Here is a 57,671-nt window from a genome sequence, read left to right as displayed (position 1 = left end):
CTTCACCTCTAAGTGAAGCGTAGGTGGAGGTAGTTCAAGATGACTACTTGTTACAATATCAAATCAATTTTACCTCGTCTGTTTTTTTGCTCCGTCGATATACGTTACAAAAAAGCAGAACCGGGAAATAATAAATAATCCAACTAATTTTCCTCACTCTTACACCGTCGTCGAACACGCTTGCCACAAGACTTTTTTCCCTATCGACCATTACGATTCCCACTGTTTCTACTTTCTGTCATTACCCATTTGCATTTGCCAGTTGTCACCAATGTTTGTTACGGTTAGAACTTGCGTGATAAGGTTTTGGTTTCAAATAACGCGGGTAATATTAAAGTCGTTGTCTAAACGAGCTACAAAACTCACATGTAAAATTCGAAAAAAGGTGTTGATCACAATGGAAAATAAACGAAAAAGTAAAGTCACGAACGTCTTTATCATCTCTGTCATTTTCTGCTTACTCTTTACCATATGGGGAATCTTGCCTGAATCACTCATTGGTGCCGCAAATCTCGGTAATGTTACCGGAATTGCTCAAAACTTTGTTTCGAACGGCTTCGGCTGGCTCTATCTTTTTGGTATGAGTGCTTTTTTATTAATTGCCATCTTCTTAATTTTTTCCCGTTTTGGTTCAATCCGACTCGGTAAAGACACGGATCGCCCAGAGTACGGTCTGATTTCTTGGTTCGCAATGTTATTCAGTGCCGGTATGGGAATCGGTTTAGTCTTCTGGGGTGTCTCAGAACCACTGACTCACTTCCATACACCACCGGTCGCGACAAACGATCTAACAGAATCTGCTCCACTCGCTATGCGTTATTCCTTTTTCCACTGGGGTCTGCATCCATGGGCACTCTATGCGATCGTCGCCCTTGCCATTGCCTACTCGACGTTCCGTAAAGGGCGTCCGGCAACAATCGGTGATACCGTTGCTTCGCTAATGAAACCGAAGTATGAAACCGTCGGTAAAGGAACGGTTGAAGTCCTTGCGATCGTCGCGACCGCATTTGGTGTTGCGACGTCACTTGGTCTCGGTGCCCAACAAATTTCCGGTGGGCTTCACTTCCTAGTCGGAAGCATCCCGAACTCCTTCATCACCCAATTGATCATCATCTTAGTCGTATCCGTCCTCTATATGATGAGTGCTGCTTCCGGTCTTGATAAAGGAATCGTCCGTCTCAGTAATGCGAATCTCGTTCTCGCAGCACTCTTGATGATTAGTGTCTTGTTCCTCGGACCATTCAGCTTCATCATGGATCTCTTTGTCCAGACGACAGGGGCCTACTTGCAAAACCTACCTGTCATGAGTTTCCGGGCATCGGCATTTAATCCGGGGGAACGCCAATGGATTAATGACTGGACGATTTTCTACTGGGCCTGGTGGATTTCTTGGTCGCCATTCGTCGGAACGTTCATCGCCCGTGTCTCAAAAGGGCGGACGATTCGCGAATTCGTCCTTGGCATCATGTTAGTGCCAACGGTCTTCGGATTATTGTGGTTCTCTGTTTTTGGTGGATCGGCGATCTGGAACGAATTGTTCAACAACGTTGATCTCATTTCAACTGTGAACGATAAAGGAGTCGAAACGGGGATGTTCGCATTGTTTGAGACATTCGGTGGTCTCGGTACCTTCCTCAGCATCATCGCCGTCTTCTTGATTACGACCTTCTTCATCACATCGGCCGACTCGGCGACGTATGTTCTCGGAATGTTATCTTCAGGCGGGAGCCTGATGCCGAGTCTGCGGATCAAGTTGACATGGGGCATCATCCAGTCTTCGATTGCAGCAGTTCTGCTTTATGCAGGGGGGCTCAGTGCCTTACAAGCCGCTGCCGTCCTTGCCGCCTTCCCATTCATCTTCGTCGTTGCCATGATGGTGATTGCCTTGTTCATGGATCTTTCCAATGAACCGGACGCCTCTAAAGTAGCCGATGATTTGAAAAAAGAAGCCTAAGCTGCTAAGATCCTGTCTTCCCTCATGCGGAAGGCAGGATCTTTTTGGTATGCTGAACAAAAGAAAAGAGGTGGGATTTTTGCGCGTTAAAAAACGTTGGTATCTTTCAATCGGAATCCTTGCTCTCAGTAGCTGGTTTCTTTATCGTGAAAACAATCAGATCGAAACGACGGCCGTGACCGTCCAGTCCGATCGATTACCTGCTGAGTTTAATCACTATAAAATTTTACAAATTGCCGACCTGCATGGAAAATCCTTTGGCCGCAAACAAAAGTATCTTCTCAAAAAAGTCGATACACTTCAACCGGACGTCATTTTGATGACCGGCGACTTGATTGACTCTCGCCGTAATGGTGAAGCAGAGGCCCTTTTATTGATGAAAAAATTAACGGCCGACTATCCTGTCTATTTCGTAACCGGTAATCATGAAGTCCGGCGTAACTTGACGATTTTGCCGAAACTCGAGCAGCTTGGTGTCACAGTTCTTCGAAATACGTCTGTCCCACTTGAAAAAGGCAGTCAGTTCATCGAGTTACTTGGGATTGATGATCCGACGACGACTCGATGGAGTGACGGGTTACAAGAACCGGACGGCATCCGCCAAAGTCTCGATCAGGCCCAATCAACGGTCGATACAGATGCCTTTCAACTCCTGATGGCCCATCGCCCGGAATACTTGCCGCTGTATGTGGAACGAAACATGGATCTCGTGTTATCGGGTCATGCCCATGGCGGACAAATCCGTCTGCCGTTCACAGATGGGATGTACGCGCCAGGTCAAGGCTTTTTCCCTGAGCTGACGGCCGGTGAACATACGATGGAGCAGACCAAACTGATCATCAGCCGGGGTCTCGGTAACAGCCTGTTCCCGTTTCGGATTTTCAATCGCCCCGAATTAATTGTCGTGACGCTACGCACATAATCGATAAAACAAAAGTGCCAACCCTTTAACAGAGTTGGCACTTTTATTTTAAGCGAGCGCTTCATGCAATTCAGGTTCCGCATTGGCCCACATCTCGGGTTTATGTGTTTGTAAGAATTCACGTAACAATCGTTTAGACGTATCGTCCATATGACTGACGACAATCCGTCCTTTTAACGATTTGTCCATCTTGTTGACGTGATCGGCTAAAATCTTAAAGCCGCGTCGTGCTTCAACGTCGACTAGCAAGTCACACGCCGCGACGCCACCGTAATAAAATCCTTCTGGCTTTCGTCCCACCGTCACCCAGACAATCCAGTACGGTTTCCCGTTTGGTGTGTCTGCTTGATCCGTCGTGAACTTGATCCGCTTTTCGATGGCGGCTTTCGCATGCATCGCCCCCATATCGATATAGGCTTCGCCATCTTCCGGTGAGATGATGACCGGCGACATGCTGTTCAGACTGAGTGTCCCGACACCAAATCCACCATGACCATCTGTTGAGTTATCTGAAATGATATTAAAATTAATTTTCTTTTCCATCGTTTACTCGTCCCCTTTTACCACTGTTGCCTCTATCATACCGCATCCAACAGTCGACGCAAGTCTTCCTTAGCGTCTTAATGGCTCGAGCTGTTCCCGTGTGACCCGACGGATCGTCGGCAAGCGAAGGCACTCAAGGGACGTCAGCTCCTCATGAGCCGGTGGATTGAACTCTTCTAACTGTCGTAACGCTTGGTCATACAACGTTTGGGCAGCACGACCAAATAAGACAATCCGCTCAAGCGATGAGCATCTCGAGCGAATCGCCCGTAATTGATTGGCAAGCTCGCGGATCCGTTCTGAAATTTCTTCTTCGATGTCAGGTGTTGGTTTCCGATTTTGAAAAATCGGCTTGAAACGGTCTTCATCCCGCAATAACGTCAACATCCCGTACCGTTTTGCTTCTTCATTTCCGACAAGCAATGCCAGTTCTTTGTCCGTGACGAGACGTCCAAACGGAATATTTTGATCAAACAGTACTTCCGCCACTTCAAGACCTTTTGCACCCGACAACGGATATGTTTGATCTTCTGGTAAAGCGCGGTCAAAAATCAATAGGGTATGGATTTTCTTACGGATTACCGGTTCCATCTCCATGCGTTCACCTCATTTTTATGTTTTCTTAATTAAGTAGTTCTCGCTTGATGCAGTCTATTCCTGTACTATACCCGTCTTTAGACATTTAAATGTCACTGTTTGACGGAACCCAGGTGACGTACGGTATACTGATGGCGTGTTGAACTTATGCTAGAAGGAGGGAAATCAGATGCCTTACGTTACAGTCAAGATGTTAGCAGGACGCACCGTCGAACAAAAACGGGCGTTGATCGAAAAAGTCACAGCGGCCGTTTCCGAGTCCGTGGATGCTCCAAAAGAAAATGTCACCGTCTTCATCGAAGAGATGGAAAAAACCGATTACGGTCAAGCCGGCGTGATGTTTGCCGATAAATAAGTACAATTCGGGAGGAACGATCTTCACTTGTCGTTCCTCTTCTCTATACAGTCCACTCACGAAAGGATGAATCTAAATGGCAACAGTAAGTTTACTCGGTGCGACGGGACGAACAGGTCGACCATTGCTCGATTTATTGTTACAAGAAGGACATGAGGTTCAGGCACTTGTCCGGTCTGAGCACCATGCCTTACCTGAACATCCTCATCTGACAATCATTCACGGTGATGCGACGAATGCCGATGATCTAGAACGCGTTGTTCACGGAACGTCAGTGGTCTTCAGCTGTCTAGGCACGGACCAAAAACAAATCTTATCGGTCGCGGTTCCACATCTCATCATTAAAATGAAAGAACAGCACATCGATCGGATTGTTTTCGTTTCGACGGCCGGAATTCTTGATGCTTCGGAAGAACCCGGGAAATATCGTTTTCAATCAAACGAATCCCGTCGTCGTTCAACCATCGCGGCAGAAGATCACCTAAAAGCGTACCTGACCTTAAAGGATGCGGATGTTGATTACACCGTCATTTGTCCGACTCAATTGGTCGACGAAGCTGCGATTGACGATGTCTTGATCGAATCCAACCGTTTTACCCATGACACAGGTCCAATCCCGCGCATCAACGTCGCCCGCTTCGCCTATGCGGCGTATGATGAAAAGCTATTTTCCCGTGAACGGGTCGGGATTGCTTCGCGCGGTTAAATGCCACCATCTCGAATACGAAAAAGAAGGACCCGATTTAAAAAATCGAGTCCTTCTTTTTCTAGGAGTGACTGATCGGTCACTGCTGTTTTTGATTAGATTAAGACGCTGACGACGATCGCCGTCAAGACACTAACAAGTGTTGCGCCGTAAAGTAACTTCAGACCAAAACTCGCTGCGACACTGCCTTGACGATCGTCCAGCCCTTTGACAGCACCCGCGATGATCCCGATAGACGAGAAGTTGGCGAATGAAATCAAGAAGACGGATACGATTCCAAGTGTACGAGCTGAGAATTCTTTTGCGTACTCAGGCAAGCTGAGCATCGCGACGAATTCGTTTGTGATCAATTTTGTTGCCATGACACTACCGGCACTGACCGCTTCCGCCCATGGAATCCCCATGATGAAGGCGACTGGTGCAAAGATGTAACCAAGAATATCCTGGAACGAGATGCCGAGTACCATCAAGAAGATATCGTTGACCATGCCGATCAAGGCGTTGTATCCGATCAACATCGCCCCGACGATGATCGCAACTTTGAATCCATCCATGATGTATTCGCCAAGCATTTCGAAGAACGTTTGTTTTTCTTCAACGATTTCCAAAATGTCCTCTTTTGGATCGACCGTGTATGGGTTGATGATCGAGACGATCATGAATCCACCAAACAAGTTCAAGACGATTGCTGTGACGACATATTTCGGTTCGACCATCGTCATGTAGGCCCCGACGATTGACATCGAAACCGTCGACATCGCCGACGCACATAATGTGTAGAGACGATTTGGCGGTAATTTCCCGATTTGTTTTTTGACGGTGATGAATACTTCCGACTGACCGATCGCAGCTGAAGCGACGGCATTGTAAGACTCAAGTTGTCCCATACCATTGATCTTCGATAATCCAAATCCGATTCCACGCATCAAAAGCGGAAGGATTTTCGTGAACTGTAAAATTCCGATCAAAGCTGAGATGAAGACGATTGGTAACAGGACGTTAATGAAGAATGGCTGTGCCCCTTCATTTGCCAATCCACCAAATACAAAGTTGATTCCGATTGCTGCATATCCCAATAGTTTATCAAAGACTTTTGCAACTCCACGGATGACGATATAACCAAACGATGTGTTGAGTAAAATGAATCCGAGGACTAACTGAAGCACTAGCATGACCGCAAGCGGTTTCAATTTGATGCCTTTACGGTTGCTACTGACAAGGAATGCCAAACCAAACACGATGACAAGTCCCAGTATTGCGATTAAATATTTCACGAACTATCCCTCAATCCATAGTTTATTTTATTAGTTGTACATAAGTACGAGGTCTGACGTTCAATCTCTTCCCCAAGTACTAGAATAATCAACATTCGGAAGAACTGCAAGGGGTAAAGTTCATTTAGTAACCGCTTTCGTTATTTTCATAAACTTTCAATACAATGTTTTCCATCCGTTCCCGAACATTGGCCTGACTGATGTTCGCCTTCCCATATGCTTTCCAACCGGGATAAACATCGAGGTGTTCCGGTCCAATGTCAAAAACAGCTGTCAAATCCCATTTTCGATCATACGAAAATCCACTTAACTTGATATATTCAGCTAAAAATTGATCGGCAATTTCAATCGATTCAAGTAAAGCTAAATTTAATCGACAATGCGCGACGTCCGCTTCAATCGGTCCGACACAGGCATTGATCCAGTCCACTACGTTATACTGTTCGACCGAATCGTATAACACATTAACCGGATGAAAGTCGCGGTGGATGAACCGGATTTGCTGACTCTCTGCCGGTTGTTCCGATACGGCTCGTTGCCATACGTCTTTTCGAACTGCCCAAGAAGGGACCGTTCGCTCGGTCGTATACGGTGCATACCGGTAGTGTGTCTTCGGAATCGGTAATTGATGAACCGCAATCAACGTCTTGGCTAGTCCTCTGAGATACTCTGCATCTAACGGTTCAAGTCGTACTGTACCCGGCAGATAGGTCATTTGAATCCATGGTGGGAGACCATCCTCCCACGTCAGTTGATAATTCTCGACATCCGGGCCAAGCGCTCCTGTTGCCTGTAACGCAAAAACCTCGTGCGCGACGAGGTCTGGTTCCTGCTTGAGCCATCTAGTATTCGTATGAATCCGAAAGACACTTCCCCCTGCCCGAAACACCGACGAGGACGTTGATCCCTTTAAGGGTGCTACCGTTTCCGTTTCTAACCCGACCCGTTTTAAGATCCGTTCGATGACGTCCTTCACGACGGATCTTCTCCGAGCAACAGCTGATCGATTTGCATCTTTTCATTCGCGAATTCGCGCAAATCATGCAATATTTCTTGCGGGTAAAATAACTTTTCATCCGTTTGACGTGAATTGGCAATCGCTTGAACGAGTGGCGAGACTTGTGAAATTTCTTTCATTTGTCCATTTTTCATCTGGAGCATGATCGGTTGTTTGCTGATTTCACCATTCTCCCCATACAAGTCATACGGCAGGCGGCTGAGCTTGTCTTCGAGCAGGTAATAGGTGGGATCGAGTCCAATCTTTTCAAATAATGAACACAGTTTTTCATGAACACGCGTCCGTTTTTCTGCCGGATAATCGACATATTTAAACAGTTTCCGGTCGACGAAGCGACGGGCCAGGTCACTCAGTACCACGTCCTTCTCTTCCGCCCACTGCTGGAAATAGAAGTAAACAATCGTCTCATCGAGCGCCAAATAGTTTTTTAAGGACATCTGTTGTGTAAAGAGTGGACTTAAATGAATCGGATCAATCATGAAAGGATACTCACTCATATACAGTTCTTTCGCCCGCTCAAGGATCGCTTTCAGTAAATAATCACTCGATCGCGTGACGGGATGGAGATAGACTTGCCAGTACATCTGATACCGCCGCATGATGTAGTCTTCAATCGAATGCATCCCCGACTGTTTGACGACCATCTGATTCGGTGCCGGTCTTAGAACACGAAGCATCCGCTCGAGATCAAACTTTCCGTAACTGACGCCGGCGAAGTGCGCGTCCCGCAACAGATAATCCATCCGGTCAACATCGAGTTGGGAACTGATCATCGTCACGAGTAATTGATTGGGATGGGTTTTGTTGATGATCGAAGCGACTTCTTCCGCAAATCCTTCCCCGACTTGATCAAGGACCTGTTTGATTTCCGTATCCCCAAGGATAATCCGTTCCGTCCATTCTTCATGGTCAACACCAAAGACATTTTCAAATGCATGCGAAAACGGACCATGTCCGACATCGTGAAGAAGTGCCGCGACGAGCGTCAGTTCACGATACTGATCATCCCAGTCCGCCCGCCCGTTAAAGACATCAATCAGCTGACGGGTAATCTCATACACCCCTAACGAATGATGGAAACGTGTATGCTCGGCTCCATGGAACGTTAAAAATGATGTTCCCAGTTGTTTGATCCGGCGCAACCGTTGAAATTCCTTTGTTCCGATCAACTGCCAGATCAATTGATCGCTGACATAGATATAGCGATGAACGGGATCCTTGAATACTTTTGTTTCTTTTAGTTGTCCCAGTGACTGATACATGTTTTCTCTCCTTTGGTCATTCGTTCTCTCTCGTTTATATTTCGGTTTTAAATGGTCTGTTCCTGTCCCTTCACTTGCTTCTTACAGAAAGTTTACATCGCCTTATGCTATAATGATGTCGCAAATCTAGAAAAAAAGGAACGAGTCTATGGGAATCGAACTCTTAAAACAAGAACATTATCGTATTTTTGATCAAACGTCACTCGGAAGCGCCTTTCATGCGACACAATCGTTTGCGATGGACGATACATTATGCGCCTCCGTCGCAACAGAAGGTGCGGCGATCCGCTCTTGGGTTCACCATGAAACGGTTGTCCTCGGGATTCAAGACGCGCGTCTCCCTCACCTCAATGACGGAATCGACGTCTTATACGCCCATGGCTTCCAACCGGTCATCCGTAACTCCGGTGGTCTTGCCGTCGTGCTTGATGCCGGTGTCCTGAACATCTCACTTGTTCTTCCGGAACGTGGTGGAATTGACATCGACAGTGGCTACGAAGCGATGCTTGCACTTGTCCGCCATATGTTTATAGAAGAGACGGATGCAATCGTTGCCGGAGAAGTGGTGGGTTCCTATTGTCCCGGATCGTATGACTTATCGATTGCCGGGAAAAAATTTGCCGGGATTTCACAACGACGTGTCCGCGGAGGTGTCGCCGTGCAAATTTATCTCTGTGTCAATGGAAGTGGCAGCGAACGCGCACGACTCGTCCGTGATTTTTATGCCGCCGCCTTACAAGGAGAAGCAACAAAATTCGTGTATCCGACCGTTGTGCCGGAGACGATGGCGTCCCTTGAAGAATTACTGCAGCGCCCGTTAACAGTCGAAGCCTGCTTGTTACGTGTCTATCGGTCCTTAATGGCACTTGATGCGACATTAACACCGTCCGTCTTAAGCGAAGTCGAGAATGAACGCTTCGGTGTAAACCTGGGTCGGATGTTAGATCGAAATGAAAAAGTCCTAGGTTGATAAAGGAGAGAACGAACATGGTACGTTTTATTACAGATAGCGGTGCGGACGCACCAAAGGAATTACTCGACGCCGCTGGCTTCACTGTCATGCCGTTTGGCGTGTTGATCGGAGAAGATACGTATTTTGACGGCGAATCGATTTCGCCGCTCGAACTCTACGCTAAAATGCGGGAAGGTGCGGCCCCGAAGACGTTTCAGGTCGAAGTATCGCGGATGGTCGAGGTGTTTACGGCGCACTTCAAACACGGGGAACCGTTTATCTACCTTGCTTTTTCAAGTGAGTTGTCCGGTACGTATCAAACGGCGACGATGCTTGCGGAAGAGCTTGCCGAAACGTATCCGGATGTTCCGTATGCAATCATCGATACGAAAACGGCTTCGACCGGTCAAGGTCTGTTCGTGTTAGACGTCGCTGTATTTGCAGAGACCCACACGTTCGAAGAAACAAAAACGTATGCCGAACAAAAGATCAATACCGTCCGTCATCTCTTTACCGTCGAATCGCTTGAATACTTGATGCGTGGCGGACGTGTCTCGCGAGCGAGTGCCTTCATCGGTGGTTTGTTATCAATCCTTCCGCTGTTGACAGTCGAGGACGGTAAGCTGATTCCAAAAGAAAAAATCCGTGGTCAGAAAAAAGTCATGAATCGTATCGTCGAGTGGATGGAAGAAGCACGCCCGTCAATCGACGGACACCGGATCATCATCGGTCACGGCGACTCGATCGAACGGGCAGAACAGTTGAAACATTTAATCGAAGAACACTTTTCCCCAAGTGAAGTCCTGATCACGATTGCCGGAGCAGCCATCGGTTCACATACCGGACCGGGATTACTCGTCATCGGGTATGACTTATAAAAAACGAACGTTCCCTTGTCACATGACGAAGGGAACGTTCGTTTTTTATCGTCAAAGGACATTTGGTCCCAGGCGTTTTTAATTCAGCTCTTATTTTGTTAAAGGCGTTTCATTTGTCTTGATACAAATCATGAAATAAGCGACGCGGCAAAAATCTGCCAAGCCAATAAAGACTTTGCGGCTAAGCTCAGCACAAGATATGTTTTCTCACCGAACGCATAATCGGTCCATCGACCGATCTCACGATATTGAAGCCACTGGTTCAGACCAAAACAAAAGAACAAGACGCCTTGAACACCAAGGATGACAAAGATATACTGTGGCGCATCCGAGTAAAGCGGGATGTTGATGCCCATCGCAATCCATGGTGTGATCCCGACAAGCGAACCAAACCAGAACGGCAGCATGGTTGTGGTCTTTCTTCCAGGAGGATTCATTCGTTCTTGCAAATATCCAAAAAGAATCATAGCTACATTCGCACCGGCGATGATGATCAACGCATTAATTGTGACAATCCCCCAATACAAAGCAATGATAACAACCATCACAGTGGCACTAAACGAATATTCGACCCAACGGAATCGATTCATTCCATGCATGAGGTCACGTTCATACATGTTTCGCCCAAAAGTCGCTGTTATTAAATGATCAAGTCCGGCTAGAGTTAGAAAGAGAGCTACTACCCAACCAATTCGTACATCAAAAAGCGACTCAGATACCAGTGCTCCCGCTCCGGGCGGTCCGTCGATGTAAGAACTGATGACAGGTATTGCGAAGTCTGTCGTTAGAAAAAGGATCGACGCAGCTTGTCCCAGATGGAGGATTGCAAGCCCAATATTCCAAAGACGAAGGTTTTTCAAACGTTGAGGTGTCACTCCCGACGCAATCGAACGTGTAGTTTCAGCCATAGTGTTCCTCCTTAAGATCCTCTTCTTACCCTTAACGCATTTGATGTACTTTTGATTTACCCCTAGACAGGTGTCATAAACATGTCAATATGTGTGCAATCACTTGAATGAAATCCTATCAAAACCCGAAGGATTGGCGTCATTCTTAGACAGAAGATGCCAATCCTTCGGGTTTTTACGTGGTTGCGTCCATTTTCTAAGAGAACCGTTTCGGTGATACCATTCAAACGTCAGTGCATCCGTCCATCAAGCGTCTGCTTTTGTCGTACTTTAAAGATTGAGTTGAACCCGCCCTGTGATGTATAGCCTTTATACAGCCCAAAGCCCGCGCCAATCGCCACGAGAATGAGTGGCGAAATCGGGACGACGAGATGCACTGCGACAAGCAGGAGCAGTATCATCAAGACAACGTTCGGTTTCATTCAGACTTCGTTCCCGACGCGACCGGTTCCCCTTGATTCAAGTTGACCGTCAACGGTTTCGCCGTTCCTTTGCCCGAGAAATTCTCAATCAAGTCTTTGACATCGATTCCGGATGATGCTTTAAGCGTCTCCTGCAGAGAAGCCATCAAGTCGGTTGCGTAGCCGGTCACCCGGTTCGCTCCACCGCCTTCGCCGCTTCCCGTATCGACGACCGTGATCTTGTCGATATTGCCAAGTGGTGCTGCGACTTGTTTCGCATATTCCGGCATCATCCGGATGACCATGTCGAGAATCGCTGCTTGTCCAAACTGTTCGAAGGCTTGGGCGATTTTTTCTTTTGCTTCGGCTTCCGCGAGACCCTTCAGGCGGATGATATCCGCTTCTGTCTCCCCTTGTGCCCGCTCGGCTTCCGCTTTGGCGAGACCATCGAGACGAATCCGTTCGGCGTCGGCTTTCGCAGATGCCTCGATCCGGTATTTCGTCGCGTCCGCTTCCGCATACTGTTTTGCCCGGTCGGCTTGAGCCGCCTGTTCAATCGAGTAGCGATCGGCGTCCGCCCGTTTTTTGACTTCCGCATCGTATTGTTTCTCGCGACGCAGAATCTCACGTTCTTCGAGTTCGATTTGTTTTTCGCGTTCGATGATTTTGATCTGCATCTGTTGTTCCGTGACTTCCTGCTGAACCCGTGCATTTTCAAGATCATATGCTTGATCGGCTTTCGCCTTCGCGATGTCTTGCTCGCGGCGGTAATCGGCCATCTTCAGCTGATTTTCTTTTTCCGCTTCCGCAATTTCCGTCGCCCGTTCGAGTTCGGCTTTCTTTGCGTCTTTTGATGCTTCCGCCCGTTTGATCCGCGTCTCTTTTTCCGCATCGGCCGTCGCGATGTCGGCATCGCGGCGGACTTGAGCGATTCGCGGTTTTCCGAGTGACTCCAAGTAACCGTTCTTATCGCGGACATCTTTGATCGTAAACGATACGATGATCAGTCCCATCTTCGCTAAATCCTGAGACGCAACACGTTGCACTTCTTGTGAGAATTTATCCCGATTCTTGTAAATCTCTTCGACCGTCATCGAACCGAGAATCGACCGTAAGTGACCTTCGAGGACTTCACGGGCCTCGCCTTCCCGGTCTTCCTTTGATTTACCGAGAAATTGTTCGGCAGCTGTCGCGATTTCCGAAATCGAGCTGCCGATTTTAATGATCGCTGTTCCGTCCGCCATGACCGGAACCCCTTGTTCCGTGTAGACTTCCGGTGTCGTCACTTCTAACTTACTTGACAGTAAACTGATCGGGGAAGCCTGTTGAAAGACGGGTAAGATGAATGCCCCGCCACCACGAATGATTTTGACCCGGTTCCCCGACTCATCGGTGTTGACGGTCGGACTATTCCCGAGATAACTTCCGGACACGATCAATGCTTCCTCCGGTCCGACTGTCCGGTATTTGGTCACGAATAAGGCAATCAGCGCTAAGATCAGAGCGCCGGCAATGATGGCCACGATAATGATCGGATTCATAAAAACATCTCCTCTTTCCATTGAGTAGGATAGGTCATGACATGGGCCACGCCTTGTTTGATTTCAATGATGATGACTTTCGTTCCCTGTTCTAAAGCAGGACCTTCAAAAAGAACGGCTGATTTGGAAATCCGCCCCGAAACATCGTCGATGAGAATTTCACCGTAGCCTGCCTCCGGAATTGGGATGATGACGATGGCACTGCGTCCTTCGAGGGTCTGTTCCGAAAAACTGATCGATTGCTCTGCTTTGGCGAGCGGTACAAAAATGAATAAATGCAGTAAAGACGTCAAAATAAGACTGATACCGGCACTGATCAGCAAAATAACGAGCGAACCAAGTGACGTCAGATGTTCCAGTCCAAATCCAAAAGCGGATGTCAAAATGACAAAGGACAAGATTAACGTCGGATGAAAGATTTGATCGATGCTCGGAATCAAATCGGAAAAAACGACAGACAGTAAAACGCCACAGCCAGCGGCGGCAAGCGCATAGAGATAAAGAGTACTAACGTCCATGTTCTGTCACCTCGATAAACGGATTCGATCCGTACAGTTGGCAGTAAGCTTGAAGATAGGCGTGTCGATTTTCTTCATATAACAATTCGGCTAATTCTTTTTCACGTGGACTGCCTGCCTCCTGACATCTGCGGGCATACTTTTTTTGTGCCGCGTAATGCCGCGCCAACATACTTTCAAGTGTTCCTTGATTCTTTGGTTCAGATACCGGCCGTGTATCCGAAAGAGATCGTTTTTTCATCCGACTGCTCCTTTCCTGCGTGCTGAGCTCACTTTTATTTACGGTCTCTTTTTGGAAATAGTTTCAAAATCCATTGAATCCTTTTTTACTTTTTTCTGGAATCTGAATGTATCCGCAACAAAAAAGCCGATTCAAAAAGGAATCGGCTTCATTGTCATTATCTTCTTATCCTTTTTTTCGAACAATCAGCAACGTGTACACGAGCAAGGCCAGGCAATCGAGTGTCATGATGATCAACCCCATCGGTAACGCCGAGTCTTCGCCCATCACTCCGACGAGTGGTGAGACAAGTGACCCGACGAGCATCGGCAATAGACCGAGTAACGCCGAAGCACTTCCTGCCGTCGAACCGTAATTCTGCATCGCCAAGGTAAAACCAAGTGTCGAAATCATCCCGACACTCGAGACAACGAAGAACAACGGAATCATGACGAGAACAAGTGAACTCGATAAGGTCAACGCAAGAAATAGACAAATGCCGGCTAACGCCACGACGATCAAGGCAATGCGCATCATCTTTTCACTGTCGACACGACCGGCAAGTCGTCCCGCAGTTTGTGCCGCGATGATGATCCCAATCCCATTCAGACCAAACAAAAAACTGAATTGTTGCGGAGTCGCCCCATAAATATTTTGTAAGACGAACGGCGAGCCGGAAATATACGCGAACATCGCACCCATCGCAAAGGCTTGAGCGAAGGCATATCCGAGGAACGTCCGGTCCGATAACAACCGCCCGAATGTTTGGAACGTTGTTTTTAAATTCCCCTCGACGCGGTGATGAACCGGGAGTGTTTCCGGTAAACGGAAGGCCACCGCGATCAGCATCAGCGTACTTAAGATCGCAAGGAGATAAAACACAACCCGCCAGTCGCCAAACCGCAAAATCTGTCCCCCGATGATCGGGGCGAGAATGGGTGCCGTTCCGTTGACCAGTGATAAGGCCGCAAAAAACTTCGTCAATTCCGGACCTTCAAACAAATCACGGACAATCGCTCGTGAGATGACGATACCGGACGCTCCAGCCGCCCCTTGAACGAACCGCAGGGCAATCAACACCTCAATCGTCGGCGCAAACGCACAGGCGAGTGATGCGAGCAGGTAAGCGAATAATGCGAGCAATAATGGACGTTTTCGCCCGCGGACATCACTGAGCGGTCCAACGATGATTTGTCCGAGGGCCATTCCGAGCATACAGGCCGTCAAACTCAGTTGGATCGACGATGCACTCGCACCAAAGGAACGTGACATATCGGGAAATGCCGGTAAATACATATCGATCGAGAGTGGTCCAAGCGCTGCCAGTGATCCTAAAATCAGGATGAACGTCAGTCGTTTCGTTTGAATCGGCGAGGTATTCGTCATGATGTTCCTCCTTTTTAAGACGTTACGTAATCCAAGTCATGTAAGACATAGGCCAGGAAAAAGACGACCGATGGATTTTCGTAGACCGTCTGGACTTTCTTTAATTGTGCCCGGTACCCCGTCTCATATTCGACTCCGTTCAGTTTTCGTTCCATGTTCATCTTGATCAACGCATCAAGCTTATCGACGACATCGACCATTTGTCCTTCGTACGTCTCATCCTTCGCTTCGACGACAAAACGATGGAATTCTTGTCGCATGGACAGAGGCAACAAATCAATCAAGGCTTCCCCTTCTGTCCGCTCATAGGCTTCAAAAGCCGCCGCTGTGACCGGTGTCGCATGTTTGACGGGACCAAGGACGTCTCCCGTCGTCCCTTCGACCAAGTCATGACAAAGGAGCCGTGAGACAACTTCCGCCGTATCGATCGGCACGCCATATTTTTTGGCTTCGATCAGACCATTAAATAAACCAAGTGACGCCGCACGAAACGCATGTGTCGCATCGTTGTCATCAATCGTGTTGAAGCGCCCTTTCCAACGGCGAATCGTGTCCATCATTAAGATATTATCAATGAAGCGGGACATCGTGTCTCCTGCAAAGACGGACTCGGTCAATGTCCGAATCGCGGACAACGGATGATCCAATAAAACGATTTTCAGTTCCGTCGTTTTGGCCGTAAAAAAGGCGGATCCCGTCATTTCTGCTTCTCGTTTTGCAAACAACATCGCATCAAACGTATCGATTGCTTCGACCATCCGTCCTTCTCGGGATTCATCTTCAGCAAACACTAAATAGCTCGTAAAATCGGGTTGTAACGATTTGGATAGCAAGGCGACGAGTTTCTCACTCGCTTGTTGTTCCATCGCTTGGATATGGGCGTGAAGCGTCGGTTCTTTTTTTGTTCGGTGTTTAATCGGTCCCGTGATGACTTCGTTCATGTCATGAAACAACGCTTTCCCGAGCAGCGACAGACGATCGTATTTGACGCCTGTTGCTTCTTGTTCGAGATAACTCGCCATTAAACTAAATAAGGCGACCCGAAAACTATGGCTCGCCGCATTATCCGGAAAACGGGGTGCGTACTCATCCCAACGTGGTACATTCTGCATCCGTGTCAGCATTCGAATAAAATTACCGTTTTGCATCGTCCTCACTCCTCATAAAAAACGGACAGAGGAATGATGACCCTGTCCGTTTTCCTAATTGTTATTTTTCTGTTTTTGTACCGCTTCTAAACCAACCTAACACCAAAATCAAGACGAGCACAACCCAGAAGATGGATTGCCATAATGTGCTTTCCGGAAATTCGTGTGGCAAGACGTGAATGGATGGGTGCGCGAGTGTCATGACGACGAGCTTGACACCGACCCAAGCAACGAGCCAAAAGGCAGCTTCTTCGATTCCCGGTCGTTTCTGTAGCAAGACGACAAACCAACTCGCAAAGTAACGCATGATGACAAGGCCGATGATGCCGCTAAAGAAGACGACCCAGAATTGTCCCGTGTTCAGACCACCGATCGTACCACCGATCATCGGTAACGTCGTTGCCATCGCAACTGCCGCAAGCGTCGAGTCAACAGCAAATGCCAAGTCGGAAAACTCGACTTTGACGACGGTCCACCAAAAATTCGGTGAGGCTTTTCCAGACGACAGCGCGTCCGGAACTTGATGTTTGTTGGAACGTGCCTCGACGATTCCTTTGAACGCGACGTAGAAGAGGTACACCGCACCAAGTGCCTGCAATTCCCAAATCGTTGCTAAATACGAGGCAAAGAAAATCGCGATGAAACGTAAGACGAGAGCCCCGATCAATCCATAAAATAAAGCTTTTTTTCGTTGCTCATCCGGTAGCGGACGAACGAGAACCGCCATGACCATGGCGTTATCTGCCGACAGTAATCCTTGTAAGATGATTAAGACAAGTCCAACCGTCGCATACTGCGTAATTAATCCAATATCCATAAAAACGAATCTCCTTTTTGTTCAGTAAGTTTATTATAAGTCGACTTACCTAAAAGAAAAAGACTGAAGACTTGGAGCTGATTCATCTTTTTACCCGGTCTTTCGGATTATTAGACAAAAAAAGACTCTCCGTGAAGGAGAGCCCAAAGATCTTACAGATGTTTTTCGACTTTCTTTTGTGCATCTGGATTTGATTTTGTTTTCGGAGAAGAGAACCAACCCCACAGTGCGAGACTGACCATGACTGTCCAGAAGAAAATCTGCCATGGTGTACTGTGGGCAAATCCTTCCGGAAGCTTCATCACTTCAAAAATCGTTCCTTCAATCGATGCATGGTAGTTCGGGTGTTCAAGTGCAAGAACAGCGAGTTTGACACCGACCCACGCAACGATTGCGAAAGCGGCTGTTTCAAGACCCGGACGTTCCGCGAGTAACCGTACGAAGACACGTGCTGCAAAACGCATCAAGACGACACCCGTCAATCCACCGGTTAAGATGACGACGAAGTGACCTGTGTTCAAGCCACCGACTTCACCAGTTCCCCAGTTTGGAAGCGCAACAGCCAAGGCGACAGCTGCCAAAATCGAATCGACCGCAAACGCGAGGTCAGCGAATTCAATTTTTGCGACTGTTTTCCAAAACTCTGCTTTTGAAACCGGTTCTTCTGATTTTGGTTCTGCGTCGCGCTCATTTTCAGCTCCATGATTCTCACCAATTCGCCGGGCCTTGACGGTTTTATAGATATGCCGTAGTCCCATGATCAGCAAGTAGGCTGCCCCAAGTGCTTGGATCTGCCAAATGTCGACGAGGAATGAGATCGCGAATAATGCCGCAAATCGAAGAACAAATGCTCCTGCCAATCCATAAAATAAAGCTTTTTTCTGTTGCTCGCCAGGTAAATGTTTTACCATCACCGCTAAAACAAGCGCGTTATCTGCCGAAAGGAGTCCTTCTAATGCGATTAAAACGAGGACGACCCAGGCATATTGAAGTACTAACTGCCAATCCATCTACTTCATTCCTTCCTATTACAATATAAGTTACATCAAGAATTCACAAGACACATCTTTACACGTTCACATGAACACATACTATACGATAATATACCCGATTGCAAGCAAGTTATGCCTCTAAATCAGCAAACTGTTTCTTCCGAGCCTTGCGGGTTTCGTTTTTAGAGGCGTTCGTGATAAAATTCATATCAACGATACGTCGCGAAAACACATTCCCGGAATCACCAGACTTGCTCGTCTCTAGCATTCCTGTCATGTTAATACTACTTGCACTACTACAAAAGGACAAAGGGGCCGATTTGAATGTCTACCTACCCGATTACATTGCCAACCAAAGAAGAGCGTCACAAGTTGTTTGGTTCAGTTCCTCCTATTAAAGGAACAAAGCCGACTGAAAAAGAGAAAATGATTGATCTTCAGAATACACCAAAAAATTTCCTGTTTGCACTGGATGCAGTCGGAATCTCGAACGTCAAACATCCGGTCGTCATTCAAGATGGTGAGACGACACAAGCAACGATTGCAACATTTGAACTCTCGACGTCGCTTGTGCAAGACCGTAAAGGAATCAACATGAGTCGTTTGACGGAGCAACTTGACCAGTACCATCACGAAGGTTGGGTCGTCACAAATGAATCACTCATTCAATTCGCCCGCGATCTCGCTGAGCGGATGGAACAAGCAGAAGGTCAACTCACAATCCGGTACCCATGGTTCTTTTCGCGGAAAGCACCAGCCACGGGGCTCAGCGGTTTGATGAATGCCGAAGTCTGGCAAACCGTCAGCGTCAATACGGAAACGGACGAAGCGACTTTATCGGTTGGTCTGACGATCAACGTCACGACACTCTGCCCATGCTCAAAAGAAATCAGTGAGTACAGCGCCCACAACCAACGGGGTTACGTCACGATGGAAGCATCGTTACGGGACGAAGCTGAAGAGTTTAACTGGAAACAGGAACTCCTCGACGCAGCAGAATCGAATGCATCTGCTCCACTTCACCCTGTCCTCAAACGTCCGGATGAAAAACGTGTCACTGAAATGGCGTATGAAAACCCACGTTTCGTCGAAGATATGGTGCGCTTGATCGCTGCCGACCTTTACGAAATGGATCCAATCGCGTCGTTCTTCGTCGAATGCCGCAACGAAGAAACGATTCACCAACATGATGCGATTGCCCGAATCACGTTTGATAAAGACGCACAATAAGAATCAAGATCACAATGCTGACTCAAACGTCAGCTTTTACACTTAAAAAATCAGCATGATATCAAAACCGCACAGACCAATCACTTCTTCGAAGTGATTGGTCTGTGCGGTTTTTTTGATTCAATTCAACTCAAGTCATTTTCGCACCGTTAAATCAGTCGCCCGAACGGTTCCCCAAGGCGAGACATCCGCTTTGACCTCTAGTTTTTTAGCATCCTCATAGCCTTTACCCGTGCCTTGTTCCACGTAATATTGTGTCAATTGTGGAATCGTCACGTATTGATCATAATAATCCCCCGCAACAGAACCAAAAAAGCGTTCATTCGAAATCCGGTCAATCTTTGCATAACCATCCGCATCGGTCGTAAATGTGACATAGACCAATCCTTTTTTAATCGAGTCCTCGGGCTTCAAGTCAGGGTATTGCAACATGACATACTCACCGTAGACGGGATTAAACGGATCAAAGGGTTCCGCCCGAAAACGATAGCTGTCACCAAACCAGGAAATCGAATAAAAACTGAGGATCACCCCTAAGACAACGATGATTTGTAATACCGGAAACAGATACCGTTTCATGACGGAACTCCTCCCTCACGACGTTTTCGCACCCACCACAAGACACCGGCAACGAAGAAGACCAACAGTGCACCGACCAAGAAGAAGAGAGACATGTCGAGACGATCCCAAGCATAGATGAAGTAGATCGTCAGTTGGACAGCAATGAAGTAGACAAAGGCAATCGTCAAACGATGACCTCTGCGTTCCTGTTCGATCAAATAGACAAACGCAATGATTTCGACGAGGGCTGCAATCAAAATCGCTTGTTCGTCAAACCACAACAAACCGAACAGACCCAGTGGTAACAGCCAGAGCAACGGACGGAATTTTTGATAGATCAAATAGCCGATCGCGACACCAAAGACGGCAAGGGCGATCGCTTCGCCCCAAGGAATCGATGCGTTCGTCGTTTCGGCGCGGACCGTCAGATACACTAGCGAGTTGATGGCTGCAACAACTAAATACAGGTGATATAAAAACTGACGATGGACATCGTGTTTGACGACAAGTAACAGTGGGACAAGGATGAACAAGGTCCAGATCGGCCAGAGTACACCGTCATACGAGACGAGTACAAACAATTCCAGACCTGAAAAATAAAGAACTAGCCAACTGAAGACAAGTGAGGGTAACGATTGGCTAAAGTAAAACCAGGCGAGTGAGACGAGTACAAGGAAGACGATTGACGTCCAGTCGAGAAACGTCGCTTGTTCACTCCCAAATCCACCCCCTGCCGTTAAAATGTTCAAACTTGCAATAAAGGCGAAGACGGCATAGGCCGTATGACGCCACGTAAAAAAATGGGCGAGCGCCGCGACAAAAACTGCCCATCCGATGAAGGACCCCTGCATCGACATATGAAAACTCTGAACCGTTACAATGAGGGCTCCTGCGAATGCGACCAGTCCAAGAATGCGAAAGGTGACGGGATTCCAAATCGCTCGACGCTCTGACAAATCGGCAAACACATAACAGCTGACCATGATGACTAAGACCAACCCGATTTTAATGAGTGCAGGAATCACCTGCCAGTTCGCCGCCAAAAAACTGAGTAGCGCCAGACCGACGAACGTCAGTCCGATTATCAATAAAAGTGGGACACGTTGCTTTTTTTGGCGATGTGTTTCGTAGTCTTTAATCCGCTCAATCGTCTCTGCATCAATTAGACCAGCTTGTTGCCATTCCATTAATTTTGTCAGCCGTGCCATCGTGGACACCTCCCGATTTCAAGTTGCCAGGCCATAGAAGTATTTTCCCGTTTCTTGTTCTATTCAAGCAACATTTAGCAGAAATCCGGTCTATGACAACGTCTTTTTCCGAATAAGAAACGACCGACACTCGAGGTGACGGTCGCTTGAAGGATTATACTTTAAATCGTGAAACGAGGACTTGTAATTCTTCCGCCATGTCCGACAACGTTTTAGCCGATTGTGAAATATCTTCCATCGAGCCGAGTTGTTCTTCAGTCGTTGCGGCCACACGTTCCGATGCCGCAGAATTCTCATCTGCGATATGGGCGATTTCAGTTGCCGATGCCGACACTTCCTGAACGTTGGCGGCAATTTCTTCGACTGTCGCCGTGACGTCTTCGATCCGTGGTGTCATCTCTTGTGTCCGTAACATGATTTGTTTGAAACGGACGGCAGAATCTTCCGTCGTTTCGAGTCCTGCTTTTGTATGATGTGATACTTCTTTCATCAAGAAGACGGACCGTTCTGTTTCTTGTTTGATGTTTTGGATCAAATGCGAAATCTGTTTCGTCGATTCCTGTGATTGTTCGGCGAGTTTACGGACTTCACTTGCGACGACCGCAAATCCTTTTCCGTTCTCACCGGCACGCGCCGCCTCGATTGCCGCATTCAGAGCAAGCAGATTGGTTTGCGTCGCGATGCCGTTGATGACGTCGACAATCTTTCCGATCTCATTGGAACGGTGGGCAAGGGATTGGATGACTTCCCCGAAGTTTTCGACCGACGTATCAATTGCCTTCATCTGCTCGACGTTTTTAACGACTGCTGCCGTTCCGTCTTCCGCTTCCGCTGCTGTCGCACGCGATAATTCGGAGACATTCGTCGAACTTTCCGCAATCCGCATGACACCCGATGTAATGGCCTGCAAAGAAACCGCATTTCCGTCGAGCTGACGTTTCGATTGACCAGCACCTGCTGCCATCTCTTGGATCGAACCAGCGATTTGTTCGGATGCTGCCGTCGTTTGTGCCGCATTCGCCATCAATTCCTCTGACGAAGCCGCGACCTGTCCGATCGATTGGTCAAGATTCGTAATGATCGAACGGAGCGATACGATCATGACGTTAAAGCTTTCCGCCACTTGCCCGATTTCATCGTTGGATTCGACGACGACCTGTTCCGTCAAATCGCCTTCTTGAATCCGTTCCGCACTTTTCGTTAAACGGTTCAGCGGACTGAGGATCGAACGTAAGATGAAGAATAAAAGAATAGCTGCAAAGACGAACGTCACGGCGATGACGCCAAGTGTCGTCCAAAGGATACTCGATGTTTCCTCCGTGATTTCATAGTCGTACAGCGTGCCGGCGACTTTCCAACCCGTCAGATTGTTTGTCATGAAGTCCATTTGTTTGTCTTCATTTTCAAACAGGTAGGAAAATTGCCCCTCTTTGCCGGCGTAAATTGAATCCACCCAGTCCCCTGAGGCTTTTTCACCGGGTTTTAGCGTCGGGTGACTGACGAATTTTTTACCAGAGTCCAAAATCGTCACGTAACCTTCTTTACCAATTTTGATTTTTTTTGCGATTTCTGCGATCCGGTCGACATCGACGTCAATTGCGATGACGCCTCGTCCATTGCCACCGGTTTGTGAGAGGGTGATCATCATCTTTCCAGATGCCGCATCGACATATGGATCCGTGATGACGACTTTTCCTTTCGCCTCTTCTGCTGCTTGATACCACGGACGGTCCCGCGGGTCATAATCCTCCGGCATCGACTGCTCCGGATAGATCGTCATCTCTCCAGTCGTCGTCGCATAATAAATATTGGCGGCCTGGGGATGTGTATCTAAGTATTCGGTCATTTTTTCTTTTAAGTCGAGGTTTTGTTTGCCTGCTTGATACAGTGTCCCGTCAATCCGGTCCGCAAAAAACGCGACATCCCGTCGCATCGGATCCACGATATTCATGACCTCATCATTCATCCGGTCGACACCGGAATGGGCCGACTGTAAGATTTCATTCGTGATTTTTTGTTTCGCTTGGCTATAAGAAACAAAGCCAATCAGTAAAGACGGAATCAATAATAAGAGCATAGAGGTCAAAATCAGTTTTTGTTTGATGCTCAATGTACGCTTTTTCTTTTCTTTCATATCTAACTCCCATTCTCGAGTACGATGACTCGTTGTTCTATTCTTTTTATCGGCTAGAATGTGTATTTTTTCACAGCAAATAAAAAAAGAAGAAAATTCCTTTTTACAAGGAACCTTCTTCTTTTAGCTGATTTAACTCAGGCTTCTTGATCGCCCTTCCAATTCATCATGCCGCCTTCAACGTTGACGACGTCATATCCGTACTGTTCCAAGAACCGTCCGACGTTCTCACTTCGTCCACCGGCTTTACAAATCAGGTAATATTTCTCTCCTTCTTGCAGTTCCGTATAACGTTCACCGATTTCAGACATCGGGAGAAAACGGACGTTTGGAATATGACCAGCGTCATACTCGTCTTGTTCCCGGACATCGACGACGTGTAACGCTTCGCCTGCTTCAAGCTTTTCTTGTAATTCATCGACATGGATCGTCTTCATGATGGTTCCTCCTCTAATTTCATCTGTGTTCAGTGTAGCAAAACCGGTAGCAAAACAGAACAAAAGAGACCAGCCGAAGCTGATCTCTTTTTATTCCCCTGATGCTTGGTCAAACGATTGGCGTTTTTCTTTATGCATACCCCGTGCATAATAGACGGCAATCAAAATCACGTACCAAAGTGGTCCAACGACAAGTGCAATCCGCGTCCCCGCATCAAACGCCATCAAGACGATGACACCTGCGAGAGCGACTAACGCGACATAGTTCGCAATCGGGAAAAACGGAACCGCGAATTCAGCTGTTCCATGGACTTTCCGTGCCCGCATCTGGGCAATCAAGATCATCGCCCATGTCCAGACCGCACCGAACGTCGCAATACTCGTGACAATCGCAAAGACATCATCCGGTAAGAAGTAGTTCAAGGCGACGCCAACCAACAAGGCAACTCCGGAAAGAATCGTTGCCAGTGCCGGTACACCATTTTTTGAAATCTTCGCAAATCGTTTCGGTGCTTCCTGATTTTGCGACAAGTTCATCATCATTCGTGCCGTCGAGAAGATCCCTGAGTTACATGACGACAAGGCTGCCGTCAAGACGACGAAGTTGATGATTCCAGCCGCTGCCGGAATACCTAATGATTCAAACAATAATACAAACGGACTGCTGTTATTCTGTCCGACTTGATCCCACGGATAAATCGACAGAATGACGAACAATGCGCCGATATAGAAAACCAGGATTCGCCAAAAAACGTTGTTGACGGCCTTGCGAATCGTTTTCTTCGGATTTTTTGCTTCCCCTGCTGTGACCCCAATCACTTCAATCCCTAAGAAGGCAAACATGACCATTTGCATCGCAAGTAAGACCCCACCAAATCCGTTTGGTAAGAAACCGCCGTGCGACCAAAGATTTGAAATCCCGACCGGTGTACCACCGTTCCCGAAACCAATGACGATCGTCAGTGTTCCGAGGATGATCATCGCGACGATGGCGACAATTTTAATCAACGCAAACCAAAATTCAAATTCCCCATAAAACTTAACGGCAATGAAGTTGATGCTCGTCATCAGAATGAGCGCACCGAGTGCCCACATCCACGTTGGTGAGTTCGGGAACCATTCTTGCATGTAGATCCCGACGGCCGTAATTTCGGCCATACATGTGAAAATCCAGAGTAACCAATAATTCCATCCTGTCAGGAACCCGGCTAGCGGACTGACATATTTCCGGGCATATTCGGCAAAACTGCCTGATACCGGTTCACGGACTGCGAGCTCCCCAAGTGCACGCATGATGATAAAGATAATAAGACCACCGATTAAGTATCCGATCAGTATTCCTGGTCCAGCTAATTGAATCGCTTTTGCCGATCCTAAGAACAGTCCGACACCGATTGCCGCCCCCAGCGACATCAATGTAATGTGACGTTCTTCTAATCCCCGATTCAGTTCTGTCTGTTGTTTCATCTGTACGACGTCCTTCCCGTCTCTGTTTGTTTCCTAGCAGTTCCCCTAACCGCTACGTTGTCAGTATAATGAAATTGTGTCCGTTTTGTAAACGTTTTCAAGTGATATTTTTGTTCAAGAACACATACTCGAAATATTCTGATTTATGTAACGAAATATGAAAGGAGCAACCATCTATACAAAATAGTATAGCGGACTGCTCCCCTCTGAGAAGTTACAAACCTTATTCAACTTTAGCGAGACGTGATTTTTCAGACGATGACTTCTGTTCGGTAAGACGGAACAAAGCATTTAACGCCAGTGCCGTCAACGATCCTGCGACGATCGGGCTGTCCGTCAAGACACGGACTTGTTCCGGCAGTGACGCGACAATCGCCGGATTCATGCTGATGCCAAGTCCGACACCAAGCGCTAAGGCCACGGTAATCACATTATCATTTTTAGCAAAATTGACACGGGATAAAATCCGAATCCCACTTGCTGCGACGGTGCCGAACATGACGAGCATCGCTCCACCGAGGACAGGTTTTGGAATCAAGGTCGTGAACGTCGCGACTTTTGGTAAGAAACCAAGCACAATCAAAAAGAATCCGGCAAAGACGATGACTTTCCGTGTTTTTACCCCCGTCAGCTGGACGAGACCGACGTTTTGGCTGTACGTCGTATACGGAAAACTGTTAAAAATCCCGCCGATGATCGTCGCAGCCCCTTCCGCCCGGTAACCACGCGCCAAGTCCTTGTCAGTCAACTTTTTATCGGTGATTTCCCCAAGTGTCAAGAAGACACCCGTCGACTCGACCATCGATACGAGACCAACGAGTGTCATCGTCAGAATCGCAGTTGCGTTGAATGTCGGTACACCAAAGTAAAACGGTGTCACCATCTGGAACCACGACGCCTCGGCGACCGGACTGAAATCAATCATCCCCATTCCGAATGCGACCAACGTGCCGATCAAGACGGCAATCAACACGGCTGCCGCTTTTGAAAACACAGTCCCGTATCGGTTGAAGACTAAAATCAAAACAATCGTCAACCCGGCGAGTCCTAAGTACCGCAGATCACCAAAATCCTTCGCTCCCTGTCCGCCGCCGATATCGTTGATGGCCGCTGGAATCAGCGAAATCCCGATAATCGTCACGACGGATCCGAGGACGACCGGTGGAAACAGTACCGCAATCCGGCTGAATAATCCGGAAATCACCAAAATGATCAGTCCGCTCGCGATCAAGGCACCATAAATCGCCGTGATTCCCTGCAGGCTTCCGATGGCAATCATCGGACCGACCGCCGTAAACGTACAGCCGAGGACGACCGGTAAGCCGACGCCGGTATATTTCGTCACGAAGACTTGCAGTAACGTCGCAACGCCACACATAAATAAATCAATCGCGACGAGATAGGCCAGTTCTTCACCCGACAAGCCGATCGCACTGCCGACAATCAACGGAACAATCGCGGCTCCGGTATACATCGCTAACACATGCTGCAGACCGAGACTTGCCGCCTTGACGTTCGACAAGGTCTTCATACGTTCACCGAGTCAACGAACGTCGCTTGTCCGGCTTCCAGTTTTTTAATCCGTGCCAACGATTCGACGCGGAACCCGGCATCCAGTAATTTTTGACGGCCCGGTTGGAATGATTTTTCAATGACGATTCCGAAGCCTGCCACTTCAGCTCCCGCCTGTTCCACGAGTTTCGCCAGACCAAAGGCGGCTTCGCCGTTCGCCAGGAAATCATCGATGATCAACACCCGTTCGCCTGCCTGCAGATACTTTTCAGCGACGGTGATCGTACTGGTCTGTTGTTTCGTAAACGAGTAGACTTCCGCTGATATCGTGCCTTCATTTAACGTCAGCGACTTTGTTTTCCGTGCGTAGACCATCGGAACACCAAGACGGAGTGCCGTCATCATCGCCGGGGCGATTCCCCCTGCTTCAATCGTCAAAATCCGGGTAATCCCAGCATCTTTGAACCGGTCCATGAATTCGTATGCAATTTCCCACATCAGAGTCGGATCGACCTGATGGTTTAAAAAGGAATCGACTTTTAAGACTTGATCCGATAAGACTAATCCTTCTTGTTTAATCATTTCTTCCAAACGTTTCATAACTGATTTCTCCTTTTTGAACGAAAAAAAACGTACAGCCGCTACCCGGGGGCAGCCACTGTACGCTAAAAAGAGAGCAGTAACTCACCACCCGTAGTCGGATCGTTACGGCGATCCGGTAGAGACTCGTGGGCCAATCCCCACTATTATACGAGCGTTGCTATACGTTTATTCGTTGATGCGTGATGTGTTCCATTTTACGGAGTTCGCTGAAAAAGTAAAGTCTTTTTCGAAAATGGATTACGCTTGGCGTTCTTCAACAGCTTGCGCTGCCGTGATGATCGCCAATTTGTAGACGTCTTCTTCGTTACAGCCACGTGACAGATCGTTGACCGGTTTGTTGAGTCCTTGAAGAATCGGTCCGATTGCTTCAAAACCACCAAGACGTTGTGCAATTTTGTAGCCGATGTTTCCAGACTCAAGGCTTGGGAAGATGAAGACGTTCGCATGACCGGCAACATCTGACTCCGGTGCTTTTGATTTCGCGACACTTGGAACGAATGCTGCGTCAAATTGTAATTCTCCATCGATTGCGAGTTCTGGTGCCCGTTCTTTTGCAAGACGTGTTGCTTCGACGACACGTTCTGTTTCCGGTGATTTCGCTGAACCTTTTGTCGAGAAGCTGAGCAACGCAACTTTCGGATCGATACCAAACGTTTTTGCCGTTTTTGCAGAAGCAATCGCGTTTTCTGCTAAATCGTTTGCGTCTGGTGCGATGTTGATTGCACAGTCAGCAAACACATACTGCTCATCGTCACGGACCATGATGAAGACACCTGATGTCTTTTTATAGCCTTCTTGCATTTTGATGATTTGAAGTGCCGGACGAACCGTGTCACTAGTCGCGTGCATCGCACCCGAGACAAGACCTTCTGCTTTGCCGGTGTGGACGAGCATCGTGCCGAACGTGTTGACGTCTTTGAGGATGACTTCACGCGCTTGTTCTTCTGTTGCTTTTCCTTTACGACGTTCGACGAACGACGCGACTAATTCTTCGATTCCGTCGTATGAAGCCGGATCAATCGTTTCAAGATCCGTCACGTCGATCTGATTCGCCGTTGCCGTCTCTTCGATTTTAACGCGTGGTCCGATGACGATTGGCGTGACAAGACCATCTTTTTTCAGACGAACAGCTGCCCCAAGAACACGAGCATCGATTCCTTCCGGGAAAACGATCGTTGGTTGATGGGCTTTGACTTTTGTCTCAAGCATTTCGAATAATTGCATGATATTAGCTCCTTTTATGGCGAATAAGTGTCGGTTTCTGTTGTTGTTGCATTCCATTGTTCATTATACACAGTTCTGTTTCGTTGTTAAAACAATTTGCAAAAAAGTGTTTTTTTCATTCTTACGACTGGCTTTTCGAATACTATTACAGTATTTTTTTCATATAGTACAGTTCCGGACATTCTGAAAATCTCACACCCTTTAAGAGCATACCCTGTTCCTTCGGGATATATGTCCGGTCCGCTTTTGAAATGAACCGTTTTCTTACGGGCAATTTGAAAAGATATGGTAAGATTGAACATGGATCAACCCGTTTACCATTCCAGATTCAGGAGGTTTTCTTATGCAACATCAATCATCAGAACCAACCGTTACGCAACAAGCCGCCGAAACACTCGACGGCTGGTATACATTCCATGATTTTCGCCGGATTGACTGGAGCCGTCTCAAGCAAGTCGAAGCTACGGTCCGGACAAAGATGGTTCATGAATTCCAAGCTTTCTTGAGTGAACTCGCACAGGTCGAAGAACAAAAAGAAGGAAGCCATGCCCTCTATACGATCATCGGTCAAAAAGCCGACCTCGTCTTGATGGTCCTTCGTCCGACGATGGAAGACATTCAAGCCGTCGAAGTCAAAATGCAGAAGCTTGATCTCTACGATTACCTCATCCCAACCTACTCGTATGTGTCCGTTGTCGAACTTGGGACATACCGTGGTTCAGGAGAAGGTAACCCTTACGAAAATCCGTATGTCCGCGACCGTCTCTATCCAATCCTGCCAAAATCGAAGCACATCTGTTTCTATCCAATGAGCAAGTCACGCCGCGACGGTGACAACTGGTACACACTCTCGATGGAGAAACGCAAAGAGCTGATGTACCGTCACGGGATGATCGGTCGGAGTTATGCCGGCAAGATTCAACAAATCATCGGCGGATCGACTGGATTTGACGATTGGGAATGGGGCGTCACCCTCTTCGCTAACGATATTCTCCAGTTCAAGAAAATCGTCTATGAAATGCGGTTTGACGAAGTCAGTGCAAAATATGGTGAATTCGGTGAGTTCTTCATTGGTAACCGTCTCGAGTCGGACGAGCTCGAAGCACATTTCGCACTTTAATCTGCTGAATCACGTTTCATAGGAAAACCCTACGGGAATATACTCTTTGCGGCCACAAAAACTGTCAGATTTGTACCTGAAGGAGGAATTACCATGGGGAATGCTATGAACCGATCGACACGATCGCGTGAATTGCAATTCGCTGTGCTTTCAAAAGAGCTAAAGCCAGTCGCGGAACGTGTACTGGATCGCTATGAGCAAGCATTATCGAAGCTAAATAAAACACAACCTGCCAAGCGCTGAGGCATCTGCTTCCATCGCTCTATATCGTACCGGTGAACAGACGACGTTCTGTTTGCCGGTTTTTTTGCGTTTATCAGAAAAGGATCTATCCGCTTCATCCGTTTCTCTGTTCGAGTCACGTGAAGCGAGTAGATCCTTACAGATTTTACGAACGGGAAAGCCCATATCGGGCATAGCCCGCCTTTAGGCATGGGATGAAAGTGAGTTCGGATGTTTTCACATCCGACGTTCGGGTATATCTATCCCGACGTTCGGGTATATCTATCCCATAGACAAGTACAAGTCTCTAAAACGCCTGTGTCCATCGCCCCTTGAAAATCGTATACGGTTCGGTCACGAAAACATGTGACCGGTAAAACGATGCCTGTCGTCACGCAAAAGACGCTAAAACACCAGGTGGACACACCTGCAACGACCTGTGGTGGATGGTAACAGTCCATCAGCCTGAGAACCTATACGGTCTGTCTCAGGAGGGGTGATGGCACACCCTCATCTGAAGGCTTGAGCCAAACAGAAATGGACTGCGCTCGCACAAGCACTTCAGAATCCCACGGTTTTAATCGTGGGAGTGTCAATGTTACAATCCTTTATACGCCCCGATGGCGACAAAAATCCAAGCCGCGATGAACAGGACACCACCAATTGGTGTAATCGCTCCCAGCTTCGTCACTCCTGTCAACGCCATTACGTACAGGCTGCCAGAGAAGAAGACGATTCCGGCGAGCATCAACCAGCCGGCCAGTGAAAATTGTGAAATCGACACTTTTAATAACATCCCGCCAAGTGCGAGGATGCCAAGCGAGTGAACCATCTGATAGAGGACGCCGGTTTGCCAGTTCGCGAGCATCCGCTCGGACAACATATCTTTTAACGCATGGGCACCAAACGCCCCGAGTGCCACTGCCATCATCATCGACAGTGCCCCAATCATGATTAAGATTTTCATTCTTTTTCTCCCCCTAAACGTCGTGCTGGTAAATTCCATTCATAATAATAGGATAGCATACGTAAAATCGTGATCAGACCAAGTAATGTGAACAAATGGAGTGGATTGGTCAGCTCAAACCGGTCGATGACAAGTGCTGCCATGACGGCCCACATCGCGTAGATTTCTTTGTGCAGGACCAGTGGTTTGCGACCGGCGAGCAGATCGCGGATCACCCCACCGCCGACTCCCGTCAACACAGCAGCGGAAATCGTTGCGGATAACGGCAATCCTTTGGCGGAAGCCATCAAAGCACCTTGAATCGCAAATGCCGATAAGCCAAGCGCATCAGCGAGGACACCCCATCGTGTCCAGTGCGGTAAAAATAATTGCGGTAAGACAAAAATCAGCAAGGCGACTAAAATCGCAATCAAAAATAGACCACCTTGCGACCAGAGCGCGGAGACCGGGACCCCAATCAGCAGGTTTCGGATGGCGCCGCCGCCAAATGCCGTGATCAACGCGAGTAACCACACGCCAAACAAATCATATTTTTCTTCCATCGCGACAATCGCACCACTCATCGCAAACGCAACCGTGCCGATGATATTTAACAAGTCCCAGGACATACGCACATTTCACCTTTCTCAATAGAAATTCCAATACTTACTATACGCTCTTTTTCGATTCCGGCAAGCTTATTTTTTCTGTCACCGATTCAACCGTTTGTAAGTGACGTTTTTAGGTAAAGTAACCTATACTGAAACAAACTGTACAGGAAGCTAGGTGACCGTATGAAACGTTGGGCGCTTTATCGGATTTTCATCATCGTAACGATGTTCGCTCGTTACATTTGGACGATTTATCGATTCACCCGGAAGAACCGACCCGGTACGAATAATGAAGAATTTGAGCGCATCATGATTACGATTGCGCGTGATTATAAGAAAAAAGCCCTTCGTCTCGAAGGACTCCTCATTAAACTCGGACAGTTTCTCTCGATTCGGGCCGATCTGTTTCCTCCATCCGTTTTGATGGAGCTGACGGAACTCGTTGATAAAGTCCCGTCAAGCAAGCTTGGAGAATCCCGTAAAATCATTGAAGAAGACTGGGGCACTTCAATCGAAGATATCGTCGATGATATCTCCCCGCGTCCGGTCGCCTCTGCTTCGATCGGCGAGGTCTACAGTGCGACCCTCAAATCAAACGGTCGCAAAGTCGCGATTAAAGTTCAACGGCCGAACATCGAACAAATTATCAAAACGGATTTCCGGGCGATGCGGCTCGTCATTGCGATGCTCCGCCGGACGTCCCTCAATAAATCAACGGATTTACAGAGTCTGTACCGTCAAATGGTCTTCGTCATCGGAGATGAGCTGAACTACCGGACAGAATTGAAAAATGGACTGTATTTCAAAAAAATGTACGAAACGAATCCTGTCATCTACATTCCGGATTACTTTGAAGAGCATTGTACGAACCGTGTGCTTGTCATGGAGTGGATCGAAGGTACCCGGATCACGGATCTCGAGTTTTTAGAAAAACATAATATTGATCGAGACGAATTAGCCCGTAATCTGTTTTTAAATGCCGGTGAACAGCTGTTGTTCGGCGGAAAATTCCACGCGGACCCCCACCCGGGTAACGTCCTCGTCCAAAGTGACGGACGCATCGTCCTGCTGGATTTCGGAATGATCGGGGCGACGACCGCTGATGATATGCGGGCCATTCAACGCATACTCCAGTCGTTCGTCACGCTCGATTACGATGCGATCGTTGACGGACTCGAAGATTTACGGTTTTTGTTACCAAACGCCAACAAACAAAACATTCGTCAAGCAATTGAAAAAGCGGTCACCTTCTATCTTGAAAGTGACATGGAGAACGTCGATACGAAATTGATTGAAAAAGTATTATCGGATATTGAATTACTCGTTCGAAACGAACCGATTCAATTGCCGGCTGAGTTTGCCTTTTTCGGTCGAGCCGCTTCGACGATCCTTGGAATCCTGCAAATTTTATCACCGAAAATTAATTTACTGGAACTTGCCAAACCGATGGTCCGAAGGTGGCTGGATGAAGAAGGGAAAAACCAAAACCGTTACTTACAGATCGCGGGTTCTTATGGCGCACGCCTCCTTGCCTTCCCACGTCTTGTCAACGATGCGCTTAGCGAACCCACCCGGTGGCGTCTATTCGAGCAACAGAAATTCTCTCGGATCGCCAACATGGAGTCTCTGAAGATTCGCCAGTGGACCAGTTCTCTCGTCGGAATCGTCAGCCTCCCCGTCAGCTATACCGGCTATTTTCTGGCCCATTATGATTTGATGGGTGCATCGCTTACCATTGCCATCATCGCTTTATGGAACGGACGACGAATCGGTCGTCAAATTGTCCGGATTGCGGACGAACCCTTTAAATGAGTCTTCAAAAACGTTCTCTGCGGAGAACGTTTTTTATTTTGGAATAACTTTTTTAAGTTCTTCCATGTTTTTTAAGCCTGTTCCCGGGGTACATCTTCAAGTAGATAGAAAGAAAAGTAGAAGAGGTGAAACACGTGATTGATATCTTAATTGCGCTCGTACCGGCCTTGATGTGGGGGACACTTCCGTTAGTCGTCTCTAAAATCGGTGGTTCGACGGAACAACAAATTATCGGAACGACACTTGGAGCTTTGATGTTTGCTGTCATTACGTTCTTTTTTGTCAGTCCTGAACTTTCGACGACGGCTTGGGTCGCCGGATTTTTCTCCGGTGCCTTTTGGGCACTTGGTCAAATGAATCAGTTTGCGGCCTTTAAACAAATGGGTGTCTCAAAAACGATGCCGATCTCGACGGGGATGCAACTCGTCGGAACCTCTTTATTCGGTGTCCTCGCCTTTGGTGAGTGGTCGAACCGGACCGCTTTGCTACTTGGAATCAGTGCGCTTGTCTTAATCGTCGCCGGAGCAGCGTTCACTTCTTATAAAGAAGACAAAAGTAAACAAGATGAAAATATCGGAAAAGGCTTACTTCTGCTTTTGATTTCGACCGTCGGATATGTTGGCTATGTCGTCATCGCCCGTTGGTTTAACATCAACGGTTGGGAAGCGGTCTTACCGCAAGCAGTCGGGATGGTCATCAGTGCGGTTCTCCTGTCGTTGCGTAAAGGCAATTTATTTACGAAGAAAACAGCCGGCAATACGATTGGCGGTCTGATGTGGGCCGTCGGGAATATTGCCCTGCTATTCGCCACAGCCAAAGTTGGTGTCGCAACCAGTTTTTCATTGTCACAAACCGGTGTCGTCATCTCGACGATCGGTGGCGTCCTACTCTTAAAAGAAACAAAAACAAAAAAAGAAATGACGTTCGTCATCATTGGCTGTATCTTGGTTGTCGTTGGCGGGATCATGATCGGATTTACGAAACAATAAGGAGGAAATCATCTTATGTATAACAGTCTAAAAGGAAAAGTCGTCATCGTAACAGGTGGATCAATGGGAATCGGTGAAGCAATCGTTCGCCGTTATACAGAAGAAGGCATGCGTGTCGTCATCAATTACCGGAGTCACCCGGAAGAGGCGTCTAAAATCGCAGAAGACATCAAACAAGCCGGCGGTGAAGCCTTGACCGTTCAAGGGGATGTCTCAAAAGAAGACGATATGATCAATCTCGTCAAACAAACCGTCGACCACTTTGGACAACTCGACGTCTTCGTGAATAATGCCGGTGTCGAAATGCCGTCACCTTCTCACGAGATGTCTCTTGAAGATTGGCAGAAGGTCATTGATGTCAACTTGACCGGTGCATTCCTCGGCGCCCGTGAAGCGCTCAAATACTTTGTGGAACATGACGTCAAAGGCAACATCATCAATATGTCGAGTGTTCACGAAATCATCCCGTGGCCAACGTTTGTTCATTATGCGGCTAGTAAGGGTGGCGTCAAACTGATGACGCAGACACTGGCGATGGAGTACGCTCCAAAAGGAATTCGAATCAATGCAATCGGACCAGGTGCAATCAATACACCGATCAATGCGGAGAAATTCGAAGATCCGAAACAACGTGCCGATGTTGAAAGCATGATTCCGATGGGGAACATCGGAAAACCGGAAGAAATTTCCGCGGTCGCCGCGTGGCTCGCCTCCGATGAAGCAAGTTATGTCACTGGCATCACGCTGTTTGCAGATGGCGGGATGACACTTTATCCATCATTTCAAGCAGGACGCGGGTAATACCCGCGTTTCTGCTCTCTAAAGGGAGGAACCCTCATGTCGAATTTCTTGACCTTGTTAAAACGCGGAAATAAATCCGCTCTTGCTGCTGCGATCGTCAATACCATTATCGCCATCATAAAATTCGTTGCGTATGTCTTGACCGGAAACATTGCGATGTTTGCGGAAATGATGCATACAATCGGTGACGCAGCCAATCAATATTTTGTCTACATCGGTTCAGCATTAAGTAAAAAAGCGCCCACCAAACGATTCCCGAACGGCTTTGGACGACTTGTTAACCTTGTCCTACTCGCCGCGATTCTTGTTGTTGCGATTCTCGCCTACGAAACAATCCGTGAAGGGATCTTACACATTCTGCACGCACCAGGTGACAAAACAAGTGGTCTTTGGATCATCTTGACCGCACTTGGCATCGGTGTTGTCCTTGAAGTCGGTGTCTTTTATAAAGCGATGATTGAAATCGCCCACGAGACCGGTTTAAAATCACGTGGTCTGACACTCGTCGGTCAAAGTTTTACGAACTTATCGCAAGCAAAACCCGCGACACGACTTGTCTTCATGGAAGACCTGGTCGCGACACTCGGCGGGCTCATTGCCATCATTGCCGTATTGATTTCGCACTACACTTCTTTTTATCAAGCGGAAGGAATCGCTTCGATTCTGATTGGTTTAATGATGTTTTATGTCGTCTACAATGTCTTCATTCAAAACGCTGCCGGTGCCCTTGGTGAGATTGATGAAGTGTTGACAGCGAAGATCGGTGAAATCCTGATGCGTGATCCTGACGTCCGTGACATCGAAAAGCTCGAAGTCATCAAGGAAGGCGATCACTTCCATGTCGAAATCGAGGTCGAAGTCGACCCTGGACTGACGATTGCTCAGGCCGACGATATCAAGGATCGTCTTGAATTGCAGATTCGGATTCTTAAAGGCATCACGGATGTCACGATTTCGTTTGATGAAGATGATAAGATTCAGCATTATCAACCACCGACTCAACCGTAATCGAAATACATGTTGCCCGCACGAAACAGGTACCTCCGATTTTTTCGGAAGGTACCTGTTTCGTGTTTTTTCAATTGTCTGCTCGGACGAATCCGGCTTCTTTCGCCTCTTGTTCATTACAAAACATTTCTTCCGGATTCACTTCCTGATACGAACGACCACTTTCAACATGATAGATTTTTTTCCCTTGCCGATTGATGTTCCCTTTAATGTTTTCACAATCAGCTGATTCTTTCATGGGTGTTTCCTTCATGACCGAGGTATCAAATCCACGATCCGTCGCATATCCTTTTGTCTGCCAAATCCCTAGCGTCTTGCCTTTTGCTTCGTCTTCAATCTCTTGGAACATCTCGACGTATCGGGTATCCGGCTCATAGATATAAGCGACACGCGCCAGACCTTTTCGGAGCAGTTCCTGATTGATCATCTTGCCGTCTGCCCAGACATACGCAAGCAAGCGCCCGTACCGGTCTGCCTTCGACTGATCACGCTCCAGTAAGACATCACTGCCTGCAGGCAAGGCGTTTTTCGTATAACGAGACGCCTCTGGTCCAAACGGTTGAATCGGTTTTTCGGGATTGACGGTTTCCGGTGTATCGATCAATAAAAAACGCACATCTTCCGTCTGACCATTTTTTAATCGAACCTTAACCGTATCCCCGTCGATGACACGTTCGACTGTTGCTTCTGTCACTTGATTTTCGTCGGGTTGCTGGATTCCGAGCAGCTCAGTCGGTTCTGAATCCAGGGCACACCCGCTCATGAACACGAACCCGGTCATGAGTATGATTTTATTCAGCCATTGTTTCATGTTAATGTCTCTCCCCTTACGTTCGAAAAGCGCCGACATAAGACACGTCGACGCTTTCTGGATCTGGATTAATTGATTCGGCAATCCGTCGTGCAGCTGACTGGAATCACCCGATTTTTAGCGACTTTGTCATAGATCACCGCTCCGATTCCGAGACGAATCGACAACGAAACAAACGGATCAACCGGTCGCAATACCAGTAATGTTTTCGTCAGCAGACGAATGCCGTGAATTCCAGCATGACGGACACCTTGTGTGGTCTCGACATGCATCCGTTCGAGTAACAGGGGTTGCTCAAACGTTTGGACACGCCGGGCGTCGATAAACGTCAACTGGTCAAAACGGTCCAATCGTTCCAGGAACCATTTTGATTTTTGGCACAGTGGACACCATCCGTCAAAATAGACCGTCAGCTGTCTCATTCTGCCGTCAGTACTTTTTCAACTTCCGTCCGGTTGGTATATAACGTATAGAAGGCTGCAGCGACATTCTTCGGATCGAGCGCCGTCCCGCGCTTGACTTCCCCCGCAATCGTAACGGTCCCGACATATACATTGTCGTCTTTCAACGTATCGTGCAACATATGTGTCAACTGGCGCACACCGGCTTTCCCGATCGAGAGACCCGGCAAGGATTTGATGGGATGTAAGGCAGCTCCGCCACCCGTGATCAGGATGGCGCCGTCTTTACGGGCTATCATATCCGGTGCGACGATCTGTGCCGCATGTAACGCACCAAGGACATCGATCTCAAACTCTTTCGTAATCTGTTCTGCTGAGACCTCAAGAACGGATGCCTGATGCAGAATCGAGGCATTGTAGACCAAAACATCGATTTGTCCGTACTGCTCTTTTGTCCACTCGACGAGCGACTCAAGATCCGCACGACGTGACGCGTCACACTCGACACCAACGGCTTCGATTCCTTGTTCCTTCAGTTCTGTAATGACCGCTGCAAGCGTTTCTTGCGTCCGTGCGGCACAGACGACTTGAAATCCTTCTTGGCCGAAACGTTTACTGATTTCCGTTCCATTTCCTGGACCTGCTCCGATGATGATGATTGTTTTCATGTACGTTCCCCCTCATTTTTTCCTTTTATCCTATTCCCAAAAGTGATGGGCTTTACTCAAAAATCAAGCAAGGATGGTCCTTTTTCGTCTTTCTCCTGCCCTACTCCCATGAAACGCGCCAGCATCGGATCAACATCTGGTGTTTTTGGTTGTGTTGTTTGTGGTACTGACGGCAGGACGACAGAAGACGATGTCATGTCTTCCTTTGATTGCTCTAACAATAATCCGCAATAGGCTTTCATCGCTGCGATGTGTTCGACTTGTACGTTGCCGCTTGTCTGTTCGATTTTCGCCATCGTCTGGCGCATTTTTTCAATGACTTGTTGTTCTGTAATCATCTTGCTCACCTCATATGATAGATTGAATGTATTAACTGAAAAGGAAGTGTCCTTTATGATTCGTACTGCTTTAGTTGGTTTTGGACTTGCCGGAGAACATTTACATGCACCCTACATCACACACCCTGATTATCAACTCGTTGCCGTCCAGTCCAGTCGCCCGGAAGCCGTTGCTGCGCGTTATCCGGATGTTCCCGTCTATCCTTCACTCGAACAATTATTAGCATCAGAAACGATTGACCTGGTCGTCATCGCTACACCCAATGCAGAACATTATCCCCTCGCGAAAACGGCACTTTTAGCCGGGTGTCATGTCCTGGTCGAAAAACCCTTCACCGTCACCTTGACGGAAGCAGAACAACTGACGGATCTCGCACGTCAGCAAAATCGATTACTGACAGTTTACCATAATCGCCGCTATACAAAAGACTTCCGGACGTTACGACAACTCGTTCAAGATGGTGAACTTGGCATCGTCCAAACATTCGAAGCGCATTACGATCGCTACCGCCCGACCGTCCGGGCACGGTGGCGGGAACAAGACGTACCGGGTGCAGGTCTCCTCTATGACTTAGGTTCTCACCTGATCGACCAGGCCTTGATACTGTTCGGCGAACGACCGGATCGTGTTTTTTGTGATCAGACGATCCAGCGTCCGGATGGTCCGGTCGAAGACTATACACATCTGATTCTCGCTTTCGGAACACGACGCGCCGTTCTGCATATCGGATCGCTTGTCCCTGCATCCGGTCCGTCACTTGCTGTCCATGGGACGAAGGCCAGTTATTTCGTCGATCACGTCGATACGAAAGAAGAAACATACACGTGGGGCAGACCGGAGCAACCCCTCGAAGAACGTCCTTTCCTTGAATCCGGCTTTAAAAACTATTATCTTGATCTCGCAGCAGCACTCCGAAACGAGGCACCACTTGCCGTCACGACGGAGCAAGCACTCCTCGTGATGAAAATTATCGATTGTGCTCAAAAAAGCGTAAAAGAGGGTAAATGGATAGAAGTAGAATAAATTACTCTATTTCAAATGAACAGGGGGAAATATGCATGTTTTCAAGTACGGAACGAACAGCATGGCTCGAAGAGATGGGACAAGAACTGCTTGATGTGTTGGTCATTGGTGGCGGCATTACAGGTGCGGGGATTTTACTTGATGCGCAAAGCCGGGGGATGCGGACCGGATTGATTGAGATGCAGGATTTCGCAGAAGGAACGTCAAGCCGTTCGACGAAACTCGTCCACGGCGGCTTACGTTACCTCAAACAATTTGAAATCAAGTTGGTCGCGGAAGTCGGGAAAGAACGGGCCATCGTTTATGAAAACGCCCCACACGTCACGACACCGGAGTGGATGATGTTGCCGCTTGTCGAAGGTGGTACGTTTGGTAGCTTTTCCACGTCCGTCGGCTTGCGGGTCTATGATCAACTGGCCGGCGTCAGACGGCACGAACGACGGAAGATGTTATCTAAAGAAGAGACACTTCGGTATGAACCCCTTTTACGGACTGAACACCTTGTGGGCGGCGGACGTTATGTCGAGTATAAAACGGACGATGCACGCTTGACGGTCGAAGTCTTAAAAGCAGCTGTCGGATACGGTGGACGTGCCGTCAACTATACGAAAGCTGAATCCCTGGTCTATCACAACGGCAAGGTCGTTGGTATCGAAGTACAAGATGTCTTAAGTGGCAAGACGTATACGATTCGCGCCAAAAAAATCATCAATGCGACCGGACCATGGGTCGATGAGTTGCGTGAAAAGGATGGCTCGAAATCCGGGAAATCACTGCATTTGACGAAAGGTATTCACCTTGTCATCGATCAGGCACACTTCCCACTCCAACAAGCTGTCTATTTTGATGTGGCTGACGGACGGATGATTTTTGCGATTCCCCGCGAAGGGAAAACGTATGTCGGGACGACGGATACGAATTACCAAGGTGATATCCTCGAGCCGGGTGTAACGGAAGAAGATCGCGACTATATCCTCGCTGCGACCAATCAGATGTTTAACGTTGATCTCCACGCCGAGCATGTTGAATCGACGTGGTCCGGATTACGTCCTTTGATTCACGAAGATGGAAAAGACCCTAGCGAATTGTCACGAAAAGATGAGATTTTTGTTTCAAAATCCGGCTTGATGTCCATCGCCGGTGGAAAGTTGACCGGCTACCGGAAAATGGCGGAACGGATCATCGATATGGTCGCCGATCAATTCAAAGAGGAAGAGAATCGAATTTATCTTGCATCACGCACACACGATATCTTACTTGGTGGCGGACATCCGGATGGCAGTAAAGGGTTTGCCCGTTACATGAAAGAACAACAACCGAAGGGCGAAGCACTTGGGTTGTCTCCGACGGAAACAACCTGGTTGATCCAACGTTACGGAACGGATGTCGAACGTGTCTTCGAATTGATTCGTTCGCGCGGTAGCGAAGCGGAACGTTATCAGCTGCCGTTGCACTGGTTCGGGGGACTTCTATATGGATTAGAAGCCGAACTCGTCATGCAACCGGGCGATTTCTTGAACCGCCGTGCGTCCGCCGTCTTCTTTGATTATCCGAATGCCGAAAAATATGCGGATGGTGTGCTAGCTTTAATGCGGAGTGAACTCGGCTGGTCGGCAGAAGAAGAAGCAAAAGCGAATCAAAGTATTCAACGGGAGTTTGATGCGGTGCGCATTAAAAGTGCTCTTCCTTCTTAATTGCCGTTTCATTACGAAAGCAAAAAATGCGACCCCTCTCGGGATCGCATTTTTTATTTGTCATCTGACGCTGCCAACTCGGCAGCCGGCATATTTTCCGGTGCCAACTTTGAATTCTTTCGGGCAAACGCAAAGTAGAGGACAAGTCCAATCGCTAACCAGATGAAGAATGCAATCCATGTCTCGCGTTTTAAGTTAAACATCAAGAAGAGACATGAAGCGATGGCAGCAATCGGTACGTACGGCATACCCGGACATTTAAAAGCCCGCGGTAGGTCCGGTTGTGTTTTACGAAGGATCAAGACTGCTACTGAAATCAGGACGAACGCGGCAAGTGTCCCCATGTTAACGAGGTTGGCGATGACGTCGAGTGGGACGAGTCCAGCGACTGTCGCACTACCGAGACCAATCATCCAGGTTGCCTTGAACGGTGTTTTGTACTTTGGGTGGACTTCCGAGAAAACTTTCGGGAACATCCCGTCACGCGAAATCGCGAATGCTAAACGCACCATTCCGTATGTCATGACGAGGATAACCGTTGTGATTCCAAGAATTGCGCCTAAATCGATGAAGCCGGCGACCCAGTTTTGTCCTGCCATTTGGATAGCAAGTGAGACCGGATGATCGACACCCGCAAATTTTTGATACGGGACGATTCCCGTCATGATCGCAGCTACGATGACGTAAAGGATCGTACAGACCGCAAGTGAACCGATGATGCCACGTGGCAAGTTTTTCTGTGGTTCCCGTACTTCTTCTGCTGCTGATGTGACGGCATCAAACCCAATGTAGGCGAAGAAGACGATGGCCGCCCCTGAGAAGACCCCACCCCATCCGAACGGTGTGAACGGTGCCCAGTTCGTCGGTTCGACATAGCCGACACCAACGACGATGAACAAGACGACGACGGCAAGTTTGATGATGACCATGATATTATTGACTCGTTTTGTTTCTTTGATACCCATCGATAACAGACCGGTAATCGCAAGCAAAATCAGGAAGGCCGGTAAGTTGAAGAACGTTTTGGCCCCTTCTACTGCACCGGGAGCTGCTGATATGGCTGTCGGAAGATGAATACCGAATCCACCGAGTAACGATTGAAAGTAACCGGACCACCCTGCCGCAACGGCACTGGACGCAAGTCCATACTCGAGTATCAAGTTCCAACCGATGATCCAGGCAAAGATCTCACCCATCGTCGCGTACGTATACGTATAGACAGATCCGCTCACGGGAATCGTCGAGGCGAATTCCGCATACGCGAGTGCCGCTAACCCACAAGCAATAGCAGATAAAATGAAAGAAACAATAAGGCCAGGTCCTGCTGTTAATGCTCCTGTTCCGGTTAGGACGAAAATCCCCGTACCAATGATGGCGCCGATTCCTAAAAACGTTAAATCCATTGCGCCAAGATTTCGAGCAAGTCCGTTGTTCTGTTGACTCGCAGCAATCATAGCGGAAACATCTTTTTTCCGCGTCAAACTCATGATGATACTCCCCCTGTTGTGTGTGTAGTTCGTATTACAATCGAAATGTTGTAATTACTTAATCCAAAATTTACGAATTTTTCAGATAAATTGATATAGGTCATTAGACCCATTTCAAAAATGCTGATCGCTTACATGATTTTTCTTTGTACAAAAAAATTCTTTCATGAGACCGGTGTGCACCGGTCTCATGAAAGAATCTTTATGAAAGAAAGGTCTTCGAAAATAGTGTTTATCGATTAGCTAACCAACTTAAAAACACTTGGAAATCCAACGTTGTCCGAGCTGCATAAGCACTAGACCACCGTTGAATTTGACGCGTAAATTCAGCGTCTGATACGCCAATCGATTCGATGATGACAATGTCCGCATGATGGTCCAAGATGTCAATGTCAATTCCTGCGTCCTTATCCGCCCGGGCATGGATTTTGGCGGTAATTTGACCTTGAATCGAAAGGACGTTTTCGAGGTCTTCCTGGCTTTTGATATGCTTTGCTTTTAATTTCTTTTTGTAGGGAGAACGTTCCCGAAGGTAATACTCTTTTCCGTTCATCGTCACGTAACCAAGATACGGATCTTCATGTGCCTGCATCGCTTTTTGTGATGTCACGACACGACGTCCTTGATGAACCGCTTCGACGTCCTCCAGATAGACCGGTAAAAAGAGTGACGGAACAGATGTTTGTGCCTGCTTCATTTCTAGAATCAAATCCTCGTGTTCACCACCCTCTCCTTCGACGAGGATGTAGTACCGTTCAAGACCAATCGATGCCGTCCCGCTATCGAATTTATAGACGATATCCTTGATATCATAAAACGCGGCATCCTGCCGATCTTCTTGGTCAATCGAAGCAATGTAGTCCGGCCAGACAGCTTCGATTGCTGCATACGTCTCGGCATCTATCCGTTTCATGTCTGGTAAATCAGAAAATTTCCGTTGCCCTTCAACGACGGTCGTCCGTTCACCAAGCAATTCTGCTTTCTTTTTCTCTGCCTTTTTAATCAGTTTCCGAATCGGTCCTTTTGTGTTGTCGATCGTAAAACAGACCTTGCTTGGATTTTTGCCTTTTGCGTATTCCCGCAAGTCATCTAAGTAATGCTGGACGTAGGCGGTAATGGCCGGCTCCGGATCATACCCGACTTCCTTCGCAAACAATTGAACCGATACTGCCATCCGAATCAAATCATATAGATAAGACCCAAGGTATCCTTCATCAAAGTCGTTGACATCATAGATGATTTCACCTTTAGCATTTCCATGGACACCAAAATTTTCGAAGTGAAGATCCCCTTGAATCCAGGTCGGCGTCTCACTCGGTGTATCGAATCCTAACGGAATCCGCGTCAAGTCATAATAAAAGAGATGCGAACTGCCACGGAAAAAAAGAAACGGACTCGTACTCATCTTTTGATATTTTATTTGCCGCGCTGCTTCATCGAGTCCGCGAACTTCATGATCATAAAAATCCAACACTTTCGAGATCGTCAATTGTCGTATTTCTTCATATACCGGTGTGAACATAAAAACGCCTCCTTAAAAGAATTGTAAAAAAAGACAGCAAAACGAATCCGCTTTGCTGTCTGCCTGTCTTACTCATTCGAAGTGTTTTCTATATTCCCCATATCCTGCCGTCTCAAGCTCTTCTAACGGAATAAAGCGCAGAGCTGCTGAGTTGATGCAGTAGCGTAAGCCACCCAACTCTTTTGGACCGTCATCAAAAATATGACCAAGATGACTGTCTGCGTCAGCCGAACGGACTTCTGTCCGTGTCATGCCGTGTGTCGTATCAAGAGTGACTTCCATTTTGTCTTCAGAAATCGGTTTTGCAAAACTTGGCCATCCGCAATTCGAGTTAAATTTATCTTTTGACGTAAAGAGTGGTGTTCCGTCGACGATATCGACATAAAGACCTGATCGTTCTTCATCCCAGTATTCATTTCGGAAAGCTGGTTCTGTTCCACTTTCTTGTGTCACCTTATACTGGATTGGCGTCAGACGTTGTTTCAGTTCCTGCTCTTTATCTTGATTTTTCCATGCTTCTTTGACGAATTTTGCTCGACCTGATCCCACACTATACATCTGATAGCGGAACGGATTTTTTTTGTAATAATCCTGATGGTAGTCTTCTGCCGGCCAGAACGGTTTCGCCGGACGGATATCGACTGCTACTGGTCGCGAGAACCGACCGGATGCGTCAAGCGCCGCTTTCGAACGTTCAGCTGCTTGTTTTTGTTCTTCGTCGACATAAAAGATAGCCGGTTCATACGATTGACCCCGGTCATTAAACTGTCCGCCGCCATCGGTCGGATCAATTTGTCGCCAAAAAATTTCGAGTAATTCCTCATACGTGATGATGGACGGATCATATGTGACTTCTACGGCTTCTAAGTGTCCTGTCGTTTCTGAACAGACCTCTTTATACGTCGGGTTTTCTGTATGACCACCTGTATAACCGGAAATGACTTGTTCGACACCATCATATTTATGAAATGGCTTGACCATGCACCAAAAACAGCCACCTGCGAATATTGCTTTTGCCATCTAGCTTCCCCTCCTCTGTATATGCCTATTTTAACGCGTTCCGTGCCACGTCCCTACTATCTTGCTCAGTCAATCTTCCGGATTTGCTTTTAAGCGCCGCATGACAAAATAAATCGCGGCGAACACTAAGATCAATCCGCCGAGCGAATACCAGATATTGTTCATCCGGTAGAGCATCTGATAAATCGCTAACGTCACAAGCAAAATCGCAATCGGAATGAATGCCCGTTTAAAGTGATACCAATAATTCACTGTAGTCGCCTCCGTTTTCTTTTATCTTAATCGATTTTTTACTGCTTGATTGTGTTTTTCAACATTTTTCTAGCAACGACACGACAAAAAAGCCGATCCCGTTCACACATGGGATCGACTTTTAACTTACGGACGTGGATGCTTCGGGAATTCCATTTCTGCATAGGGAACGACCGATGTCCGGTTTTTAAATTTATGACCTAACCAAAAAGCAAGGAACAGCGGAATACCGATATATGTCGCGGCAATTCCGACCCAGTCAATTTGATCCGCGAGGAAGGCGGCATAGTTTTGACCGACGATGACGAGGAAACACAGTCCAAAGGCGAACAATGGTCCAAATGGGAATGCCGGCGCGACGTAAGGCAAGTCACTTAACGAATGACCTTGCGCGACGAACCCTTTCCGGAAACGGTAATGACTGATTGCGATACCGAGCCATGCGATGAATCCGGTCATCCCGGAAGCATTGAGCAACCAGAGATACACTTGACCACCAAACATCGACGTCAGGAAACAGAGTGCCCCGATGGCACCGGTTGCGAGCAAAGCATTACGTGGGACACCGTTTTTTGAAACTTTAGCAAACATCTTCGGTGCATCACCTTGACGAGCGAGCGTATACAACATCCGTGTCGACGCGTACATCCCCGAGTTCCCGGCTGATAAGACAGACGTCAAGATGACGGCGTTCATTAACGCTGCCGAGAAGGCAAGCCCGGCTTTTTCAAAGACGAGTGTAAACGGACTGACCGCTACATCGGTGATATCGTTTGACACCAAGTTCGGACTTGTGTACGGGATCAACATCCCGATGACGAAAATCGCGAACACATAAAAGAGAAGAATCCGCCAAAAGACTTGTTTCACAGCTTTCGGCACGTTTTTTTCCGGATCTTCCGACTCCCCTGCCGCAATTCCGACAAGTTCGGTTCCTTGGAAACTGAAACCGGCGACTAGGATGATACCGATGACGGCCGGAATACCGCCGACGAACGGTGCGTCGCCTAATGCAAAGTTTTTGAATCCGACCGGTGCTTCCGATGTGAAGACACCGAAAATCATTGCGACACCGACAATCAAGAAAATGATGACGGTAACGACTTTGATCATCGCAAACCAATATTCTGCTTCTCCGAAACCTTTAACGGAGAAGAAATTTAAACCAATCATCAACAATAAGAAGATGGCACTGAAGTAAAAACCCGGTACGTCCGGGAACCAATAGGTCATGACGATTTGTGCCGCAACAAGTTCGACGGCAATCGTGACTGCCCAGTTGTACCAGTAGTTCCAACCTAACGCAAAACCAAACGATGGATCGACGAATTTCGCACCGTACGTCGAAAATGAGCCGGCGACTGGCATGTACGCTGCCATCTCACCCAGACTCGTCATCAGGAAGTAAACCATCAGTCCGACGACTGTATAAGATAACAAGGCACCACCAGGTCCGGCAGCAGCAACTGAGGCACCTGAGGCAATGAATAACCCGGTTCCGATGGCCCCACCAATCGCAATCATCGACATATGACGGGCCTGAAGTCCACGTTTTAACCCTTCTTCGGTTGAATCGAGTTTTCTTTGAGGTTGTAGATTTAAATTGTTCATGTCATTCGCTTCTCTCTTTTTTAATTTTTGAGAGGACACTTTTTGAATCGAATATACAAAAAGCGCCCTCACCTTCCAGAAGGAAGATGAGAACGCAACATAATAAACGGATGCGCCTCATTCTACCGTCGTGAAAGATAGCTCCCCACAAATCACATCTGACTTGTGACAGTATTAGACCTGTTTGATCTAATCCCAATCGATCATCTTCAAAGCGATGATTGATTTCGGCAATTCTTCCTTTTCAGTCACCTCATCTGCCGCTTGACGACATCCGTGATTGTACTCTTAAGAATTGCAACCTCCATCCCACTGGTTGAGTGAGAACTAATTAAGTTAGTTATAAATTTCATTATTACTTCGTCATGTTACACAAATCGTCTTTAAATTGTCAATTCCTTTTTTGAATTTAGTGCTGTTCATGGTAAAATCCCGATATTTTTAGTACACTAAACTATAGAAGTTAACCGAAAGAAAGGATGTTGCATGAATGCCACAAGAACGTGATCAACTGACCTATCGATTAGAGGAACAAATGCGTGTGATTCTCCGGACACTACGTCGGGAACTAAACCGCCTCTTCGAAGGGACTGCGACCCGAAGTGAATTTTTCATCTTACGCAGTTTATCTGAAAATGGTCCTCAACGTCCGACCTTACTCGCAGAACAGTTTGAGCTTGCAACAAGCCAGGTAACAGCTTTGACTGATCGTCTCTACAAAGCAGGATTCGTCACGCGGACGCGTTCGACTGACGACCGGAGATCGATTGTCCTTGCATTGACAGACGAAGGCGAAGCCGCTTTTCGGGAACTTGAAATCGTCCGCCGTAAGTATCTGCAGGAACGCTTCGGTACATTGACGGAAGAAGAACTAAATGTGATGGTCCATGTGTTTGATAAGATCCTCTTGACGATGGACGAAGAGGCTGTTTCTTCATAAAAAATAGCCATTCAAAAAAATATACTTTTTTCTTAGGACAAAGTTCACTTGACTGTGTACTTTGTCTTTTTTGTCGACTTTCCTTGTTTCACTTAACATTTTTCCATTTCTTGCCGTTAGTAAAATGAGTATACTAGAAATATATTACTTAGAAATGTGTGTATAAGGAGCTGGGAGGATTTGTTGTCCATCATGAATAATTTCATCATCAATTTTTGTCTACTGTTTACAACGATCACTCTTTTGTTTCTACCGTTTCGGAATCGACCACGGGTTACCCCGAACACGAATCTGAACATCCGGCTCGTCTTAGGTGCGATTGCTGGACTGATTGCCGTGCTCTTGATGTTCAACAGTATCCAAATCGATGTGGCACGTGTCGATTTACGAATCGTTCCTGTCGTCATCGCCACGATGTTCGGCGGATTGCCGAGTGCACTTGTGACAGGATTGATGATCGTCGTTACACGCTTTGCGTTGACGCCCGTCGAACAAATCGATGCCGCGATTCTTTCATCCATCGTCATCGGATTGTTTATCATGACGATTGCCATCGTCAGACGATACGCCCGAATGACACTCTGGCATTTTGAATTGATGGTTGGTATCGGAATCGTCTATTCTTTACCCGCGATCTATCTCTTAACAAATAGTTGGTCGACCTTCATCAAAATATCACTCGCTTATATTTTCTTTAACTTGATTGCCGGTTTAGTGACCTATCATCTATTGGCGGAGCTACGACGACACTTTGAAAATATTCAGTATCAGCAAAAGCTGGCCATGACCGATGCTTTGACCGGACTTGCCAACCGTCGCCGGCTCGATGACTCCCTGTCTCTTGTCGGTTCAGCGGAAGATGGCTATTCTCTTATCCTGATTGATATTGATTTCTTTAAGCATGTCAACGATACATATGGTCATGACGCCGGGGATGACGTCTTACGCCAACTCGGGACGACCCTCGCGTCACTAGCTCGTCCGGACGACTTGGTTGGACGGTACGGCGGCGAAGAATTTTTAATCATCTTACCCAGTAAACCTGCCCTCGACGCCAAAAAAATCGCCGATCTGGCTCGGACGACCGTCGCTCGAAATCTTTTCCCGACGACAATGGTTCCCGATCTGCAAATCACGATTTCACTAGGAATTGCTCACTCGAGTGGTTCCCATACTTCCCTCGAAGCCTTACAACAAGCCGATAAGGCGTTGTATCATTCAAAAGATACAGGTCGCAATCGAAGTACTGTTTACACTAAACAACTGGAACTCGAACAAGCATAAGCAAACCGCCCTTACCTTCGTGGTAATCGGGCGGTTTTTAAATACCATCCTCTTCTTGATTCGGAAAACCGATACTTTCGACCGTGCCGAAGACGATCATCCGACTCAGTTGATCCGCCATATACGAAGCAGAATACGGCCGGTCATTTCGGAGCCACGATATCAATAAACCAAGTTGTCCACCAATGACATAATTCAACAATAAGTCCCGGTCGACTGTTTGACCGATTCGGAATTCGACCGCTCGCGATTTTTGGACTGACGCTGATGACGTATGGGACATGGGAGTTGACCCCACTCGATATGGAAACGTCTTATACTTCCATCATGGGTATCTATATGCTTCGTTCGTTCGGAATGGCCTTCATCATGATGCCAATCATGACGGCAGGTATGAATGCCTTGACGATGAAGATGATTCCCCACGGAAATGCGACGCAAAATACGTTGCGTCAAGTCGCTGGTTCGATCGGAACGGCCATTCTCGTGACGGTCATGACACGTCAAACGACAGCACACCTTGCGGATGACGCCAATCAGTTCACGACACTTGATCCGACACTTTCGCAACACTTAGGCGATCTTGGTCAACACTTAGGCAGTTCACAAGCCGCTTCGCTCAGTTGGATTTCCCAATTGACGAAACAAGCGACGATCAACGGAATCACGGATGCCTTTTGGGTCGCGACCGTCTTATCGGCGCTTGCCTTGCTTCTATCCTTTTTCCTGCATGGCAAAAAAGAACCCAATCTGGATTAAGACCTTTTAAACCCGTTGACGGCACATCGTCGACGGGTTTTTAATCGTTCGTCTTTGCACTTCCTTCATAAAATCGCTACACTAGGTTCATTGAGTTTCATATCCAAAAGGAGATGCTTTATGGTTGCCTTTCTGCAGTTTTATGCGTTTATCTTTGCTTGTTGTTTTGCGTGGCAAGTCGGACGCCCTTCATCCTGGTCTCAAAAGGTCACACGTGCCTTTTTAATCAGTATCAACAGTCTGTTCATCTTTTTCCGAGCCTCCGTGTCCATCTTTCTGTTGATTGGACCGTTACTGCTCGTTTCTTACGTTTTATTTCCGAACTTATTATACTTTGCAGGACCTTTGTCCATCATCATCAGCATACTTGTGATTGGTTTGCTCGATCGTCTCGTCAGCTTCGTCATCTTACCGATTGTCCGTTCATTCTTCCTGAAGAAAAGCCGGATGATGCCGCAGATACTTGAAGCCGCACTTTATACCTTCTCGATGGGTGTGCTCCTTTATGTGAATTTGACGGTCGTACCCGGCGTACAGATTAACGTGATGATGGCGGTTTTCTTCGGCTTTACCCTTTATTTTGCACACTACTTGTTTGCCTTGTTCCGAATTCGCCAACTCAAGAAAAAAATAGCTTCTTCACCCGAAAAACGCTGAATCGATTCAGCGTTTTTTTAATTAACCATTGACAATGATAATCGTTATCAATTATATTCTAAGAGTACTTACGTCAGGAGATGATCAACATGAACGCCCGACAACTGATTTTAGAACGACGGTCAGTCCGTGCCTATACAGATCAATCGATTCCAAACGAGATGATTGAAGAAATTCTCGAAGCCGCTATTTATGCACCGACTCATAAATTGCGTGAACCTTGGCGATTTGTCCTTGCCAATGCAGATGGACAAGTCCGGTATGTCGACCAATTGATGACGTTGCTTGCTAAACGGGGGCAACTCGATCAAAAAACAGACGAACAACGTCAAGCGATGCGTCAAAAATTTGCTGATGTTCCTGTATACTTGACTGTTTTGTATGAAGTAAAAGGAACAGAAGATCAGCAGATGGAAGATTTACTTGCGACCGCTGCCATGATTCAAAACGTTCAACTCCTAGCGACTGAACTTGGTTTAGGGTGTTGTTGGAAAAGCGGAAAACATTGGTTCACGGATGAATATGCCGAAATGATCGGTGCTTCAGAAAATGAACGTGTTGCAGGAGTCATTCAATTCGGATGGCCTGCCTTGATTCCCCCGCTCAAAAAACGAACGGCTGCACGTGACAAGTTAACGCACTTCTAAACCGGTGCGCATTCTGCGGGCTACCCCTGCTCGCGCCAATCAAGCCCCATTAAATCATCTAAAGCGTCCCTCTTTCCATTCCCTCCCCAAACGGAATCGTAAAAGATGGACGCTTTTTTTGTTTCCTTTGAATCAAAAACAGGTTCATTCCCCGGATGAAGGAATGAACCTGTTTGATCACGCATAGATGTTTTTTTGAATTAGACGGTTTTCATCTTCTCTTGATGCGCAGGCGCCTCCGGGAGTGCTCCCGTCAAGACATGGTCGACGATGCGTTTCGTCGCTTGTCCATCCTGATACGTAAAGAAACGTGCGGCAAAACGTTCAATTTGCTCCGGTTCAAACTGATTCGCTTTGATCCACGTAATGACGTCATGGAATGACGACACGATGGGTCCCGGCACAAACGATTCGTACGGGAAGTAAAAATCACGTTCTTCCTTATACGAATTCAAATCGTTGACCAAAAAGATGATGGGTTTTTTGAGCAAGGCAAATTCGAAGATGACGGAAGAATAATCCGTCACCAAAATATCCGAAATTTGCATTAAATCATTGATGTCAGGATAATCCGTCATGTCAATGATTTGATCGGAAAATTCTGCCGGAACGACCGGACGATTCAAGACAAACGGATGCATCCGTAACAGAAGAATATGATCCGGTCCAAGCTGTTCGCGAAATTGCTGAAAATCAAGCTCCTGATCGTAATGGGCGGTCGTCTGTCCATTCCCGCGAAACGTCGGTGCCAGCAAAATCAACTTTTTCGAACGCCACTCGGGATGACTCGCATATAATTTGTTCTCAATCTGAACCTGTCGCTCTTGATTCAACAACTGATCCGTCCGGGGAACACCAAATGGGTGAATCCGTTTTGAATCCATCCCAAACGCTTCTGCAAACGGTGCGACACATGCTTCTCCCGAAACATAGACTTTCGAGTAGTTGCGATGAATATCGACCATTTTTAAATAATCGTCATCCGGCGAATAGGACTTATCCAGGACACTGTACCCGAACTTTTTGAACGCCCCACACGCATGCCATAACTGAACCACTTCTGTCCCTTTGCGCAGTGACGAGACGTACACAGGATAGTAGTAGTCATCGATGATGAAGTAACGAGCCGTCGCCAGTTCATACGTTGCTCGCATCATATGAAAAACGTACTTCACCTGACCGAACAGATTTTGCGGAAATCGTTTCAATAAAAACACATAGTGAAATCCAAGTTCTCGACTTTCCAGTTCATCGTAGACGGCGCGGAAGTTATCGACGAGTTTGTCCGAACGATACGTGGCGAAGACGACTTTTTTAGGTTGTACCGGAAAAAGTTTAGACATCCAGTACGTCACCACGAGCAGATAGTGGACCGTTCGTCGTTGAATCAACCGTAATTTCTGTTTCATAAAGTGATCCCTTCTCTTCCCGATCTCATGCTTACATACACCATTCCATGACGGTTTTCCCGAAACGGTTCGTCAAATCACTTTCAAATGCCTGATGAATATCTTCGATTTGGCGAATCTGGAATACGCCTGAGACAAGATTCGAGAGATAGGCTGGAATATCTGGATACAGTTGATACAATTCCATCGTCCGTGCAAAGTCAGCCGGTGTACTTCGGCTTGATCCATAGACACGAAGTCCCTTTTCAAGAATCATCCGCGTGTTGATGGCGACCGGTTCTTCTGAAACACCGAGTAACGCCATCGTTCCTTCCGGGATGATGTAGTCAATCATCTGATTGATGGCGTATTGACTGCCGATTCCACCAACACACTCAAAACCATGGTTAAACGAAACACCTTCTGGAATTTGGTCGATATGATATGTCTCGTCCGCAAATGAGAAATAATCCAGTTTGGATTGTGTTTTTCCGAACACAAACAATTTCGCTTCCGGGTATAATTTCCGAAGCATCAGTGCTGTGATGAACCCTAGATTCCCATCTCCCCAAACGCCAAATGTTTCGCGGCGTGGATGGGCGATTTGATCAAAACGAGTCATCGCATGAACCGACACACTGACAAGTTCCGTGAAGGCAGCAACTTCCGGATCGAGATCGGCTGGTACTTCAACCAGACGGTCTGATTTAATGAAAACATAATCCTGCATGTAACCATCATAGCCACTCGAACGGAAACGGCTTGTCCGCAAATAGTTTTCCCCGATGATGTCATCTGTTTCTGACGGTGTATTCGGAACCATTGCAACTAATGTACCGATCGCAAACGTTCCAGACGGATCATGGACAACTTTACCGATTCCTTCGTGAATCATCGCCATCGGTAATTTCTTCGCCAACACTTCAGCACTTCGGCTTCCCGTGAAATACCGTTGATCGGCATGACAAATCGACAGGTAGGTCGGGCGTACGACAACCCGGTCCGAATTGAGTGACCGTTCGTCATACGTCACCTCGATCTGGCGTGGCGCCACGAGTTGATAGACTTGGTTAATCATTGGTGAATCCGCTCCTTCAGAATTGCATTGGCGATCCGCAGATCATATGGCGTCGTGACTTTAATGTTAAACAATTCACCTGTCACCAGTGCAACATCTTCGCCTTTAAGCAATAAAATCTTACACGCGTCCGTTAAGATGGCTCGTTCCTCTGCTGACAACGCTTCGTAATGTTTTTTTAATTTCGTGATTTGGAAACTTTGTGGCGTTTGTCCTTGATACATCTGATCCCGAACCGGAATGTCTGAGATTGTTTTTCCGTCTGTCGATGCAACAATCGTATCGATCGCGGAGATCACGGTATCGCAAGCACCATATTCCAAAGCAGTCGAGATGTTCTCTTTGATGATCCGGTGTGTCAAGAACGGGCGGACCGCATCATGTGTGACGATGATGTCTTCGTCAGACAAACCATTTTTGTTCTCAATCCAGTTGATGGCAGCCATGATTGATTCGTTTCGATCGTTTCCGCCTGCCGTGATGACAATCCGTGTATCATTTCCGATATACTTATCTAAAATATCACGTGTATAGTTGATCCACGCAGTTGGTGTCACAATAATGATTTGATCAAAGTCTTCGTTTAAAAGAAATTTTTCGACGGTATGCACGAGAATCGGACGCTCTCCAATTGAGAGGAATTGTTTTGGACGGTCCACGTTCCCCATTCTTGTTCCTTTTCCGCCGGCTAAGATTGCTGCATAAATCATCTTGTATCGCAGAGTGATCATCCATCAACGATGGCGCTGTCATGAGTCACTCCGCTTCCCTCCCTTATAAAAAAGTTTTTTGTTTCCACTTGCCAGCGATGTGGGTATCTCTTAAAATATGGTCTAATTTTCAAAGAATCCATCAACCAAACCAAAAAAAATAGACAAAGTTCTATTTTTTTTGGTTCGTCACGATATAATGATGGATGATTTCTAATATCACTATACTATGTTCATGCTGATTTTAAAAATCTGTCATTATTGTGTAAATGCATTGTAATCATTTAAGCGAGGAGAGATTGTTTTGACAGAAGAAATACAGATGCCACTACTACAGGCACACGTTAACTATCTAGAACTAGCCGGAACAAAATTCCGCTTCGAGGCACGCCTTTTTGGATTAACTGATTTTCTTCAGGCCGAGCAGTTACTTTTTGAAAATCCAGCTACTCCTGAACTGACAGAAGAAACACAGCCGGAAGATGGTTACATCCAGTCTGAAGCTGCCGAAGAACCGATTCCACTCGAGCGGGCAATCATCTTCCGGAACAAACGAAATAAACGAACGTTCATCCTACGTTTCCCATTCGAAGGCGACTGGGCTGAGGAAACCTTTAGCGGAGAACTCGACCTCAATCACATCACACCAACCGGTCGTCCTTTACCGATGGGCTATTTTGATGCTTTCTTCGCTATCGTCCAAGGAGAATCGATTTTACATGAAGCTCCATTTGGTGATACGCGTCCTTTGATTCCTGTCATCTATCGAGTCGATACGAAACATAGTAACCTGTTGCTTAAACTAGAGTACGAAGTGGTCGTCCAGTACTCAGAATACAGTAATACTTTAAGTTTCCATTCCCTTAAGCAAGGGGAGACGAAACGTTTTATCCGGATGATTGAAAAATTCAATAAAACGAAGAAGAATTGGCGAAAACGGGCGTTCAAGTTCCGTCGTTTTACGTTTAAGGCCATCTACAATGTGACGAAGTGGACACAGCCGATCCAAGAGAATAAAGTCATTTTTGCTTCCGACTCTCGGAGCGATGTCAGTGGGAACTTCGCTTACATCTTAAATGAAATCGAACGACGTGACCTACATTTAGACGTTAAAACGTTTTTCAAACCGAATCTCCAATCACGACGCGATTGGCGCGATAAATTTACGTTACCGTATCATCTCGCGACGGCAAAAACGATTTTAGTCGATGATTTTTATCCGATGATTTATCCGCTCAACATCCGTAAAGGAAGCGATCTTGTTCAGGTCTGGCATGCTGTCGGAGCCTTCAAGACATTCGGCTACAGCCGTCTCGGAAAACCAGGCGGTCCAAGTGCCAACTCGCTCAGTCACCGGAACTATACGAAAGCCATCGTCAGTTCGCATAACGTCGCACGTCATTATGCGGAAGGATTCGGCTTACGCGAAGATCAAGTCGTCGCAACCGGTATTCCACGGACCGATATGTTCTTTGACCAAGACTACATCGCCGAGGCGAAGGAACGGATTTATGAAGAATATCCGATTTTCAAAACTAAAAAAGTCATCATGTTTGCGCCGACGTTCCGAGGAAATGGGGCGAAGAGTGCGCATTATGATTTCAGCCAACTCGATTTGGATGCCTTGTATGAAGCCTTCCATGAAGACTACGTGTTTGTCTTGAAGATGCACCCGTTCGTCCGACGCCGGATGGAGATCCCGGAAGTCTATGCCGACTTCTTCCTTGATCTGACGGATCATCGAGAAATCAATGAGTTACTGTTCGTCTCTGACATTTTGATTACCGACTACTCATCGACATGTTTTGAATTTTCACTGCTCGACCGACCAATGTTGTTCTTTGCCTATGATTTAGAAGATTATATCTCGAAACGTGACTTCTACTATGACTTTGAAGAATTTGTCCCTGGACCGATTGTTCGAACATCTGAAGAATTGATTGAGCGGATCAAAAACGAAGACTTCGAGATGCAAAACGTCAAGGCCTTTGCTGAATACTTCTTCGAACAGCAGGACGGGAAATCCAGTCAACGTTTTGTCGATCAAATCATTCTTGGAGAAAACAAATGAACCAAACACCAAAACCAATGACCTTTTCATACGATCATTGGCTCGGGAACTACAAAGTATTACTGATCTTCATGGTCGTGTTTGGTCATCTGATTGAAACGTTCCGTAACCTGGATGGCAACGACTCCGTTCAAATCGTCTACAACATCATCTACTTGTTGCATATGCCGGCGTTCATCTTCATGAGCGGTTACTTTTTTAAGGAAGTCCGACCCAAACGGATCATTTCGTTCGTCGTGCTTTACTTGATTTGGCAATCGATTCATGAAGTCTATCTTGCCTACGTCAATGAAAAGACGGTCGATGGATTGATGGACGGGCTACTTCACCCGCTCGTCCCGAGTTGGACATTATGGTATCTGCTAGGCATCATCATCTGGCAGATCGTGACCCCTGGTTTCCTGACGCTTCGGTATCCGCTGTTAATCAGTGTGCTGTTTGCCTTACTGATCAATGCCAATCCGGGTTCCATCACGAATTTCCTGTCCCTCCAAAAGGTCGTCAGTTTTTATCCGTTCTTCTTGATGGGGTATCTCGTCAAAGAACGGGGATGGCTCGCTGATGGGCGGATTCGCGATTGTCTGACATCACCAATCGGTCGTTTGACCGGATTGATCGTTTCCGTGTCCATTGCCATCGCTATGGCAGTTTGGACAAAAAACGGATTTGACACCGTCTGGCTGTTCTACAGGGATACCTATGGGGAGTTTGACGTCCCGGTACTGAAAGGAGCATTGATTCAACTCTTTTTATATGCGGTCAGTACCGTGATGATTTTCTCCGTATTAATGATGATTCCACACCGTTCGTTCGGTGAACGGTTTGATCAAATCGGGATTCAGACGTTGGCGATTTATTTGTTACACTCATTCATCGTCCGACTGTTTCGGGATTCCGTTCCACCATGGATTGCCGAATCGCCGGTGTTACTGATTGGTTCCTCCTTCTTGCTCGCTTTGTTCTTCGTTTGGATTTTATCAAGTCGTCCGGTCGTCCGACTGTTCCGACCGCTACTATCACCAAACGTCAATT

General features: G+C 47.2%; 58 protein-coding genes, 1 pseudogene and 2 riboswitches (1 of these 61 running past the window's edge). Of the genes and pseudogenes, 22 read left to right on the top strand and 37 right to left on the bottom strand.

The features are described 5' to 3' along the window. Positions 1-397: 397 nt before the first annotated feature. Positions 398-1,954, top strand: a complete 1,557-nt coding sequence (locus P404_RS0109540; RefSeq protein WP_026830606.1) for a BCCT family transporter — start codon at positions 398-400, stop codon at positions 1,952-1,954. 70 nt (positions 1,955-2,024) lie between these two features. After that, the gene (locus P404_RS0109535; protein ID WP_236624375.1) at positions 2,025-2,876 is read left to right on the top strand and encodes a metallophosphoesterase; all 852 of its coding nucleotides are present in this window, start codon (positions 2,025-2,027) and stop codon (positions 2,874-2,876) included. A 48-nt stretch (positions 2,877-2,924) separates the two neighbouring features. Here the strand turns inward: P404_RS0109535 and P404_RS0109530 are convergent, their stop codons facing one another. Together P404_RS0109530 and P404_RS0109525 are read right to left on the bottom strand one after the other, a co-directional pair. Continuing rightward, entirely contained in the window at positions 2,925-3,419 is a 495-nt protein-coding gene (locus tag P404_RS0109530; protein WP_014969269.1) for a YwhD family protein, read from the bottom strand. 69 nt (positions 3,420-3,488) lie between these two features. Continuing rightward, a complete protein-coding gene (locus P404_RS0109525; protein ID WP_236624355.1) occupies positions 3,489-4,010 on the bottom strand; it encodes a hypothetical protein in 522 nt (173 codons plus the stop codon). A gap of 175 nt (positions 4,011-4,185) precedes the next feature. On the opposite strand from P404_RS0109525, the gene P404_RS0109520 reads away from it, so the two are divergent. Both P404_RS0109520 and P404_RS0109515 read left to right on the top strand, forming a co-directional pair. Continuing rightward, on the top strand, positions 4,186-4,371 hold the full coding sequence (locus P404_RS0109520) for a 2-hydroxymuconate tautomerase (protein ID WP_014969267.1): 186 nt from the start codon (positions 4,186-4,188) through the stop codon (positions 4,369-4,371). 76 nt (positions 4,372-4,447) lie between these two features. After that, positions 4,448-5,077 (top strand): NAD(P)-dependent oxidoreductase, encoded by a 630-nt coding sequence (locus P404_RS0109515; RefSeq protein WP_026830603.1) that lies wholly within the window; start codon positions 4,448-4,450, stop codon positions 5,075-5,077. Between the two features lie 95 nt (positions 5,078-5,172). Here P404_RS0109515 and P404_RS0109510 read toward each other — a convergent pair whose 3' ends face one another. From P404_RS0109510 to P404_RS0109500, 3 genes are all read right to left on the bottom strand, one after another. Continuing rightward, positions 5,173-6,351, bottom strand: a complete 1,179-nt coding sequence (locus P404_RS0109510; protein WP_014969265.1) for a NupC/NupG family nucleoside CNT transporter — start codon at positions 6,349-6,351, stop codon at positions 5,173-5,175. 124 nt (positions 6,352-6,475) lie between these two features. Next, positions 6,476-7,327 (bottom strand): phosphotransferase family protein, encoded by an 852-nt coding sequence (locus tag P404_RS0109505; protein ID WP_026830602.1) that lies wholly within the window; start codon positions 7,325-7,327, stop codon positions 6,476-6,478. Continuing rightward, positions 7,324-8,631 (bottom strand): HD domain-containing protein, encoded by a 1,308-nt coding sequence (locus P404_RS0109500; protein WP_026830601.1) that lies wholly within the window; start codon positions 8,629-8,631, stop codon positions 7,324-7,326. Before P404_RS0109500 ends, P404_RS0109505 begins: the two co-directional genes overlap by 4 nt. 148 nt (positions 8,632-8,779) lie before the next feature. Here P404_RS0109500 and lipL point away from each other — a divergent pair, with 148 nt between their 5' ends. Both lipL and P404_RS0109490 read left to right on the top strand, forming a co-directional pair. Continuing rightward, positions 8,780-9,601, top strand: a complete 822-nt coding sequence (gene lipL / locus P404_RS0109495) for an octanoyl-[GcvH]:protein N-octanoyltransferase (protein WP_026830600.1) — start codon at positions 8,780-8,782, stop codon at positions 9,599-9,601. A gap of 17 nt (positions 9,602-9,618) precedes the next feature. Continuing rightward, on the top strand, positions 9,619-10,461 hold the full coding sequence (locus P404_RS0109490; protein ID WP_026830599.1) for a DegV family protein: 843 nt from the start codon (positions 9,619-9,621) through the stop codon (positions 10,459-10,461). 128 nt (positions 10,462-10,589) lie between these two features. On the opposite strand, the gene heR is transcribed toward P404_RS0109490, so the two are convergent. The 9 genes from heR to P404_RS0109445 form a co-directional block, all read right to left on the bottom strand. Next, positions 10,590-11,369, bottom strand: a complete 780-nt coding sequence (gene heR / locus P404_RS0109485) for a heliorhodopsin HeR (protein ID WP_051590476.1) — start codon at positions 11,367-11,369, stop codon at positions 10,590-10,592. A gap of 230 nt (positions 11,370-11,599) precedes the next feature. Continuing rightward, positions 11,600-11,791: a hypothetical protein gene (locus P404_RS0109480; RefSeq protein WP_026830597.1), complete on the bottom strand. Its 192-nt coding sequence runs from the start codon at positions 11,789-11,791 to the stop codon at positions 11,600-11,602. After that, complete coding sequence (locus tag P404_RS0109475; RefSeq protein WP_026830596.1) at positions 11,788-13,311, bottom strand: flotillin family protein; 1,524 nt, start codon at positions 13,309-13,311, stop codon at positions 11,788-11,790. The genes P404_RS0109480 and P404_RS0109475 overlap by 4 nt, the downstream gene beginning before the upstream one ends. Next, the gene (locus tag P404_RS0109470; RefSeq protein ID WP_014969259.1) at positions 13,308-13,829 is read right to left on the bottom strand and encodes an NfeD family protein; all 522 of its coding nucleotides are present in this window, start codon (positions 13,827-13,829) and stop codon (positions 13,308-13,310) included. Before P404_RS0109470 ends, P404_RS0109475 begins: the two co-directional genes overlap by 4 nt. Next, positions 13,819-14,070 carry a hypothetical protein gene (locus tag P404_RS0109465; protein WP_026830595.1) on the bottom strand — a complete coding sequence of 84 codons (252 nt, stop codon included), beginning with the start codon at positions 14,068-14,070 and terminating at the stop codon, positions 13,819-13,821. The genes P404_RS0109470 and P404_RS0109465 overlap by 11 nt, the downstream gene beginning before the upstream one ends. A gap of 165 nt (positions 14,071-14,235) precedes the next feature. After that, positions 14,236-15,435 carry a Bcr/CflA family multidrug efflux MFS transporter gene (locus P404_RS0109460; RefSeq protein WP_026830594.1) on the bottom strand — a complete coding sequence of 400 codons (1,200 nt, stop codon included), beginning with the start codon at positions 15,433-15,435 and terminating at the stop codon, positions 14,236-14,238. Positions 15,436-15,449: 14 nt separating this feature from the next. Continuing rightward, positions 15,450-16,583 (bottom strand): YfbR-like 5'-deoxynucleotidase, encoded by a 1,134-nt coding sequence (locus tag P404_RS0109455; RefSeq protein ID WP_026830593.1) that lies wholly within the window; start codon positions 16,581-16,583, stop codon positions 15,450-15,452. 61 nt (positions 16,584-16,644) lie between these two features. Next, a complete protein-coding gene (locus tag P404_RS0109450; RefSeq protein ID WP_014969255.1) occupies positions 16,645-17,400 on the bottom strand; it encodes a TerC family protein in 756 nt (251 codons plus the stop codon). Between the two features lie 152 nt (positions 17,401-17,552). Next, complete coding sequence (locus P404_RS0109445) at positions 17,553-18,410, bottom strand: TerC family protein (RefSeq protein ID WP_026830592.1); 858 nt, start codon at positions 18,408-18,410, stop codon at positions 17,553-17,555. Positions 18,411-18,716: 306 nt separating this feature from the next. Here P404_RS0109445 and folE2 point away from each other — a divergent pair, with 306 nt between their 5' ends. Continuing rightward, entirely contained in the window at positions 18,717-19,622 is a 906-nt protein-coding gene (folE2, locus tag P404_RS0109440) for a GTP cyclohydrolase FolE2 (RefSeq protein ID WP_014969252.1), read from the top strand. A gap of 135 nt (positions 19,623-19,757) precedes the next feature. On the opposite strand, the gene P404_RS0109435 is transcribed toward folE2, so the two are convergent. The 8 genes from P404_RS0109435 to pta form a co-directional block, all read right to left on the bottom strand. Beyond that, positions 19,758-20,201, bottom strand: coding sequence for a GDYXXLXY domain-containing protein (locus P404_RS0109435; protein WP_014969251.1), 444 nt, complete (start codon positions 20,199-20,201; stop codon positions 19,758-19,760). Beyond that, complete coding sequence (locus P404_RS0109430; RefSeq protein WP_026830591.1) at positions 20,198-21,391, bottom strand: DUF2157 domain-containing protein; 1,194 nt, start codon at positions 21,389-21,391, stop codon at positions 20,198-20,200. Before P404_RS0109430 ends, P404_RS0109435 begins: the two co-directional genes overlap by 4 nt. Before the next feature lie 154 nt (positions 21,392-21,545). Then, entirely contained in the window at positions 21,546-23,525 is a 1,980-nt protein-coding gene (locus tag P404_RS0109425; protein WP_026830590.1) for a methyl-accepting chemotaxis protein, read from the bottom strand. Between the two features lie 137 nt (positions 23,526-23,662). Next, the gene (locus tag P404_RS0109420; RefSeq protein ID WP_014969248.1) at positions 23,663-23,962 is read right to left on the bottom strand and encodes a rhodanese-like domain-containing protein; all 300 of its coding nucleotides are present in this window, start codon (positions 23,960-23,962) and stop codon (positions 23,663-23,665) included. A gap of 90 nt (positions 23,963-24,052) precedes the next feature. Then, entirely contained in the window at positions 24,053-25,429 is a 1,377-nt protein-coding gene (locus tag P404_RS0109415) for an amino acid permease (protein ID WP_026830589.1), read from the bottom strand. Between the two features lie 223 nt (positions 25,430-25,652). Further along, a complete protein-coding gene (locus tag P404_RS0109410) occupies positions 25,653-26,960 on the bottom strand; it encodes a nucleobase:cation symporter-2 family protein (RefSeq protein ID WP_026830588.1) in 1,308 nt (435 codons plus the stop codon). Then, the gene (locus tag P404_RS0109405) at positions 26,957-27,541 is read right to left on the bottom strand and encodes a xanthine phosphoribosyltransferase (protein ID WP_026830587.1); all 585 of its coding nucleotides are present in this window, start codon (positions 27,539-27,541) and stop codon (positions 26,957-26,959) included. The genes P404_RS0109410 and P404_RS0109405 overlap by 4 nt, the downstream gene beginning before the upstream one ends. Before the next feature lie 74 nt (positions 27,542-27,615). After that, positions 27,616-27,715: riboswitch (purine riboswitch) on the bottom strand. Positions 27,716-27,781: 66 nt separating this feature from the next. Further along, the gene (gene pta / locus P404_RS0109400) at positions 27,782-28,768 is read right to left on the bottom strand and encodes a phosphate acetyltransferase (RefSeq protein WP_026830586.1); all 987 of its coding nucleotides are present in this window, start codon (positions 28,766-28,768) and stop codon (positions 27,782-27,784) included. 343 nt (positions 28,769-29,111) lie between these two features. Here pta and hemQ point away from each other — a divergent pair, with 343 nt between their 5' ends. Further along, a complete protein-coding gene (gene hemQ / locus P404_RS0109390) occupies positions 29,112-29,888 on the top strand; it encodes a hydrogen peroxide-dependent heme synthase (protein ID WP_026830584.1) in 777 nt (258 codons plus the stop codon). Between the two features lie 93 nt (positions 29,889-29,981). After that, positions 29,982-30,131: a hypothetical protein gene (locus tag P404_RS18595; protein ID WP_012369127.1), complete on the top strand. Its 150-nt coding sequence runs from the start codon at positions 29,982-29,984 to the stop codon at positions 30,129-30,131. Positions 30,132-30,708: 577 nt separating this feature from the next. Here P404_RS18595 and P404_RS0109380 read toward each other — a convergent pair. Next, the gene (locus tag P404_RS0109380) at positions 30,709-31,077 is read right to left on the bottom strand and encodes a DUF423 domain-containing protein (RefSeq protein WP_026830583.1); all 369 of its coding nucleotides are present in this window, start codon (positions 31,075-31,077) and stop codon (positions 30,709-30,711) included. Next, the gene (locus P404_RS0109375; protein ID WP_014969240.1) at positions 31,074-31,685 is read right to left on the bottom strand and encodes a trimeric intracellular cation channel family protein; all 612 of its coding nucleotides are present in this window, start codon (positions 31,683-31,685) and stop codon (positions 31,074-31,076) included. Before P404_RS0109375 ends, P404_RS0109380 begins: the two co-directional genes overlap by 4 nt. 165 nt (positions 31,686-31,850) lie before the next feature. On the opposite strand from P404_RS0109375, the gene P404_RS0109370 reads away from it, so the two are divergent. The 4 genes from P404_RS0109370 (at position 31,851) to P404_RS0109355 (ending at position 36,277) form a co-directional block, all read left to right on the top strand. Next, positions 31,851-33,479 carry an ABC1 kinase family protein gene (locus P404_RS0109370; protein WP_014969239.1) on the top strand — a complete coding sequence of 543 codons (1,629 nt, stop codon included), beginning with the start codon at positions 31,851-31,853 and terminating at the stop codon, positions 33,477-33,479. Positions 33,480-33,616: 137 nt separating this feature from the next. Next, complete coding sequence (locus P404_RS0109365; protein ID WP_026830582.1) at positions 33,617-34,468, top strand: GRP family sugar transporter; 852 nt, start codon at positions 33,617-33,619, stop codon at positions 34,466-34,468. Between the two features lie 15 nt (positions 34,469-34,483). After that, positions 34,484-35,269, top strand: coding sequence for a glucose 1-dehydrogenase (locus P404_RS0109360; RefSeq protein ID WP_026830581.1), 786 nt, complete (start codon positions 34,484-34,486; stop codon positions 35,267-35,269). A 36-nt stretch (positions 35,270-35,305) separates the two neighbouring features. After that, a complete protein-coding gene (locus P404_RS0109355; RefSeq protein ID WP_026830580.1) occupies positions 35,306-36,277 on the top strand; it encodes a cation diffusion facilitator family transporter in 972 nt (323 codons plus the stop codon). A 70-nt stretch (positions 36,278-36,347) separates the two neighbouring features. On the opposite strand, the gene P404_RS0109350 is transcribed toward P404_RS0109355, so the two are convergent. The 4 genes from P404_RS0109350 to P404_RS0109335 form a co-directional block, all read right to left on the bottom strand. Next, positions 36,348-37,088: a thermonuclease family protein gene (locus P404_RS0109350; RefSeq protein ID WP_026830579.1), complete on the bottom strand. Its 741-nt coding sequence runs from the start codon at positions 37,086-37,088 to the stop codon at positions 36,348-36,350. A gap of 68 nt (positions 37,089-37,156) precedes the next feature. Next, entirely contained in the window at positions 37,157-37,510 is a 354-nt protein-coding gene (locus tag P404_RS0109345) for a thiol-disulfide oxidoreductase DCC family protein (protein ID WP_026830578.1), read from the bottom strand. After that, positions 37,507-38,157 carry an SDR family NAD(P)-dependent oxidoreductase gene (locus P404_RS0109340; protein ID WP_014969233.1) on the bottom strand — a complete coding sequence of 217 codons (651 nt, stop codon included), beginning with the start codon at positions 38,155-38,157 and terminating at the stop codon, positions 37,507-37,509. The genes P404_RS0109345 and P404_RS0109340 overlap by 4 nt, the downstream gene beginning before the upstream one ends. A gap of 56 nt (positions 38,158-38,213) precedes the next feature. Then, positions 38,214-38,495: a DUF5327 family protein gene (locus P404_RS0109335; RefSeq protein ID WP_026830577.1), complete on the bottom strand. Its 282-nt coding sequence runs from the start codon at positions 38,493-38,495 to the stop codon at positions 38,214-38,216. 55 nt (positions 38,496-38,550) lie between these two features. On the opposite strand from P404_RS0109335, the gene P404_RS0109330 reads away from it, so the two are divergent. Together P404_RS0109330 and P404_RS0109325 are read left to right on the top strand one after the other, a co-directional pair. Then, entirely contained in the window at positions 38,551-39,519 is a 969-nt protein-coding gene (locus P404_RS0109330) for a Gfo/Idh/MocA family oxidoreductase (RefSeq protein WP_026830576.1), read from the top strand. 35 nt (positions 39,520-39,554) lie between these two features. Next, a complete protein-coding gene (locus P404_RS0109325; protein ID WP_014969230.1) occupies positions 39,555-41,213 on the top strand; it encodes a glycerol-3-phosphate dehydrogenase/oxidase in 1,659 nt (552 codons plus the stop codon). A 53-nt stretch (positions 41,214-41,266) separates the two neighbouring features. Here the strand turns inward: P404_RS0109325 and P404_RS0109320 are convergent, their stop codons facing one another. The 5 genes from P404_RS0109320 to P404_RS0109300 form a co-directional block, all read right to left on the bottom strand. Further along, positions 41,267-42,700 carry a branched-chain amino acid transporter BcaP gene (locus tag P404_RS0109320; protein WP_014969229.1) on the bottom strand — a complete coding sequence of 478 codons (1,434 nt, stop codon included), beginning with the start codon at positions 42,698-42,700 and terminating at the stop codon, positions 41,267-41,269. 232 nt (positions 42,701-42,932) lie between these two features. Beyond that, positions 42,933-44,222, bottom strand: a complete 1,290-nt coding sequence (locus P404_RS0109315; RefSeq protein ID WP_026830575.1) for a DUF2252 domain-containing protein — start codon at positions 44,220-44,222, stop codon at positions 42,933-42,935. A gap of 72 nt (positions 44,223-44,294) precedes the next feature. Then, positions 44,295-45,242 (bottom strand): peptide-methionine (S)-S-oxide reductase MsrA, encoded by a 948-nt coding sequence (gene msrA / locus P404_RS0109310; RefSeq protein WP_014969227.1) that lies wholly within the window; start codon positions 45,240-45,242, stop codon positions 44,295-44,297. Between the two features lie 69 nt (positions 45,243-45,311). Then, positions 45,312-45,494: a hypothetical protein gene (locus P404_RS0109305; RefSeq protein WP_014969226.1), complete on the bottom strand. Its 183-nt coding sequence runs from the start codon at positions 45,492-45,494 to the stop codon at positions 45,312-45,314. A 126-nt stretch (positions 45,495-45,620) separates the two neighbouring features. Beyond that, complete coding sequence (locus tag P404_RS0109300; RefSeq protein ID WP_026830574.1) at positions 45,621-47,105, bottom strand: amino acid permease; 1,485 nt, start codon at positions 47,103-47,105, stop codon at positions 45,621-45,623. 130 nt (positions 47,106-47,235) lie between these two features. Beyond that, a riboswitch (Lysine riboswitch) is annotated at positions 47,236-47,420 on the bottom strand. A 175-nt stretch (positions 47,421-47,595) separates the two neighbouring features. Between P404_RS0109300 and P404_RS0109295 the strand changes: the two genes are divergently transcribed. Beyond that, positions 47,596-48,045, top strand: a complete 450-nt coding sequence (locus P404_RS0109295; protein WP_014969224.1) for a MarR family winged helix-turn-helix transcriptional regulator — start codon at positions 47,596-47,598, stop codon at positions 48,043-48,045. Positions 48,046-48,237: 192 nt separating this feature from the next. After that, entirely contained in the window at positions 48,238-49,329 is a 1,092-nt protein-coding gene (locus P404_RS0109290) for a GGDEF domain-containing protein (RefSeq protein ID WP_236624354.1), read from the top strand. A gap of 37 nt (positions 49,330-49,366) precedes the next feature. Here P404_RS0109290 and P404_RS18365 read toward each other — a convergent pair whose 3' ends face one another. Continuing rightward, positions 49,367-49,612: a TetR-like C-terminal domain-containing protein gene (locus P404_RS18365; RefSeq protein ID WP_026830572.1), complete on the bottom strand. Its 246-nt coding sequence runs from the start codon at positions 49,610-49,612 to the stop codon at positions 49,367-49,369. Between P404_RS18365 and P404_RS0109280 the strand changes: the two are divergent. The 3 genes and pseudogenes from P404_RS0109280 to P404_RS0109270 all read left to right on the top strand — a co-directional run. Next, positions 49,540-50,088, top strand: a pseudogene (locus tag P404_RS0109280) (MFS transporter); the annotation flags it as partial. The gene P404_RS18365 and the pseudogene P404_RS0109280 sit on opposite strands and share 73 nt — an antisense overlap. 120 nt (positions 50,089-50,208) lie before the next feature. Then, complete coding sequence (locus P404_RS0109275; RefSeq protein ID WP_026830570.1) at positions 50,209-50,745, top strand: hypothetical protein; 537 nt, start codon at positions 50,209-50,211, stop codon at positions 50,743-50,745. 89 nt (positions 50,746-50,834) lie between these two features. Then, the gene (locus tag P404_RS0109270) at positions 50,835-51,392 is read left to right on the top strand and encodes a nitroreductase family protein (RefSeq protein WP_026830569.1); all 558 of its coding nucleotides are present in this window, start codon (positions 50,835-50,837) and stop codon (positions 51,390-51,392) included. A gap of 200 nt (positions 51,393-51,592) precedes the next feature. On the opposite strand, the gene P404_RS0109260 is transcribed toward P404_RS0109270, so the two are convergent. Genes P404_RS0109260 through P404_RS0109250 form a run of 3 tightly spaced genes read right to left on the bottom strand, consistent with a single transcriptional unit; the run spans position 51,593 to position 54,568 of the window. Next, positions 51,593-52,801, bottom strand: coding sequence for a CDP-glycerol--glycerophosphate glycerophosphotransferase (locus tag P404_RS0109260; protein ID WP_026830568.1), 1,209 nt, complete (start codon positions 52,799-52,801; stop codon positions 51,593-51,595). Between the two features lie 31 nt (positions 52,802-52,832). After that, entirely contained in the window at positions 52,833-53,858 is a 1,026-nt protein-coding gene (locus P404_RS0109255) for a ribitol-5-phosphate dehydrogenase (RefSeq protein WP_014969219.1), read from the bottom strand. Next, a complete protein-coding gene (locus P404_RS0109250) occupies positions 53,855-54,568 on the bottom strand; it encodes an IspD/TarI family cytidylyltransferase (RefSeq protein ID WP_014969218.1) in 714 nt (237 codons plus the stop codon). Before P404_RS0109250 ends, P404_RS0109255 begins: the two co-directional genes overlap by 4 nt. A gap of 304 nt (positions 54,569-54,872) precedes the next feature. Between P404_RS0109250 and P404_RS0109245 the strand changes: the two genes are divergently transcribed. Together P404_RS0109245 and P404_RS0109240 are read left to right on the top strand one after the other, a co-directional pair. After that, positions 54,873-56,639 carry a CDP-glycerol glycerophosphotransferase family protein gene (locus tag P404_RS0109245; protein ID WP_236624353.1) on the top strand — a complete coding sequence of 589 codons (1,767 nt, stop codon included), beginning with the start codon at positions 54,873-54,875 and terminating at the stop codon, positions 56,637-56,639. After that, positions 56,636-57,671: the 5' portion of an acyltransferase family protein gene (locus P404_RS0109240; RefSeq protein WP_026830566.1), read on the top strand. The gene runs 23 nt beyond the window's last position; only the first 1,036 of its 1,059 coding nucleotides appear in the window; it begins with the start codon at positions 56,636-56,638; the stop codon falls past the right edge of the window. Before P404_RS0109245 ends, P404_RS0109240 begins: the two co-directional genes overlap by 4 nt.

Origin of the sequence: Exiguobacterium antarcticum DSM 14480, from assembly GCF_000685865.1 — a bacterium.
Classification (GTDB): Bacteria; Bacillota; Bacilli; order Exiguobacteriales; family Exiguobacteriaceae; genus Exiguobacterium_A; species Exiguobacterium_A antarcticum.
Note: the sequence above shows the minus strand (reverse complement) of the source record. Positions and strands in the feature narration are given on the sequence as shown.

Coding starts and splice junctions, on each gene's coding strand:
- P404_RS0109540 (WP_026830606.1), top strand. CDS start 398: ATGGAAAATAAACGAAAAAGTAAAGTCACGAACGTCTTTATCATCTCT.
- P404_RS0109530 (WP_014969269.1), bottom strand. CDS start 3,419: ATGGAAAAGAAAATTAATTTTAATATCATTTCAGATAACTCAACAGAT.
- P404_RS0109525 (WP_236624355.1), bottom strand. CDS start 4,010: ATGGAACCGGTAATCCGTAAGAAAATCCATACCCTATTGATTTTTGAC.
- P404_RS0109520 (WP_014969267.1), top strand. CDS start 4,186: ATGCCTTACGTTACAGTCAAGATGTTAGCAGGACGCACCGTCGAACAA.
- P404_RS0109515 (WP_026830603.1), top strand. CDS start 4,448: ATGGCAACAGTAAGTTTACTCGGTGCGACGGGACGAACAGGTCGACCA.
- P404_RS0109500 (WP_026830601.1), bottom strand. CDS start 8,631: ATGTATCAGTCACTGGGACAACTAAAAGAAACAAAAGTATTCAAGGAT.
- lipL (WP_026830600.1), top strand. CDS start 8,780: ATGGGAATCGAACTCTTAAAACAAGAACATTATCGTATTTTTGATCAA.
- P404_RS0109490 (WP_026830599.1), top strand. CDS start 9,619: ATGGTACGTTTTATTACAGATAGCGGTGCGGACGCACCAAAGGAATTA.
- heR (WP_051590476.1), bottom strand. CDS start 11,369: ATGGCTGAAACTACACGTTCGATTGCGTCGGGAGTGACACCTCAACGT.
- P404_RS0109480 (WP_026830597.1), bottom strand. CDS start 11,791: ATGAAACCGAACGTTGTCTTGATGATACTGCTCCTGCTTGTCGCAGTG.
- P404_RS0109475 (WP_026830596.1), bottom strand. CDS start 13,311: ATGAATCCGATCATTATCGTGGCCATCATTGCCGGCGCTCTGATCTTA.
- P404_RS0109470 (WP_014969259.1), bottom strand. CDS start 13,829: ATGGACGTTAGTACTCTTTATCTCTATGCGCTTGCCGCCGCTGGCTGT.
- P404_RS0109465 (WP_026830595.1), bottom strand. CDS start 14,070: ATGAAAAAACGATCTCTTTCGGATACACGGCCGGTATCTGAACCAAAG.
- P404_RS0109460 (WP_026830594.1), bottom strand. CDS start 15,435: ATGACGAATACCTCGCCGATTCAAACGAAACGACTGACGTTCATCCTG.
- P404_RS0109455 (WP_026830593.1), bottom strand. CDS start 16,583: ATGCAAAACGGTAATTTTATTCGAATGCTGACACGGATGCAGAATGTA.
- P404_RS0109450 (WP_014969255.1), bottom strand. CDS start 17,400: ATGGATATTGGATTAATTACGCAGTATGCGACGGTTGGACTTGTCTTA.
- P404_RS0109445 (WP_026830592.1), bottom strand. CDS start 18,410: ATGGATTGGCAGTTAGTACTTCAATATGCCTGGGTCGTCCTCGTTTTA.
- folE2 (WP_014969252.1), top strand. CDS start 18,717: ATGTCTACCTACCCGATTACATTGCCAACCAAAGAAGAGCGTCACAAG.
- P404_RS0109435 (WP_014969251.1), bottom strand. CDS start 20,201: ATGAAACGGTATCTGTTTCCGGTATTACAAATCATCGTTGTCTTAGGG.
- P404_RS0109430 (WP_026830591.1), bottom strand. CDS start 21,391: ATGGCACGGCTGACAAAATTAATGGAATGGCAACAAGCTGGTCTAATT.
- P404_RS0109425 (WP_026830590.1), bottom strand. CDS start 23,525: ATGAAAGAAAAGAAAAAGCGTACATTGAGCATCAAACAAAAACTGATT.
- P404_RS0109420 (WP_014969248.1), bottom strand. CDS start 23,962: ATGAAGACGATCCATGTCGATGAATTACAAGAAAAGCTTGAAGCAGGC.
- P404_RS0109415 (WP_026830589.1), bottom strand. CDS start 25,429: ATGAAACAACAGACAGAACTGAATCGGGGATTAGAAGAACGTCACATT.
- P404_RS0109410 (WP_026830588.1), bottom strand. CDS start 26,960: ATGAAGACCTTGTCGAACGTCAAGGCGGCAAGTCTCGGTCTGCAGCAT.
- P404_RS0109405 (WP_026830587.1), bottom strand. CDS start 27,541: ATGAAACGTTTGGAAGAAATGATTAAACAAGAAGGATTAGTCTTATCG.
- pta (WP_026830586.1), bottom strand. CDS start 28,768: ATGCAATTATTCGAAATGCTTGAGACAAAAGTCAAAGCCCATCAACCA.
- hemQ (WP_026830584.1), top strand. CDS start 29,112: ATGCAACATCAATCATCAGAACCAACCGTTACGCAACAAGCCGCCGAA.
- P404_RS18595 (WP_012369127.1), top strand. CDS start 29,982: ATGGGGAATGCTATGAACCGATCGACACGATCGCGTGAATTGCAATTC.
- P404_RS0109380 (WP_026830583.1), bottom strand. CDS start 31,077: ATGAAAATCTTAATCATGATTGGGGCACTGTCGATGATGATGGCAGTG.
- P404_RS0109375 (WP_014969240.1), bottom strand. CDS start 31,685: ATGTCCTGGGACTTGTTAAATATCATCGGCACGGTTGCGTTTGCGATG.
- P404_RS0109370 (WP_014969239.1), top strand. CDS start 31,851: ATGAAACGTTGGGCGCTTTATCGGATTTTCATCATCGTAACGATGTTC.
- P404_RS0109360 (WP_026830581.1), top strand. CDS start 34,484: ATGTATAACAGTCTAAAAGGAAAAGTCGTCATCGTAACAGGTGGATCA.
- P404_RS0109355 (WP_026830580.1), top strand. CDS start 35,306: ATGTCGAATTTCTTGACCTTGTTAAAACGCGGAAATAAATCCGCTCTT.
- P404_RS0109350 (WP_026830579.1), bottom strand. CDS start 37,088: ATGAAACAATGGCTGAATAAAATCATACTCATGACCGGGTTCGTGTTC.
- P404_RS0109345 (WP_026830578.1), bottom strand. CDS start 37,510: ATGAGACAGCTGACGGTCTATTTTGACGGATGGTGTCCACTGTGCCAA.
- P404_RS0109340 (WP_014969233.1), bottom strand. CDS start 38,157: ATGAAAACAATCATCATCATCGGAGCAGGTCCAGGAAATGGAACGGAA.
- P404_RS0109335 (WP_026830577.1), bottom strand. CDS start 38,495: ATGATTACAGAACAACAAGTCATTGAAAAAATGCGCCAGACGATGGCG.
- P404_RS0109330 (WP_026830576.1), top strand. CDS start 38,551: ATGATTCGTACTGCTTTAGTTGGTTTTGGACTTGCCGGAGAACATTTA.
- P404_RS0109325 (WP_014969230.1), top strand. CDS start 39,555: ATGTTTTCAAGTACGGAACGAACAGCATGGCTCGAAGAGATGGGACAA.
- P404_RS0109320 (WP_014969229.1), bottom strand. CDS start 42,700: ATGAGTTTGACGCGGAAAAAAGATGTTTCCGCTATGATTGCTGCGAGT.
- P404_RS0109315 (WP_026830575.1), bottom strand. CDS start 44,222: ATGTTCACACCGGTATATGAAGAAATACGACAATTGACGATCTCGAAA.
- msrA (WP_014969227.1), bottom strand. CDS start 45,242: ATGGCAAAAGCAATATTCGCAGGTGGCTGTTTTTGGTGCATGGTCAAG.
- P404_RS0109300 (WP_026830574.1), bottom strand. CDS start 47,105: ATGAACAATTTAAATCTACAACCTCAAAGAAAACTCGATTCAACCGAA.
- P404_RS0109295 (WP_014969224.1), top strand. CDS start 47,596: ATGCCACAAGAACGTGATCAACTGACCTATCGATTAGAGGAACAAATG.
- P404_RS0109290 (WP_236624354.1), top strand. CDS start 48,238: ATGAATAATTTCATCATCAATTTTTGTCTACTGTTTACAACGATCACT.
- P404_RS18365 (WP_026830572.1), bottom strand. CDS start 49,612: ATGTCCCATACGTCATCAGCGTCAGTCCAAAAATCGCGAGCGGTCGAA.
- P404_RS0109275 (WP_026830570.1), top strand. CDS start 50,209: ATGGTTGCCTTTCTGCAGTTTTATGCGTTTATCTTTGCTTGTTGTTTT.
- P404_RS0109270 (WP_026830569.1), top strand. CDS start 50,835: ATGAACGCCCGACAACTGATTTTAGAACGACGGTCAGTCCGTGCCTAT.
- P404_RS0109260 (WP_026830568.1), bottom strand. CDS start 52,801: ATGAAACAGAAATTACGGTTGATTCAACGACGAACGGTCCACTATCTG.
- P404_RS0109255 (WP_014969219.1), bottom strand. CDS start 53,858: ATGATTAACCAAGTCTATCAACTCGTGGCGCCACGCCAGATCGAGGTG.
- P404_RS0109250 (WP_014969218.1), bottom strand. CDS start 54,568: ATGATTTATGCAGCAATCTTAGCCGGCGGAAAAGGAACAAGAATGGGG.